This is a genomic window from Allobosea sp. 10N428, assembly GCF_056394545.1.
On sequence record NZ_JBFTIC010000002.1, the window covers coordinates 171314 to 228984 of the forward strand.

The 57671-nt window shown below is 65.4% G+C and carries 54 protein-coding genes and 4 pseudogenes (2 of these 58 running past the window's edge); 32 read left to right on the forward strand and 26 right to left on the reverse strand.

Features of this window, described 5'->3' with window-relative positions; translation table 11 throughout:
- From AC1DDA_RS07245 to glpK, 11 genes are all read right to left on the reverse strand, one after another.
- A protein-coding gene (locus tag AC1DDA_RS07245; protein WP_441513462.1) for a sigma-54-dependent transcriptional regulator crosses the window boundary here: on the reverse strand, positions 1–419 show its start. 958 nt of this gene lie to the left of the window's left edge; only the first 419 of its 1377 coding nucleotides appear in the window; the start codon lies at positions 417–419; its stop codon lies beyond the left edge, outside the window.
- The gene (locus tag AC1DDA_RS07250; RefSeq protein ID WP_441513463.1) at positions 416–2143 is read right to left on the reverse strand and encodes a sensor histidine kinase; all 1728 of its coding nucleotides are present in this window, start codon (positions 2141–2143) and stop codon (positions 416–418) included. The genes AC1DDA_RS07245 and AC1DDA_RS07250 overlap by 4 nt, the downstream gene beginning before the upstream one ends.
- 61 nt (positions 2144–2204) lie before the next feature.
- Positions 2205–2627, reverse strand: coding sequence for a DUF2147 domain-containing protein (locus AC1DDA_RS07255; RefSeq protein ID WP_441513464.1), 423 nt, complete (start codon positions 2625–2627; stop codon positions 2205–2207).
- Positions 2614–3021 carry an EamA family transporter gene (locus AC1DDA_RS07260; protein ID WP_441513465.1) on the reverse strand — a complete coding sequence of 136 codons (408 nt, stop codon included), beginning with the start codon at positions 3019–3021 and terminating at the stop codon, positions 2614–2616. Before AC1DDA_RS07260 ends, AC1DDA_RS07255 begins: the two co-directional genes overlap by 14 nt.
- Positions 3018–4145, reverse strand: coding sequence for a GNAT family N-acetyltransferase (locus AC1DDA_RS07265; RefSeq protein ID WP_476795244.1), 1128 nt, complete (start codon positions 4143–4145; stop codon positions 3018–3020). The genes AC1DDA_RS07260 and AC1DDA_RS07265 overlap by 4 nt, the downstream gene beginning before the upstream one ends.
- Positions 4146–4174: 29 nt before the next feature.
- Positions 4175–5026, reverse strand: coding sequence for an alpha/beta hydrolase (locus tag AC1DDA_RS07270; protein ID WP_476795245.1), 852 nt, complete (start codon positions 5024–5026; stop codon positions 4175–4177).
- Between the two features lie 11 nt (positions 5027–5037).
- The gene (locus tag AC1DDA_RS07275) at positions 5038–5400 is read right to left on the reverse strand and encodes an EamA family transporter (RefSeq protein ID WP_476795246.1); all 363 of its coding nucleotides are present in this window, start codon (positions 5398–5400) and stop codon (positions 5038–5040) included.
- Positions 5397–6320, reverse strand: coding sequence for an arginase family protein (locus AC1DDA_RS07280; RefSeq protein WP_476795247.1), 924 nt, complete (start codon positions 6318–6320; stop codon positions 5397–5399). Before AC1DDA_RS07280 ends, AC1DDA_RS07275 begins: the two co-directional genes overlap by 4 nt.
- Before the next feature lie 18 nt (positions 6321–6338).
- On the reverse strand, positions 6339–7784 hold the full coding sequence (locus AC1DDA_RS07285) for an aspartate aminotransferase family protein (protein ID WP_476795248.1): 1446 nt from the start codon (positions 7782–7784) through the stop codon (positions 6339–6341).
- Positions 7777–8469: an MtnX-like HAD-IB family phosphatase gene (locus tag AC1DDA_RS07290; protein ID WP_476795249.1), complete on the reverse strand. Its 693-nt coding sequence runs from the start codon at positions 8467–8469 to the stop codon at positions 7777–7779. The genes AC1DDA_RS07285 and AC1DDA_RS07290 overlap by 8 nt, the downstream gene beginning before the upstream one ends.
- Before the next feature lie 280 nt (positions 8470–8749).
- Positions 8750–10252, reverse strand: a complete 1503-nt coding sequence (glpK, locus tag AC1DDA_RS07295) for a glycerol kinase GlpK (RefSeq protein WP_476795250.1) — start codon at positions 10250–10252, stop codon at positions 8750–8752.
- Positions 10253–10467: 215 nt separating this feature from the next.
- On the opposite strand from glpK, the gene AC1DDA_RS07300 reads away from it, so the two are divergent.
- Together AC1DDA_RS07300 and AC1DDA_RS07305 are read left to right on the forward strand one after the other, a co-directional pair.
- Positions 10468–11586, forward strand: a complete 1119-nt coding sequence (locus AC1DDA_RS07300; RefSeq protein WP_441513473.1) for a Ppx/GppA phosphatase family protein — start codon at positions 10468–10470, stop codon at positions 11584–11586.
- Positions 11587–11595: 9 nt separating this feature from the next.
- A complete protein-coding gene (locus AC1DDA_RS07305) occupies positions 11596–12336 on the forward strand; it encodes an RlmE family RNA methyltransferase (RefSeq protein ID WP_476795251.1) in 741 nt (246 codons plus the stop codon).
- Between the two features lie 38 nt (positions 12337–12374).
- On the opposite strand, the gene AC1DDA_RS07310 is transcribed toward AC1DDA_RS07305, so the two are convergent.
- Positions 12375–13814: an MFS transporter gene (locus AC1DDA_RS07310; RefSeq protein WP_476795252.1), complete on the reverse strand. Its 1440-nt coding sequence runs from the start codon at positions 13812–13814 to the stop codon at positions 12375–12377.
- A 291-nt stretch (positions 13815–14105) separates the two neighbouring features.
- Here AC1DDA_RS07310 and AC1DDA_RS07315 point away from each other — a divergent pair, with 291 nt between their 5' ends.
- The 8 genes from AC1DDA_RS07315 to AC1DDA_RS07350 all read left to right on the forward strand — a co-directional run bounded on the left by AC1DDA_RS07315 (position 14106) and on the right by AC1DDA_RS07350 (position 23942).
- On the forward strand, positions 14106–14423 hold the full coding sequence (locus tag AC1DDA_RS07315; RefSeq protein ID WP_476795253.1) for a hypothetical protein: 318 nt from the start codon (positions 14106–14108) through the stop codon (positions 14421–14423).
- Positions 14424–14616: 193 nt separating this feature from the next.
- On the forward strand, positions 14617–16110 hold the full coding sequence (guaB, locus tag AC1DDA_RS07320) for an IMP dehydrogenase (protein ID WP_476795254.1): 1494 nt from the start codon (positions 14617–14619) through the stop codon (positions 16108–16110).
- A 70-nt stretch (positions 16111–16180) separates the two neighbouring features.
- Positions 16181–16591, forward strand: coding sequence for an MAPEG family protein (locus tag AC1DDA_RS07325; protein WP_476795255.1), 411 nt, complete (start codon positions 16181–16183; stop codon positions 16589–16591).
- 147 nt (positions 16592–16738) lie between these two features.
- Positions 16739–17815: a DUF2865 domain-containing protein gene (locus AC1DDA_RS07330; protein ID WP_476795256.1), complete on the forward strand. Its 1077-nt coding sequence runs from the start codon at positions 16739–16741 to the stop codon at positions 17813–17815.
- A gap of 223 nt (positions 17816–18038) precedes the next feature.
- On the forward strand, positions 18039–19049 hold the full coding sequence (locus AC1DDA_RS07335; protein ID WP_476795257.1) for an extracellular solute-binding protein: 1011 nt from the start codon (positions 18039–18041) through the stop codon (positions 19047–19049).
- A gap of 95 nt (positions 19050–19144) precedes the next feature.
- Positions 19145–20731 (forward strand): ABC transporter permease, encoded by a 1587-nt coding sequence (locus AC1DDA_RS07340; RefSeq protein ID WP_476795258.1) that lies wholly within the window; start codon positions 19145–19147, stop codon positions 20729–20731.
- 94 nt (positions 20732–20825) lie between these two features.
- The gene (locus AC1DDA_RS07345) at positions 20826–22583 is read left to right on the forward strand and encodes an AsmA family protein (RefSeq protein ID WP_476795259.1); all 1758 of its coding nucleotides are present in this window, start codon (positions 20826–20828) and stop codon (positions 22581–22583) included.
- 255 nt (positions 22584–22838) lie between these two features.
- Entirely contained in the window at positions 22839–23942 is a 1104-nt protein-coding gene (locus AC1DDA_RS07350) for an E22 family MetX-like putative esterase (protein ID WP_476795260.1), read from the forward strand.
- Between the two features lie 34 nt (positions 23943–23976).
- On the opposite strand, the gene AC1DDA_RS07355 is transcribed toward AC1DDA_RS07350, so the two are convergent.
- Positions 23977–24942 carry a GlxA family transcriptional regulator gene (locus tag AC1DDA_RS07355; RefSeq protein ID WP_476795261.1) on the reverse strand — a complete coding sequence of 322 codons (966 nt, stop codon included), beginning with the start codon at positions 24940–24942 and terminating at the stop codon, positions 23977–23979.
- Positions 24943–25015: 73 nt separating this feature from the next.
- On the opposite strand from AC1DDA_RS07355, the gene AC1DDA_RS07360 reads away from it, so the two are divergent.
- Both AC1DDA_RS07360 and AC1DDA_RS07365 read left to right on the forward strand, forming a co-directional pair.
- Positions 25016–25681: a DJ-1/PfpI family protein gene (locus AC1DDA_RS07360; protein ID WP_476795262.1), complete on the forward strand. Its 666-nt coding sequence runs from the start codon at positions 25016–25018 to the stop codon at positions 25679–25681.
- 182 nt (positions 25682–25863) lie between these two features.
- Positions 25864–27459, forward strand: a complete 1596-nt coding sequence (locus AC1DDA_RS07365) for an arylsulfatase (protein WP_476795263.1) — start codon at positions 25864–25866, stop codon at positions 27457–27459.
- Positions 27460–27568: 109 nt separating this feature from the next.
- On the opposite strand, the gene AC1DDA_RS07370 is transcribed toward AC1DDA_RS07365, so the two are convergent.
- Entirely contained in the window at positions 27569–28384 is an 816-nt protein-coding gene (locus tag AC1DDA_RS07370) for a bestrophin-like domain (protein ID WP_476795264.1), read from the reverse strand.
- Between the two features lie 61 nt (positions 28385–28445).
- Entirely contained in the window at positions 28446–29075 is a 630-nt protein-coding gene (locus tag AC1DDA_RS07375) for a MarC family protein (RefSeq protein WP_441513487.1), read from the reverse strand.
- Positions 29076–29288: 213 nt separating this feature from the next.
- Here AC1DDA_RS07375 and gyrA point away from each other — a divergent pair, with 213 nt between their 5' ends.
- Entirely contained in the window at positions 29289–32087 is a 2799-nt protein-coding gene (gene gyrA, locus AC1DDA_RS07380; protein ID WP_476795265.1) for a DNA gyrase subunit A, read from the forward strand.
- A gap of 221 nt (positions 32088–32308) precedes the next feature.
- Positions 32309–32980, forward strand: a complete 672-nt coding sequence (aat, locus tag AC1DDA_RS07385; protein ID WP_476795266.1) for a leucyl/phenylalanyl-tRNA--protein transferase — start codon at positions 32309–32311, stop codon at positions 32978–32980.
- Here aat and AC1DDA_RS07390 read toward each other — a convergent pair.
- The 3 genes from AC1DDA_RS07390 to AC1DDA_RS07400 all read right to left on the reverse strand — a co-directional run bounded on the left by AC1DDA_RS07390 (position 32977) and on the right by AC1DDA_RS07400 (position 34797).
- Positions 32977–33555 (reverse strand): FUSC family protein, encoded by a 579-nt coding sequence (locus AC1DDA_RS07390; protein ID WP_476795267.1) that lies wholly within the window; start codon positions 33553–33555, stop codon positions 32977–32979. The two genes, aat and AC1DDA_RS07390, sit on opposite strands and share 4 nt — an antisense overlap.
- 3 nt (positions 33556–33558) lie before the next feature.
- A complete protein-coding gene (locus AC1DDA_RS07395; RefSeq protein WP_476795268.1) occupies positions 33559–34194 on the reverse strand; it encodes a DUF2155 domain-containing protein in 636 nt (211 codons plus the stop codon).
- Between the two features lie 192 nt (positions 34195–34386).
- The gene (locus AC1DDA_RS07400) at positions 34387–34797 is read right to left on the reverse strand and encodes an NADH:ubiquinone oxidoreductase subunit NDUFA12 (protein ID WP_476795269.1); all 411 of its coding nucleotides are present in this window, start codon (positions 34795–34797) and stop codon (positions 34387–34389) included.
- Between the two features lie 866 nt (positions 34798–35663).
- On the opposite strand from AC1DDA_RS07400, the gene AC1DDA_RS07405 reads away from it, so the two are divergent.
- Positions 35664–39389, forward strand: a complete 3726-nt coding sequence (locus AC1DDA_RS07405; RefSeq protein ID WP_476795270.1) for a vitamin B12-dependent ribonucleotide reductase — start codon at positions 35664–35666, stop codon at positions 39387–39389.
- A 567-nt stretch (positions 39390–39956) separates the two neighbouring features.
- Here AC1DDA_RS07405 and AC1DDA_RS07410 read toward each other — a convergent pair.
- From AC1DDA_RS07410 to AC1DDA_RS07435, 6 genes and pseudogenes are all read right to left on the reverse strand, one after another.
- Positions 39957–40067, reverse strand: a pseudogene (locus tag AC1DDA_RS07410) (integrase catalytic domain-containing protein); the annotation flags it as partial.
- Positions 40068–40184: pseudogene (locus AC1DDA_RS07415) on the reverse strand (IS3 family transposase); the annotation flags it as partial. It lies immediately after the preceding pseudogene.
- Positions 40185–40265: 81 nt separating this feature from the next.
- Positions 40266–40526, reverse strand: a complete 261-nt coding sequence (locus tag AC1DDA_RS07420; protein WP_476795271.1) for a hypothetical protein — start codon at positions 40524–40526, stop codon at positions 40266–40268.
- Between the two features lie 84 nt (positions 40527–40610).
- Positions 40611–41876, reverse strand: coding sequence for an ABC-three component system protein (locus AC1DDA_RS07425; protein ID WP_476795272.1), 1266 nt, complete (start codon positions 41874–41876; stop codon positions 40611–40613).
- A 131-nt stretch (positions 41877–42007) separates the two neighbouring features.
- Positions 42008–42259, reverse strand: a complete 252-nt coding sequence (locus AC1DDA_RS07430) for an ABC-three component system middle component 6 (protein WP_476795273.1) — start codon at positions 42257–42259, stop codon at positions 42008–42010.
- Positions 42256–43161: a hypothetical protein gene (locus AC1DDA_RS07435; RefSeq protein WP_476795274.1), complete on the reverse strand. Its 906-nt coding sequence runs from the start codon at positions 43159–43161 to the stop codon at positions 42256–42258. Before AC1DDA_RS07435 ends, AC1DDA_RS07430 begins: the two co-directional genes overlap by 4 nt.
- A 147-nt stretch (positions 43162–43308) precedes the next feature.
- Here AC1DDA_RS07435 and AC1DDA_RS07440 point away from each other — a divergent pair, with 147 nt between their 5' ends.
- From AC1DDA_RS07440 to AC1DDA_RS07490, 11 genes and pseudogenes are all read left to right on the forward strand, one after another.
- Positions 43309–44310 (forward strand): L,D-transpeptidase, encoded by a 1002-nt coding sequence (locus AC1DDA_RS07440; protein ID WP_476795275.1) that lies wholly within the window; start codon positions 43309–43311, stop codon positions 44308–44310.
- Between the two features lie 77 nt (positions 44311–44387).
- A complete protein-coding gene (locus AC1DDA_RS07445) occupies positions 44388–45293 on the forward strand; it encodes a hypothetical protein (RefSeq protein ID WP_476795276.1) in 906 nt (301 codons plus the stop codon).
- A gap of 323 nt (positions 45294–45616) precedes the next feature.
- Positions 45617–45943 (forward strand): hypothetical protein, encoded by a 327-nt coding sequence (locus AC1DDA_RS07450; protein ID WP_476795277.1) that lies wholly within the window; start codon positions 45617–45619, stop codon positions 45941–45943.
- A 57-nt stretch (positions 45944–46000) separates the two neighbouring features.
- Complete coding sequence (locus tag AC1DDA_RS07455; protein WP_476795278.1) at positions 46001–48073, forward strand: ATP-dependent helicase; 2073 nt, start codon at positions 46001–46003, stop codon at positions 48071–48073.
- Between the two features lie 300 nt (positions 48074–48373).
- Positions 48374–48619: a hypothetical protein gene (locus tag AC1DDA_RS07460; RefSeq protein WP_441514402.1), complete on the forward strand. Its 246-nt coding sequence runs from the start codon at positions 48374–48376 to the stop codon at positions 48617–48619.
- Entirely contained in the window at positions 48592–48840 is a 249-nt protein-coding gene (locus AC1DDA_RS07465) for a hypothetical protein (protein ID WP_441514401.1), read from the forward strand. The genes AC1DDA_RS07460 and AC1DDA_RS07465 overlap by 28 nt, the downstream gene beginning before the upstream one ends.
- Before the next feature lie 145 nt (positions 48841–48985).
- Positions 48986–49243: pseudogene (locus tag AC1DDA_RS07470) on the forward strand (SOS response-associated peptidase); the annotation flags it as partial.
- 115 nt (positions 49244–49358) lie between these two features.
- Positions 49359–49577, forward strand: a complete 219-nt coding sequence (locus AC1DDA_RS07475; protein ID WP_476795666.1) for a hypothetical protein — start codon at positions 49359–49361, stop codon at positions 49575–49577.
- Positions 49578–49736: 159 nt separating this feature from the next.
- A complete protein-coding gene (locus tag AC1DDA_RS07480; protein ID WP_476795649.1) occupies positions 49737–49967 on the forward strand; it encodes a hypothetical protein in 231 nt (76 codons plus the stop codon).
- Positions 49964–50143: pseudogene (locus AC1DDA_RS07485) on the forward strand (autotransporter domain-containing protein); the annotation flags it as partial. The gene AC1DDA_RS07480 and the pseudogene AC1DDA_RS07485, both read left to right, overlap by 4 nt.
- A 91-nt stretch (positions 50144–50234) precedes the next feature.
- Entirely contained in the window at positions 50235–50708 is a 474-nt protein-coding gene (locus AC1DDA_RS07490) for a hypothetical protein (RefSeq protein ID WP_476795667.1), read from the forward strand.
- A 53-nt stretch (positions 50709–50761) separates the two neighbouring features.
- Here the strand turns inward: AC1DDA_RS07490 and AC1DDA_RS07495 are convergent, their stop codons facing one another.
- Complete coding sequence (locus tag AC1DDA_RS07495; protein ID WP_441510644.1) at positions 50762–51529, reverse strand: SDR family oxidoreductase; 768 nt, start codon at positions 51527–51529, stop codon at positions 50762–50764.
- Between the two features lie 10 nt (positions 51530–51539).
- Entirely contained in the window at positions 51540–52739 is a 1200-nt protein-coding gene (locus tag AC1DDA_RS07500; protein ID WP_441510645.1) for a mandelate racemase/muconate lactonizing enzyme family protein, read from the reverse strand.
- Between the two features lie 211 nt (positions 52740–52950).
- Between AC1DDA_RS07500 and AC1DDA_RS07505 the strand changes: the two genes are divergently transcribed.
- The 6 genes from AC1DDA_RS07505 to AC1DDA_RS07530 all read left to right on the forward strand — a co-directional run.
- Positions 52951–53712 (forward strand): GntR family transcriptional regulator, encoded by a 762-nt coding sequence (locus AC1DDA_RS07505; protein WP_441510646.1) that lies wholly within the window; start codon positions 52951–52953, stop codon positions 53710–53712.
- A 21-nt stretch (positions 53713–53733) separates the two neighbouring features.
- Complete coding sequence (locus AC1DDA_RS07510; protein WP_476795279.1) at positions 53734–54720, forward strand: 2-hydroxyacid dehydrogenase; 987 nt, start codon at positions 53734–53736, stop codon at positions 54718–54720.
- Positions 54721–54798: 78 nt separating this feature from the next.
- Positions 54799–55602, forward strand: a complete 804-nt coding sequence (locus AC1DDA_RS07515; protein ID WP_441510648.1) for a transporter substrate-binding domain-containing protein — start codon at positions 54799–54801, stop codon at positions 55600–55602.
- A 124-nt stretch (positions 55603–55726) separates the two neighbouring features.
- Complete coding sequence (locus AC1DDA_RS07520; RefSeq protein WP_476795650.1) at positions 55727–56386, forward strand: amino acid ABC transporter permease; 660 nt, start codon at positions 55727–55729, stop codon at positions 56384–56386.
- Positions 56386–57039 carry an amino acid ABC transporter permease gene (locus tag AC1DDA_RS07525; protein ID WP_441510649.1) on the forward strand — a complete coding sequence of 218 codons (654 nt, stop codon included), beginning with the start codon at positions 56386–56388 and terminating at the stop codon, positions 57037–57039. Before AC1DDA_RS07520 ends, AC1DDA_RS07525 begins: the two co-directional genes overlap by 1 nt.
- Positions 57020–57671, forward strand: the 5' portion of a protein-coding gene (locus AC1DDA_RS07530) for an amino acid ABC transporter ATP-binding protein (RefSeq protein WP_476795280.1). It continues 80 nt past the right edge of the window; 652 of the gene's 732 nt are visible here — the first part of the coding sequence; it begins with the start codon at positions 57020–57022; the stop codon falls past the right edge of the window. Before AC1DDA_RS07525 ends, AC1DDA_RS07530 begins: the two co-directional genes overlap by 20 nt.

Sequence of the window (57671 nt, forward strand, 5' to 3'; positions counted from 1 at the left end):
AAGCTGTGGCGCCCTTCCAGCTCGCTGCGCAGGCGCTCATTGTCCCGCACAACATCGGCCAGGCGCAGCGCGCGCCTGATCGTCGCCGCGACATCCTCCATCTCGAAGGGCTTGGCGATGTAGTCGAACGCTCCTTCCTTGATGAGCTCGACCGCATCGCGCACGGCGGCGAAGGCCGTCAGGATGATGACGGGAATATCCGGCCAGCGGCTGCGCACCTCACGCAGCAAGTCGCGCCCATCCATCACCGGCAGCCGCAGATCGGTGAGCACGAGGTCGAAGCGCGACTGGTCCAATGCCACGAGGGCCGCCTGCACGCTCGTCACCGCGGTCGTGCGATAACCGAGATCCTCCAGCGCGGCGGCCAGCACGTCCGCCAGACGCTCCTCGTCATCGACCACCAGGATGGTGTGGCTCACACGTCCTCTCCCGTCTTGACCCGCGGCAATGCGAGCGTAAAGGCCGCGCCCTGGCCCGCCATGCATTCGCAAGCGACCGTTCCGCCATGCGCCGCCGCCACGCTTTGCACCTTAGCGAGCCCCAGCCCCGTACCTTTCGCCTTGGTGGTAAAGAACGGATTGAAGACCTCGCCGCGGATCGCTTCGGGAACGCCAGGCCCTTCGTCGCGGATCGTCAGCGACACTGTGTCTGAATTCACCGCCAGGCTGGCGTGAATGGCGCCGCCCGAAGGCATGGCATCCATGGCATTGAGAACCAGATTAAGGCAGGCTTGGTGCAGCTGGTCGGGGTCCCCGCTGATCAGGGCGCCCTTGCTTCGGTCGTCGATCTGAAGGGTGATGCCGCGCCGGGCAAGCTCGGGAGCCGCAATGGCTGCGACCCGCTCGATGACATTGCGCAACGGGAATCGGCTGTGCACGAGCGGCCTCGGCTGGGCGAAGTCGAGAAAGTCGCGCATCAGGGTCTCGATCCGGCGGACTTCGTCGATGACATAGCCGAGCATCTTGCTCTCGGTTGCGCCGAGCTTGGAGCGATTGCGCACCACCTCCGTCGACGTCTTGATGATGCCGAGCGGATTGCGAACCTCGTGCGCAATCACCATCGCCGCCTGCCCCAGCGCGGAAAGCCTGTCGCGGCGGCGCAATTCCATTTCGAGATCGTGCAGCTTGCCCAGCTGCTCGGCCATTCCATTGAATCCCGCGGCGAGCTGCGCGATCTCGCGCCCGCCGCCGGCGGTGACGCGTTGACCGAAATCACCCGCTGCAATCGCCCGGACGCCGCGGGTCAGGGCGCGCAACGGCCGCACGAGCACCTCCGACATCATTATGCCGACGATAATCGCGATGCAGCTTCCGAAGAGGAATATGCCGAGGAACAGCCGCTCGCGGCCGAGCTGCTCGAAGAACCCCGCTTCGCTGCGCAGGCCGATAAAGCTGATCGCCACCAGCTTGCCGTCGATGCCGCGAAAGCCGGTATAGACGGCGCGGTAGGCGCCCCCTTCGGCGTCCGCATCGAAGATTTCCTCCTCGCCGGCATCAAGCCGTGCCAGGATCGCCTTCGGCACGACGACCTTCCGATCGCTATGCGTCTGCACGATCGGTTCGAGCTCGCCGTCGAAGTCGGAGAACAACCGCACTTCCAGCGACGTGACGACCTTGATCCCGCCCAGGTAGTTGTCGTCGAGCCATGAGCCCACGAGAAGATTGGCGGACTGCCCGTTGATCTGGATGGACTGGACGGCTCCCGCCATGATCCAGCGCTGGCCGTCGGCAACGATCCTGAACAATCCCTGCCCCGTCTTCTCGGGCAGAGACCCGACGGCGGAGAAACGGCGCGAGGAGAAGATGATTTCGCCGCCAGGGCGATAGACCGCGATGAGATCGTAGCCGACCGAGCTCAGCACGCCGAATTCGCGCTCGACCGTATGCTGCATCTTGACGTCGCTCGGGCTCCGCTCCAGCCGGCTGCCGATGACCCCGGCGACGCGCTGCGCCTCCTGTGCGGCTTCCGAGACCTCCAGCCCGAAGAAGCGCGACGTCTCGCCCAGCCAATGGCCGACATTGTCCTCGAACGCATTGGAAATCAGCTTCGCAGCGACAAAGGCCGAGGCCAGCATCGCCGGCACGATCACCAGCAGGAATCCGATCACCAGCCTGAGCCTGAGCGTGGTCATGCGGGTGGTCACGACGAGCCCCGCAACGGCGGCGGGCCGCCTCCCCGTTCTGCGGTACGCGAGCTCGCGTCGTTCACGGCTGCTTCGTCCAGGTGTCGTCGTCGCAGATCAGGCCCCCTAGGACGCAGCCGCGCACCACCAATGTGCCGGGCGCCGCGAGCTCCATCGTCGTGCGGTAGCTCTTGCCATCGGCGGGATTGTAGCCGTCGCCCACGAGCTTTCCGTCCCCGCCCGGAGTGAACCCGCTCAGAACCTGGATGCCGAGGAGCGAGCGCGCGCGCAGTCTGGCATCGGGATTGAACTGGTCGAAACGCGGCTCCTTCAGCCAGACGATGCGGCCGCACAGCGCTGCGCCGCAGCGAGCTATCGCGATCTCCGACTCCCCGTCGGAATCGCGCCAGCGCCCGACGACATCCGTTGCAGGGCCGGCGCCGGCCGGCAGGGCCCCCAGGAGCGCGGCAACGGCGAGCGCAATCCGCAAACTACGGGTGCTCATTTTCATGCTCCCCACCGAGCAGGATCACTCCGGCGATGATCAGGGCGATGCCGACGGCGCGCAGGAGATCGATCCGCTCGCCGAAAGCCGCCCAGGCGAACAAGGGCACGGTGATATAGACCAATCCCGTCATCGGGAAGGCACGGCTAAGCGGCATGTCGCGCAAGATCGCCATCCACACCACGAAGGTTCCGAGATAGCCGACGATAGCGAGCCAGACGCCGGGAAGCTCCATGGATCGCGTCAGCATCGCGAGGCCGAAATCCATGTCGCCAAGCCCATCCGCGCCCCATTTGAAGGCGAGCTGCGTGCCGGTGTCGAGCCCGATGAAAGCCAGCCAGATCGCAAGCTGGCGCCAGCGCGACGGCGCTTCGGCGGGTGTGAAGGCAGTCATGCAGCTTTCTTTCCGGCGTGTTCGGCAAGATCGGGATCGAAGCGGTCGAAGCCGAGCCATGGGCTCAAGCGACGCAGCGCCCATTGCAGGGGCGCACGGCGATGGCGGACATGGATGGTGGAGGCAACGAGCCGGCTGCCAAAGCGAAGCTTGGACGCGTAGGCGGTCTGGCCGCTCTGGAACAGGCGGATGCCGCGTTCGAGACAGAAGCGCACATTCGCCATCCAGCTCACCACGTAGAGATTGTGCTCACGCGCGAGCGGGTAGCGCATGCCCAGGAACTTATCGATGACGCGATCCGCCTCGACCAGCAGCAGGTTGAACGCCGCAAGCTCGCCTCCGATCCAGTACAGCACGAAAACGGCCTGCTCGCCCAAGGCCCGCGAAATTCCGGCGAAATAACCGGGCGGCAGCAGCTCGAGCTCGCCATAGTCCAGGCCGCTTTGCGCGCGCGTGGATTCGTAGAGGGCGTCGATCTCCTGCTCGAACCCGGAGATGTCGGTGCGGAACTCGATCCGGACACCGCCTGCCTTCGCGAGCTTGCGCCTGACGTCCTTGCGCGTCGCCGCCGACAGCGACGCCAGATAGGCGGCCTCGTCCGGGAAAGGCAGGTCGAGCACGGCGACCGGCAGGCTCGCCAGGCGTGCAAAGCCTGCCCCGCCCAGGAAGGCGCCGGCCTCCCGTTCCTGCTCGGGCGCCAGATCCTTCCAGACGACCAGATGCGCGCCTTCGGCCACGGCCTGCCGCTGGAGGGTTTCAGCCATTTGCCGAAAGGCAGCGGCCCGGCCGGCCAAATCCAGCCGCGGCGACAAGCCGAGATGGCAGCGCTCGCCATAGGGGGAGCCGACGCAGAGGGCCTTGAGGGTGACAAGGCCGGGCACATGCCGGAACAGCGCCTCGCCAAGCCCGCGCAGCGGGCCCTGAAGCGGTGTATCGAGTCGGTAGTTCAGCCGGAAGAACGGCGCGACCCCGATCACCTCGCCTTGCGCCTCGACGACGATCGCCGCCATGCGCAACCCGACCCCGGAAGCGGCCGCCGCCACCTCGCAGGCGCTGTAGTAGGCGTGGCACTCCGCCTCGCCGGGCAAGCACGCATCCCAGGCCGCGGGCTCGATTGCGGCCACGCTTGCGACGATCCGGGCGGCAAGCCGGCTCATTCGGCTGCGACGACGCGCAGTCCCGCCGCCTTCTCCCGAACCTCCCGCTTCGCCAACCGGGCCGCGAGCGCAAGCGAACGCTCGACGACAATGCCCCGCTGCTGGTCGATCGTGACGAGGTGATAGCTGTCGTCGAGGATCACAGCATCGACGAGGCCGCCCAGGCGGCGCTGGATGTAGAACGCGTTCGACAGGCTGGCGACATCGTCCTCGCGGGCATGCACGAGCAGCGCCGGACAGGTGATCGTCGGCATCTCGCGCCGCGTCTGGTCGATCAGCGCCCACATTTGCTGGAGTGCGCCGGACGGCGTGCCGAGCAGACCTGCCTCGGAACTGTCGCCGCGCGTGATCGCGGCGGTGATCAGCGCGCGCGTGCGCAGATCCTTGACGCCATAAGGCTCGCGCTCGACGAAGCTGTAGCGGCGGCCGAAGGGCGTGTTGATCAGCCACTTCAACAGGAAGGCATAGCGCGGGATCGACCAGCCATCGTACCAGAGCGTCGGCGCGTAGAGCGCAAGCCCGTCGACGGCTTCGGGCCGCGCGGCAGCGACATGCATCGCCAGGACGGCACCCATCGAAAGACCGCCGACGATGACGCGATCGCAGATCAGGTGCATCCGGTCGAGTTCGTCGATGACGCTCTGGGCCCAATCGCGCCAGCCCGTCGCCAGAAGCTCGCTTTCTCCGGCGCAGTGGCCGACGAGTTGCGGGCAGTGCACCGTATGGCCGGCCTGGTTGAGAGCGCGCGCTACGAGGCGCATCTCGGTCGGGGTTCCGCCCAAACCGTGGATCAGAAGGAAGCCGGTCCGGCCACCGGCATAGCGAAGGCTGAAATCGCGCGTCGTCACGTCTCGTTCCGTCAGACTGTTCGAGCGACGATGACCACGCCGCAGGTGATGAGGACAGCACCGAACCATTGCCGGGAACCGACACGCTCGCCGAGCAGAACCGCGCTGGCGAAGGTGATGGCGAGGAAATTGAGGCTGGCAATAGGAAAGGCGATCGAGAGCGGCACCTCAGCGAGGATCCGCAGCCAGATGAAGAATTCCGCCACATAGGTCAGCACGCCGGCCATCGCCCAGCCGGAGCGGCCGAGCGCGACCGTGAGCTCGCGCAGCCCCGCACCCTGCGGCAACCTGTTGGCACCGAGCTTGAGGCAGAGCTGGCCGACGACGTCGCAGACGATCGACAGGATGAACCAGAGGACGATGTTCACGGTCACGGCAGCACCCGCGCAAAGCAGTCGATGAGTTCGGCATTCACCCGGGCGTTGACGCCGAGCTCTTCCGAAGAAGGCCGCAGCGGCCGCGGATGATCGAAATAGGCGAGCGCCGCGCGGAACGGGTCGGAGAAGCGCGGTTCGGACCAGTCGCCGCAGACATCCACCCCGACGACGCGACGCGCGCCCGCCAGGCGCTCGATCGCGCCCACCAGATGAGTCAGCGGCAGATCGCCCTGGTCCCAGTTGGTCAGCGCCTCGTCCCGCCCGAGGACGTCCTTGTCGATGCTGAGCCAGATATCCCCGGTCGGGATCGTGGCGACGAGGTCGTCGAGGAAATGAGCCCAGTCCTCATCGGCCAGATTGCGCCAATGCAGATGGTTTCCCTCCTGCCGGAAACTCGCAACCGTTCCGTATCGACCCCAGACGCGCGAAGGCGCGTGCCGCCAGGGATAGAGCGCGATCCGCTCCTCCGCGACCGCCCTGAGATTGGCGAACTGCCATTCCGGGCGCACGAGATCGCTACTGCAGGGCCCGATGGTGATGACCTTGCGGACCTGGGGCAGCTCCAGCGCCCGGTTGACCCAGGCGCCGCAATTGACCGTCGCCGGAAACTGCACCCAGTCGGGATGGTTGTCGAAATGGACGACCGTCACCGGCTCGGAGACTCCTGCGATCAGCAGCGCCGCGACGTGATGGAAATCCCCGGAACCGTAGAAGTAGACGGGTGGTCCGCTCCCGCCCCTGTCCTCGGCCGCCAGTTGCTCGAGCAGGCGCGCGCGCGCGCCGCGGCTCGCCACGATGCGCAGGCGCGCGGCAAGATGCGCCACATCGATGCGGGAAGCTTCTCCCGCGTCGATGCGGCGGCGCAGCGGCTCCTGGCGCGCGACGCTGCCATCGAGATCGATCACCTGCAGGCGCAACAGCCGTCTCCGGTCAGATCAGGCGCCAGCCACGCGGGCGAAGAGCTGGTCCAGGAGGGCGATCGCCAGATCGATCTCCTCGTAGCTCATGGTCAGGGCCGGCGCGAGCGTGATGACGTTCTTGTAGTAGCCGCCGATATCGAGCACGAGGCCGTAGCGCCGGCCATCGAGCTCCAGATCGGCCTTCATGCCCTCGTCGCACATCAGGTCGACCAACCGCTTCGACGGCGTATAGCTGTCATGCGGCTCGCAGATCTCGATGCGCAGGGCCATGCCGAGGCCGTCGACCTCGCCGACGATCTTGTGACGCTTCTGAAGGTCCTTCAGCCCATCGAGGAAATACGCGCCCTTGGCCATGACCATGGTCTCGTAATCCTCCTCCTGCATCATCTTCATCGCCTCGAGCGCGACGGCCGTGCCGAGCGGGTTGGCGTTGAAGGTCGAATGCGTGGAGCCCGGCGGGAAGACGGTCGGGTTGATCAGCGCTTCCTTGGCCCAGACGCCGGAGAGCGGGTTCAGCCCATTGGTGACGGCCTTGCCGAAGACGATCACGTCGGGCTGGACGCCGAAATGCTCGATCGACCAGAGCTTGCCCGTCCGGTAGAAGCCCATCTGGATCTCGTCGACGACGAGCAGGATGCCGTGGTCGTCGAGCACCTTCTTCAAGCCGGTGAAGAAGTTGGGCGGCGGAATGACGTAGCCGCCAGTGCCTTGCAGCGGCTCGACATAGAAGGCCGCATATTCGGCCTGGCCGGCCTTGGGATCCCAGACGCCGTTATATTCGCTCTCGAAGAGCCGGGCGAACTGCTGCACGCAGTGCTCGCCATACTCTTCCTTGCTCATGCCCTTCGGCCCGCGGAAATGGTAGGGGAACGGGATGAAGTGGGCGCGCTCGCCGAAATGGCCGAAGCGGCGGCGATAACGATAGGACGAGGTGATGGCGGAGGCGCCGAGCGTGCGGCCGTGATAGCCACCCTCGAAGGCGAACATCAGGCTCTTGCCGTTCGAGGCGTTGCGCACGAGCTTGAGCGAATCCTCGACCGCCTGCGCGCCGCCGACATTGAAATGGACGCGCCCCTTGGTGCCGAACTTGCGCTGGGCATCCTTGGCGATCATCGCCGCGAGCTCGATCTTCTCGCGGTGGAGATATTGGCTGGCGACCTGCGGCAGCTTGTCGATCTGGCGTTTCAGCGCGTTGTTGAGGCGCGGATTGGCGTAGCCGAAATTGACGGCCGAGTACCACATCTGCAGGTCGAGGAAGCGGTTGCCCGCCGCATCGAGCATGAAGGAGCCCTCGCAGCCCGAGAAGATCTTCGGGAACTGCGTGTAGTGCACGGTATCGCCATGCGAGCAGAACTCCGCCTCGAGTGCGAGCAGGCGGGCCTCCTCGGCGGTGACCGAGGCCAAGTTCACCGCAGCAGGAGCGGCTGCAGTACGGCCGTGCTGGGGAAATCCGTCATCCATTGATCAAGTCCTTGATGTGATGGCTCGCTGCGGCCGGGACGACGCCAGTCAGCATGTCGTCGAGGGCACGCGCCGCTTCCGCGAGCCGGGAGAATGGGCGGTGTTCCACCCCAGCCTGATCGCAATGGGCGATCAGGCCGTTCTTGGCGAAGACGATGTCAGCGCGCTCGGCCAGGCAGAAATCGGACCGGCCGTCGCCGACGAGGATGGTGGCAGGCCGCCCCAGGCTGGTAGCCACGCTGCATTTGCAGGTGCCGCTGTTGCAGCTTCCATCGCGGGACGCATGCGGCGAAGTCAGGCGCCAGCGATCCATTCCGACCGGTTCGAGGTGATTGGCGATAACCGGCAGCCCGGCGAGCCCAGCCCGACGAAGCACGGTATGAATCGTGCGGTCGAGCCCGTCCGAAACCACGGTAACGGGCACGCCGTGGCGCTGGCAGACCCGGACGAAGAAGGCAAAGCCCCAGTCGATCGCGAAGCTTTCGACGAAGCCGTCGAAAGCATCGGGCGAGGCGCGCAGCAGCGCGACCTGTTGCTCCATGCACTCCCGCGAACCGATGCGTCCGGCGACCCAGTCATCCTCGATCGCTTCCCAACCGGGCTCGGCGAAGCGGGCTAGGACACAATCCGTCGTGTCCTTCTCTGAAATCGTCCCGTCGAAATCGACGATGGCCTGCCATTGCATCTGCGCGGAAGCTCCCGTTTCGCGGAGCTGCCAATGGCAAGCGTCGTGCCATCACGCAATACATTGATTTAATTAGACTTTCTTGCCAAGCAGACTGGTGAATTCCTCACAAAATTGAGGTGTCCATCAAATTTTGGAGCATCTCGGCCAATGGAGTACAAACTCGGACATGCGCGCCGACGACATCTGCGAAAGAGCGGCGATAGCCAGTTGCCCCTCCACCAACAGCGCCATTCAAGCGGCTGCGCCTGCGGACGGCGACAGGCGCCGCAAGACGCGCCTATCCCGCACTCAGTGTGCGCCGCACCGCGTCCTGCCAGCCCCTGACCTTGCGCTCGCGCTGGCTGGCCGCCATGGCCGGCGAGAAGCGGCGCTCCAGCCGCCATTGGTCGGCAAAGCGCCCAGGCTCCGGGAGGAGCCCGGCGTCGAGCCCAGCGAGATAGGCTGCGCCCAGCGCCGTCGTCTCGAGCACTGTCGGCCGGTCGACCGGCAGATCGAGGATGTCGGCGAGGCGCTGCATCGTCCAGTCCGACGCGACCATGCCGCCATCGACCCTGAGCACCGAGCGACCGCCCTGCCCGGCTTCCGGCCAGTCGGCATGCATCGCCTCGATCAGGTCGAGCGTCTGATAGCAGACGCTTTCGAGGGTGGCGCGGGCGAACTCGCGCGGGCCGGAATTGCGGGTCAGCCCGAACATCGCGCCACGGGCGTGGGCGTCCCAGTGCGGTGCCCCGAGGCCGACGAAGGCCGGCACCAGATAGACGTCCTGCTCGGGATCGGCCGCCTCCGCCAGCGGGCCGGTGTCGCTGGCCTTCTCGATGATGCCGAGGCCGTCGCGCAGCCATTGCACCGCAGCACCCGCGATGAAGATCGAGCCTTCGAGCGCGTAGGTCCGCTTGCCGCCGAGCTGATAGGCGACCGTGCTGAGCAGGCGATGCTTCGAGCGGACCGGCGTGTCGCCGGTATTGAGCAGCGCGAAGCAGCCGGTGCCGTAAGTCGACTTCACCATCCCCGGCGTGAAGCAGGCCTGGCCGATGGTGGCCGCTTGCTGGTCCCCCGCGATACCGCGCACCGGGATCGACTTTCCGAAGAGCTCCGGCACCGTGTCGCCGAAATGCGCGGCACAGTCGCGCACCTCCGGGAGGATCGCCGCCGGAATGTCGAAGAGGCCGAGCAGTTCGGGGTCCCAGATGCCACGGCCGATGTCGAACAGCATGGTGCGCGCCGCATTGGTGGCATCGGTGGCATGTACCGCCCCGCCCGTCAGCCGCCACAGCAGGAAGGAATCGACGGTGCCGAAGGCGAGTTCGCCCGCTTCGGCCCGCCGCCGCGCGCCGGGCACATTGTCCAGCAACCAGGCGATCTTGGTCGCCGAGAAATAGGGGTCGATGCGCAGCCCGGTACGCTGGGCCACGAGGTTTTCGTGGCCGGCGGCCGCGAGATCGGCACAGGCCTGCGCCGTGCGCCGGTCCTGCCACACGATGGCGCGGTGAATCGCCTTGCCTGTCCGCCGGTCCCAGATCAGCGTCGTCTCGCGCTGGTTGGTGATTCCGATACCGGCGATGTCGCCCGCATTCAGCCCCGCCTTGCCGATCGCTGCCCGGGCCGTCGCCAGCACGCTCTCCCAGATGTCCTCAGGCTCATGCTCGACCCAGCCCGACGCCGGAAAATGCTGCGGAAACTCCTGCTGGGCGGACGCGACGACCGCGAGCGAGGCATCGAACAGGATCGCCCGCGAGGAGGTCGTGCCCTGGTCGATGGCGAGGATGTGTCTGGCAGCCATGGCGAATCCCTTGCCCTTCATGCGTCCTGGCCGGCAGGCCGGCCGGCGGACACTGGCCGATCAGCCGCCGCGGATGCAAGGCCGGCCGGTATCCCTGCAAGGTTCCGCTTGGCACGGGGCTTGCCGTGCAGTTACCTTGACGACGAAGCAACCGGCCGCGCGACGCTGCGGCCCCTGTCCGGCCTTGTGCTGACAGGTCGAGGGATTGGAAAACGGTGGCGGTCGAGGACCGGCAGCAACGGGACGTCACGCATGTGGCGCCGCCGCATAGGCATACCACCGATCCGCAACGGGCCGGTGGCGCATTGGTTTCCGATGCCTTCAAGAGCTGCAACCCGGCATTGATCCATCAGCAGCCCAGCGCGACCTATGCGGCGCTGGATCTCGGCACCAACAACTGCCGCCTCCTGATCGCGCGCCCGGCGCAGCATGGCTTTCGGGTGGTCGATGCGTTTTCCCGCATCGTCCGCCTCGGCGAAGGGCTCGCTGCCAGCAGCCGCCTGGCCGATGCGGCGATGGACCGGGCGGTCGAGGCGCTGAAGATCTGCCGCGGCAAGATGGCGAATCGCGGCGTCACCCGCGCCCGCCTCGTCACCACCGAAGCCTGCCGTGCTGCGACCAATGGACTGGACTTCATCCGCCGTGTCGCTGCAGAGGCCGAGCTCGCGCTCGAAATCATCGACCAGCGCACCGAGGCTGCGCTCGCCGTCTCCGGCTGTGCAGCGCTGACGGACCCGGCGGCCGAGAGCGTCATCGTCTTCGACATCGGCGGCGGCTCGACCGAGATCATCTGGCTCGGCGGGCGCAGCGAGGCGCGCGACCCCGCTGCCCGTATCCGCGAATGGGCCTCTCTGCCGATCGGCGTCGTTACCGTGGCTGAACGCTATGGCGGCATCGAGGTCGGCCGCGAGCTCTTCGAGCAAATGGTTGATGACTGCACGCAAGCGCTTGAACCTTTTGCAAAAAAGGCCGCCGCCGCCTGCGGCTCCAAGGGCTTCCACCTGCTCGGCACGTCCGGCACGGTCACGACCGTCGCCGGCATCCATCTCGACCTGCCTCGCTATGATCGCCGCGAGGTCGACGGGCTGTGGATGCACCAGCACGATGTCGCGGCCGTCATCGACCGCTTGATCGATATGGACTATGCCGCCCGGGCGGCCAATGCCTGCATCGGCCGCGAGCGCGCGGATCTGGTGCTGGCCGGCTGCGCGATCTTCGAGGCGATCCATCGCGCCTTCCCGAGCGAGCGCGTCCGCATCGCCGATCGCGGGCTGCGCGAGGGCATCTTGCTGCGCATGATGCACGAGGACCGTGCCTGGTGGCGACGGAAATAGGTTGAGGCGATGAGCACCGAAAAATCGGGCGGCAAGGCCGGCAGCGGCAAAGGCTCCGCCGGCGCGCGCGACATGYGCGTCAAGGTGAAGAAGGCCGGCAAGCTCAAGCATTCGTCGCAGCTCTGGCTCGAGCGCCAGCTCAACGACCCCTATGTGAAGCGGGCGAAGGAACTGGGCTATCGCTCCCGCGCCGCCTTCAAGCTCGAGGAGATGGACGACCGCTACAAGTTCCTGAAGCCCGGTCAGCGCCTCGTCGACCTCGGCTGCGCCCCCGGTGGCTGGTGCCAGGTCGCGGCCAAGCGAATCGGGCTTGAGCGCGGCAAGGGATGCGTCATCGGCATCGATCTGCTGCCGGTCGATCCGATCCCCGGCGTCGAACTGATCCAACTCGACTTCATGGCCGAGGAGGCCCCGGCCCTGCTGACCGAGCGCCTCGGCGGCCAAGCCGACGGCGTCATGTCCGACATGGCCGCCAACACCACCGGCCACAAGAAGACCGACCATCTCAAGATCATCGCGCTGGCCGAAGCCGCGGTCGAGTTCGCGCACAGCGTGCTGGCGCCGGGCGGCTTCTTCCTCGCCAAGTTGTTCCAGGGCGGCGACAGCGCCGAGCTCCTCACCGCGCTGAAGCGCGACTTCACCACCGTGCGGAACGTCAAGCCGGCAGCGAGCCGCGCCGATTCCTCCGAGCTCTATGTGCTGGCGACCGGCTATCGCCGGAAGACGGCCGACGAAAGCGCCGACGCCTGAAGGGCGCGCACGCCGGCGATATCAGGGCGCCGGAGCGCTCACTCCAGCGGCTTCTGGTCGGCGAGCGCCTCGGCTGTGACCTTGCGCGCGCTCACCGGAACGTGGCCTGAGACTTCCGTGCCGGCATCGGGAGCCAGCTGCACCATCCAGAGCGCCGAGGATGCCGAGATCAGCCCGACGATCGCGAAGGCCGGCCAGAAATCGCCGGCTGCCAGAGCCTTGCCGCCGTTGAAGGTATTGGCGGCCTCCAGCGCGAAGGCGCCGATGGTCACGCCCATGCTGAGCGAGAGCTGCTGGGCGACGCTCGACAGGCTTGTAGCGCTCGACATGTCGCGGTTGGAGACGTCGGCATAGCTCAGCGCGTTGATGCCGGTGAACTGCAGCGAGCGGAAGCAACCGCCGATCAGCAGCACGGAGAGCATGATCGCATGCGGCGTGGTCGGGGTGAACAGGCCCGACGCGGCGAGAAAGGCGGCGCCGATCACGGCATTGATTGCCAGCACGCTGCGAAAGCCGAAGCGCGCCAGGATCGTCCTCGCCAACGTCTTCATGATCAGCGCGCCGGCTGCCGAAACGAAGGTGATCAGGCCCGACTGCAAGGCGTCGAGCCCGAATCCGAGCTGGAGCATCAACGGCAGCAGGAAGGGGATCGCTCCGATGCCGGTGCGGAAGATCGAGCCGCCGACGACGCCGATCCGGAAGGTCGGTATCCGGAACAGCGACAGGTTGAGTACCGGATAGGGCACGCGCCGGGCGTGGAACCAATAGGCCGCAAGCGCCGCCGCCCCGGCCAGCACGCAGCCATAGGAAACGTAGACAGGGACGAGGTGCCGCCCCCCGGTCGCCAGGCCGAGCATCAGGCTGGCGAAGCCGAAGGAGGACAGCAGAAAGCCCTTCACATCCAGAGGAGCGACATCCTCCTCGCGGATATCCTCGAAGAACAGGCTCGACAGCACGATGCCGACGAAGCCGATGGGGATGTTGATGAAGAAGATCCAGCGCCAGTCGAAATAGGTGGTGATGAAGCCGCCGAGCGGCGGCCCGACCACGGGTCCGACCAGCGCCGGGACCGTCAGATAGGCCAGCGCGCCGACGATCTCGGATTTGCTGACGCTGCGCAGAATGACGAGGCGCCCGACCGGAACCATCATCGCTCCGCCCATGCCCTGAACGAAGCGCGCGCCGACGAAGGCGCCGAGCGAGTTCGATACGGCACAGAGGATCGAGCCGAGCATGAAGACGCACAGCGCAGAGCGGAAGATCGTGCGGGCGCCGAACCGGTCGGCCATCCAGCCCGAGATCGGGATAAAGACGGCGAGGCTGACGAGATAGGRGGTCAGAGCGAGCTTCAGCGCGATCGGGTCCTCCCCCAGCGACCTGGCGATGACCGGCAACGAGGTCGCGATCACGGTCGAGTCGGTGTTCTCCATGAAGAGAGCACAAGCGACGATGAGAGGAAGCAGTCTGGCGCGTTGCAAGGCGGTAACCTTCCACGCTCACGCTGTTGTGTGAGCGCGTGTTGAATTCATAAGCTAGGTTATTAATGCGAGCACCACGACGTGACGAGAGGCGAAGTTGCTTTTTCCGGCCATTTCACGCGATCGCCACGCGCTCCTGCCATGCACGCACCTTCTGCCCCATCATCAAACACAAATCCGCCATGCGTCCGCCGCACTCCTACACGCATTGGGAAGTCACCATCTTTCTTCCATCCGGCCTGGGTCCGGATCGGCGCGAGGGGCGCGCGTCGTAACCTCCGGAGAGCTGACATGACCCCTGTTTCAACAATTTCGGCGCTTGCGCGCCGTATTCTCGTCGGCGTGCGGCTGGCAGGCCTGGCACTGGTGGCCGGGCTGAGCTTCGGCGCAGCCGCCACGCCTGCTTCCGCCGCCATGACCGACTGGCAGATGGCCTGCCAGGACAAGGCCGCGCCTCAGGGTTATGGCGAAAGCATTCGCTACAACAACTGCGTGCGGCAGCGGGACTGCGAGCGCCTGGCGAACCAGATGGGGCATATGACGATGGCCATGGGCTGTTTCGGCGTGATGCCGGATGCCTCGGCTGCCCCTGCGCGGTCGCGCTACTGACGCGAACCGGCTTTTTTGCGGACGGTCCCCGGAGCAGCCATGCGCCGGGGACCGTTGTCGCACTGCAAAAGAATCCCGCCCGCCGGACTAGCGAAGGCGCCGGGCGCATGCTAACGGGCCTCGTCAACTCGGCATCGGGCCTCTTGCCCTGCCTTCCCTGGAAAGCCGGTTCCGCCCGGCGTCGGAGTTGACGATGACGCTTTCCCTCGACGGTCTGATTCGCGACGGTTTCACCTTCGACGACGTGCTGCTTGAGCCCGGCCCGTCCGAGGTCATGCCCGCGGATGTCGACATCCGTACCAGGCTCACCAAGTCGATCTCGCTCAACCTGCCGATCATCGCTTCGGCGATGGACACGGTGACGGAGGCGCGCATGGCGATCGCCATGGCGCAGGCCGGAGGCCTCGGCGTCATCCACCGCAACCTGGATATCGACCAGCAGGCGGCGCAGGTGCGCCTCGTCAAGAAATTCGAATCAGGGATGATCGCCAACCCGATCACGATCCATCCCGACGAGACGCTGGCCGATGCGCTGGCGCTGATGAAGAACAACGGCATCTCCGGCATCCCCGTCGTCGAGCGCGGACCGCAGGGCCACAAGGGCAAACTGGTCGGCATCGTGACCAACCGCGACGTGCGCTTCGCCGCCAACCCGGCCCAGCCCGTCTCGGAGCTGATGACCAAGGAGCGGCTGATCACGGTGCGCGAGGGCGTGAGCCAGGAGGAGGCGCGGCGCCTGCTGCACCAGTTCCGCATCGAGAAGCTGCTCGTCGTCGATGACCACTATCGCTGCATCGGCCTGATCACCGTCAAGGACATGGAAAAGCAGGTAGCTCACCCCAACGCGGCGAAAGACGCGCAAGGGCGCCTGCTCGTCGCTGCAGCAACCACGACCGGCGACCAGGGCTTCGAGCGTTCGGAGATGCTGATCGACGCCGGCGTCGACCTCATCGTCGTCGATACGGCGCATGGCCACTCGTCCAAGGTGCTCGACGCGGTCAGCCGGGTGAAGAAGCTCTCCAACGCGGTCCAGGTCATCGCCGGCAACGTCGCCACCGCCGGCGGGGCGCAGGCCCTGATCGATGCCGGCGCCGACGCGGTCAAGATCGGCATCGGCCCGGGCTCGATCTGCACGACCCGCATCGTCGCGGGCGTCGGCGTGCCCCAGCTCACCGCGATCATGGACGCGGCCTCGGCGGCGTCGAAGGCGGGCGTGCCGGTCATCGCCGACGGCGGCATCAAGTATTCGGGCGACCTCGCCAAGGCACTCGCCGCCGGTGCCTCCTGCGCCATGGTCGGCTCGCTACTCGCCGGCACCGACGAGACGCCGGGCGAAACCTTCCTTTACCAGGGCCGCTCCTACAAGGCCTATCGCGGCATGGGTTCGGTCGGCGCCATGGCCCGCGGCTCGGCCGACCGCTACTTCCAGCAGGACATCAAGGACGCGCTGAAGCTCGTGCCGGAGGGCATCGAGGGCCAGGTCGCCTATAAGGGCCCGGTTTCCACCGTGCTCCACCAGCTCGCCGGCGGCCTGCGCGCCGCCATGGGCTATGTCGGCGGCCGCGACCTCGAGGATTATCGCAACAAGGCCCGCTTTATCCGGATCACCAGCGCCGGCCTGCGCGAGAGCCATGTCCATGACGTGACGATCGTGCGCGAGAGCCCGAACTATCCGACCCGGTCTTGAGTCGGCGCAGGCTTCGTGCAGCACTGGCCGGGACCATCCTGGCCAGCCCTGACACGAGGCGACCGCGACCATGACCCTGAAGCTCGTCTATCCCACGCTGGCCCTGATCCTCTGGATCTTCATCGTCGGCGTCATCCTGATGCTGCGCCGGAAGGACGCCTTCACCTCCGGCGCCGTGCGGCAGGAAGACGTCCAGGTTTCGGCCGAGCGTTACCCCGTCTCCGCCCGGCTCGCCTCGGCGAACTTCTCGAACCAGTTCGAGACGCCGGTCATCTATTTCGCGCTCATCATGCTCGCGATGGAAGTGGGCGCCACCAGCTATGCGATGGCGGTGCTGGCGTGGCTCTACGTCGCGACCCGCGTCATCCACACGCTCATCCATATCGGCCCCAACAAGCTGCCCGTGCGCGGAGCGGTCTACGGCATCGGCGCCCTCGCCCTGGTCGGCATGTGGATCGGCGTCCTGCTCGCCGTCGTCTGAGCGCCCTCGCCCGCCGCCTTGCCGCCTGTCGTTAAGCATTTCAGGCGTTTGCGGAGCGAGGCGCAGCGAAAACGTTGAATCTTAACGAAACGTAAACTACACCCAACCTGCGGCGGACGGTGAACAAGCGCAGGTTGGAGTGACGCGATGTTGCGTGTCCGTGAGATCCCCGTGCGGGCATTGCCCCGCAGCGGCGAGACCGGTTACGCCGGCTCTGTCAGCAAGGCCCCGGCCCGCTCGCGTGCCGGTCGCTGGGCTGCGGCGACCATCCTCGGCATTGCCGTCGGCTGCGGCGGCATGGTGCTGACGGCTTCGCTGGTCCAGGCCGACGACGATGCAGGCATCCGCTCGTTCTTCCTCGAGGAGGCGGCGCGCAGGGCTGCACGCGCTCCGGCGCAGAGCGCTGCCTATACATCGACGCGCCCGACCGCCTATGCACCGGCGACGAATGGCTGGCGCCTGCCCCTGATGCAGATACGGCCGAACGGACGCATCGCTCACCCGGCGATCGAGCTCAACCCCTTCAAGCGAAGCCCGAAAAAGGTCGCGGCCCGCCCGCACAGGCCGGTCGAAGGCAGCGCCGCCTTGGTCTCCGCCAATAATGCGCAGACTTTCTGCGTGCGGCTCTGCGACGGCTTCCATGCCCCGATCGGCCATCTGCGGTCGGCCAGCGATCTCAGCGCCCATGAGGCTCTCTGCAAGGCGATGAACCCCGGCATTCCCGTCAAGGTCTTTCGTGCGGCCGCCGGCTCGACCAGCATCGACGCCGCCGTCGCAGCCGACGGCCAGCGCTATGCGGCGCTGCCGATGGCCTATAGCCACGAGAAGGCAGCCGATCCGGCCTGCCGGCCGGCCATCGTCCAGGTCGGCGAGCGGCGCATCTCGCTGCTGCGGGACATCACGCTCCGCCCCGGCGACAGCGTCGTCCTCGACGGCAAGGTTTCGACCTTCACCGGCGGATCGAGCTGGCCCTATAGCCGGCGCGACTTCCGTGATTTTCGCACGGCGCCGGAGCTGAGCACGGGCCAGCGCCAGCAGATCGACGAACGGGTCGGCGTTTCACGCATGGAGGCGGAGGCGCGCAGCCTGCGGCGGCAGATGCTGGTGCGGGAGGCGCATCTGCAAGATGAGACCGTGGCCAGCGACGCCGTGCTGCGTGGCTCGATCGATCCGGAGACGCGCGTTGCCGTGCGCCTGATCCCGATCACGGCCGCGTCACGCTGACGCCGCGGAATGAGCTAGACTGAAGTCGTACGACTCGCATGGTGCGGAATCGTCCCGCCATTCCAACATCATGGCCCGGATATTAGAATTCATCAAAATAAGAACCAGTCTGGAAATCATCCAAGACGCTGATTCTAAAGGATGATTCCGTTGACAGCAGTGTCCACCGCCCTTTAACCGTCGCCCGTCGCGCTTTGGCGCCCTGAACCGACGGAGCGAAGCAATGATCAAGAAGAAGCACCTCCAGGCCCTGACGCTGTCGTCCTGCCTGCTCGCCGCGCCGGCCCTCGCCCAGGAGGTCAATCTCTACACGACGCGCGAGCCCACATTGCTCAACCCGGCGCTTGAAGCCTTCAGCAAGGACACCGGCATCAAGGTCAATGCGGTCTTCCTGAAGGACGGCCTGCAGGAGCGCATCCGCGCCGAGGGGGCCAACAGCCCGGCCGACGTCATGCTGGTGGTCGATGTCGGCGAGATCAATGCCGCGGTCGCTGCCGGCGTCACGCAGCCGATCCATTCGCCGACCGTGGACAAGATCGTCCCGGCGCAGCTGCGCCCCGACAACAACTGGGTCACGCTGACCAAGCGCGCCCGCATCGTCGTCGCCTCGAAGGAGCGCGTTGCGCAGGATGCGATCACCTATGAGGAGCTCGCGGATCCGAAGTGGAAGGGCAAGTTCTGCATCCGCGCCGGCCAGCACCCTTACAACAACGCGCTTTTCGCCGCCTATATCGCCCATAACGGCCCGGATAAGACCGAGGCCTTCCTGAAGGCCCTGCGCGCGAACGCCGCCCGCAAGCCCGGCGGCGGCGATCGCGACGTTGCGCGCGACATCCAGTCCGGCCTCTGCGACGTCGCCGTGATCAACACCTATTATATCGGCCTGATGAGCCAGGCGAAGAACGAGCAGAAGGGCTGGTACGACGCGATCAAGCCCCTCAAGACCACCTTCGCCAATGGCGGCACCCATGTGAACGTCTCGGCCGCGGCGCTGGCCAAGAACGCCCCGAACAAGGACAACGCGGTCAAGCTGATCGAGTACATGCTCGGCGAGAAGGCGCAGGCCCTCTACGCCAACGGCAATTTCGAGTTCCCGGTCAACACCGCCGTCACCGACTCGGCCGCAGTGAAGCTGCTCGGCGCGGTCACGCCGGACAAGCTGCCGCTCTCCGAGGTCGCCAAGCAGCGCAAGCCCGCCGCCGATCTCGTCGACAAGGTCGGTTTCGACAATTGAGCCTGAGCGCTCCGCTCACCGCCTCGCGACGGCCGCCATTCACGTGGCGGCCGTCGACGCGTTTTGCGCTGGCCTCGCTGATCGGGGCGGGCCTCGTGCTGACTCCGCTGCTCGCGCTCCTCACGACGGCGCTTTCGTCCTCGCAGGCCGCGGAGATCTGGCCGCATCTCGCCGCCAATGTGCTGCCGACCGCGCTGGTCCAGACCGGGCTCCTGCTGGCCGGTGTCGGCCTCCTCAGTGCCGTTCTCGGTGTGGGGACGGCCTGGCTGGTGACGCAGTTCGAATTTCCGGGCCGGCGCCATTTCGACTGGCTTCTGGTGCTGCCGCTGGCGCTGCCGACCTATCAGATGGCGTATATCTACGTCGAGTTTCTCGGCTTCCAGGGGCCATTGCAGAGTGCGCTGAGAGCGCTGACCGGGTGGCGCTCCTTGCGCGATTACTGGTTTCCCGATCCGCGCAGCCTGCCCGGTGCGATCGCGATCATGGCGATCGTGCTCTACCCATACGTCTACCTCAGCACGCGCGCCCTCTTCAGCATCCAGGGCGCGACCATCGTCGAGGCGGCCCGCAATCTCGGCGCAACGCCGGGCCGGCTGTTCTGGCGCATCGGCCTGCCGCTCGCACGGCCCGCACTCGCGGCCGGGTTGACGCTCGTCCTGCTCGAAACGCTCAACGACATCGGCGCAACCGAATATCTCGGCGTCCGTTCGCTCACCCTCTCGATCTACACCACCTGGATCAACCGGGGCTCGCTGCCCGGGGCGGCGCAGATTGCCTGCGTGATGCTGGTCGTCGTCTTCCTCTTGATCTGGGCGGAGGCTCGCCTGCGCGGCCAGCGCCGCTTCGCCCTCCCCGTGCGCCAGCCTCGTCCCCTCGGGCGCAGGGCCCTGCGGCCACGCGCGGCCCTCCTGGCCGCGATCGCCTGCGCTCTCCCCGTCCTGCTCGGCGCCATCCTGCCGGTCGCCTATCTCGCCGCAGAGATCCTGCGACGCGGATTGCTTATGCAACTCGACGCTGCGCTGCTGCGGCTGCTCGCCAATGCTCTCCTGCTCGCCGGCATTGCCGCCGCAATCGTGCTGCTGCTGGGGCTAGGCATCGCCACGGCGAGCCGTGCCGGCCGCGAAACCTGGCTGAAGCCCCTCGCCCGCCTCGCTTCGCTCGGCTACGCCGTGCCCGGCACCGTGCTCGCGCTTGGACTGCTGATCCCGATCGCCGCGCTCGACAATGTGCTGGCAAGCGCAATCACGTCCCTGTCCGGCATCAAGCCCGGCCTGCTGGTGATCGGCTCCGGCGCGGCGCTGGTGATCGCCTATGTCGTGCGCTTCCTGACCATCGGCATCGCCGGCGTGGAGAGCGGCCTGAGCCGTGTTTCGCCGCGGATCGACGATGCCGCGCGTGCGCTCGGCGCCGGCCAGCCCGAGATCCTGCGCCGGATCCACTGGCCGCTGATGCGCCCGGCGGTGGCAGCCGCCGCGCTGCTCGTCTTCGTCGACTGCCTGAAGGAGCTGCCCGCGACGCTGCTGCTGCGCCCTCTCAATCTCGAAACACTGGCGACCGTGGTCTATGGCCACGCCTCGCGCGGCGTCTTCGAGGACGGGGCACTCGCTGCCCTGCTGATCATCCTCGCCGGCCTCTATCCTGCCATGCTTCTGGCTAAAACCGGCACAAATCGTGCGGGATAGCGGGTTTCCCCGCCTCGACAAGCCATCAACATCGGCATACACCATCCGCCGCCAGGGGGCTGGCTGATTTCGGCCGGCGCCGATTCGGAAGTCCATGACCAGACGCGCAGCGATCCTCGCTTTCAGCCTTGTCGTCCTGATCGGCCTGCTCGGATTGCAGCCGTGGGACCTTGCGCTCGGGCGGGTGCAGCGGAGCGTCGTCGCCGCAATCGCCAAGAAGACGGGCTTCGTCGTCGAGACCGTCGAGCGCGCCGAGATCGCGCTGCTGCCGCTGCCGCGCATCAGCCTGTCCCAGGTTCGCTTCAGCCAGCGCGATGGCGCGCTTTCGGGCCAAGCTGTTCGAGTGCGGGCGCATCTACGCCTCCTGCCCTTGCTGGTCGGCACGCTCAGCTTCGACAGGATCGATCTCGTCGCGCCGCAGATCGACGTGGCGGTCGCGCCCGGCAGCGACGGCGTGGCGGAGTGGCTTGCGACGCCAATGGCCGAGCTCGAGCGGCTGCGCAACCAAAGCAAGATCGTCATCCAGGGCGGTTCGCTGTTCCTGCGCGCGAACGGCGCGATCCAGAGCGTGGTCCGCGACGTCCGTCTGGTCATCGACGAACGCAGCCAGAACGAGCCGCTGGAACTGTCGGGCTCCCTGACCTGGCGCGGCGTCCCGACCGAAGTGAGCCTGCTCTGGCCAATGGATGGCCGCAACGCCAAGGCCGCGCTCTCGGCCAATTCGCCGCTTTTGAAGCTCCGGTTCGACGGCACGCGGTCAGGACCGGAAGAGCCGGTCCTCAATGGCCTTCTCGCCCTGTCCACCCCGTCCGTGCCACAGCTCTTGCGCTGGTTCGGCGAGGATTCGCGCCTGGCGGCGGCCCTCGGCGCGTTGACGCTGTCGGCCGATCTGCAGCTCAAGCCGCATGAAGCCTCCTTCAATAATGCGATCGCCAGCCTCGACGGCGAGCGCCTCGACGGCGTCCTCACGCTGTCCGAAACCGGGGCCGGACGCTTCGCACTCTCGGGGACGCTGGCAGGGGCGACGCTCGATATCGGCCGCCTCGTCAACCGCTTGCCGATCCCGGCCATCGATGCCGGCGATCCCGGCCCGTTCGATCTCGACGGCTGGACAGGGCGCGAGGTCGATCTCAGAATCTCGGTCGACGCCGCCAAGCTGAACGGCGCCCGGCTCAACGACGTCGCCAGCTACCTGCTGATCAAGAAGGGACGATTCGAGACCGGGCTGGTCCGGGCCAGCGCCTATGGCGGCAGCGTCAAGACGCGGCTCCTAGCGGTCAGCGCTCCCGCGGGGGTCGATGTCAAGCTCCAGGCCGGCCTCGAGCGCGTGAATTTCGGGCAAGCGTCGAGCGACCTGCCGCAGCTGTCGCGCCTCACGGGCAATGGCACTTTCCAGCTTGCGCTCGACGGTGTCGGCCGGACCTTTGACGAGCTCCTCGGCTCGCTGGCCGGACGCGCCAATCTCTCCGTCAAACAGGGCGAGCTCGCCGGCGTCGCCTTCGTCGACATGCTGCGCCGCGCCGAGCGGAATCCCTCCCAGGCCTGGCGCGACTGGCACCAGGGCAAGACGCCGTTCGAGAACCTGACGGCCAATGCCGGCATCGCCGGCGGGCTACTGGTGCTGACCGACGCCCAGATGAGCGGACAGGCCTTTCGCTTCAACCTGAGCGGCAACGCCTCGCTGCGCACCCGCATCCTCGATATGGCGGCCTCGCTGGCGTCCACGACCAGCGCGCTGAAGCTGCCCTTCAGCCTCAAGGGGCCAGTGGACGCCCCGCTCTTCGAGCTCGAGACCGAGGCCTTCCTGAGCCCGGCCAGCGGCACGCCCTTCCCGTCTCTCCTGACGCGCTGATCGCCATGCGTCCTGACGGACGGGTGGTGGCGATCCTCCCTCGGCCAAAGGCATCGGATCTGTCCGAAAAGCGAATTCCCCTCTTTGGTCCTCTGCGCTGAGCGAAGGCGCTTCCGCCGCGCATGGAAATCCGCTCTGATGCGGCGAAGGCCGCGTGACGGCTGGAGGGAGGAAGTGGTGATGAGGCAATGGATCACGGGCGTTCTCGCCCTTGCAGGATGGGTTGCAGCGGGAATGGCGGACGCACAGGATCTGATGACCGAAAAGAAGGTCTTCGAGCTGCCGAGCTTCACGACCCAATCGGGACGCACGCTCAAGCAGGTCCGTACCGGCTGGGAGAGCTACGGCACGCTCAACGCCGACAAATCCAATGCCGTGCTGATCTGCCATTTTTTCTCGGGTAACTCGCACGCCGCCGGCAAATATGACGCCAAGGACGCGCAGCCCGGCTACTGGGACGCGATCGTCGGGCCGGGCAAGGCGATCGACACCGACAAGTATTTCGTCATCTCGTCGGACACGCTGGTCAACCTCAACACCGGCGACCCGAAGACCACCACCACCGGCCCGGCCTCGATCAATCCCGATACCGGCAAGCCCTATGCACTGGACTTCCCGATCGTCACCGTCCGCGACTTCGTCGAGGTGCAGAAGGCTCTCGTCGAAAGCCTTGGAATCAAGAAGCTCGCACTGGTCGCCGGCCCCTCCATGGGTTCGCTCCAGACCTTCGAATGGGCTGCGAGCCATCCCGAGATGGTGGCCAAGGCGATGCCGGTGATCGGCGCGGCCGAGGCCGACGCGATGCTGATCGGCTGGCTCGACGTCTGGGCCGCGCCGATCCTGGTGGACCCCAACTGGAACAACGGCGATTATTACGGCAGGACGCCGCCGCTTGCCGGCCTCGCCAAGGCGCTGACCGCGGTGACGCTGCAGGCAAACCATCAGGATTGGGCGAACGCCACCTTCGGCCGCCGCCCCGCCAAGGAAGGCGAAGATCCGGCCAAGGCGCTCGCCAACAAGTTCCAGGTCCAGAGCGTGCTCGACAACGCCGGCGCAGCCCGCGCCAAAGTCTCCGACGCCAATCACTTCCTCTATCTCGTCAAGGCCAACCAGCTCTTCGCGGCCGGCGGCAACTCGCTGGCCGAGGGCATGGCGAAGACCAGGGCGCCGATGTTGCTGGTGACTCAGCCAAAGGATCTGGTCTTCACCCCTGATGCGGTGGAGCGCACGGTGAAAGCGGCGAAGGACGCCGGGCGCGACATCACCCATGTCACCATCGACGGCGCCCGCGGCCATCTCGACGGCGTGATGTCGATGAAGCAGGCGGAAGGCGCGATCCGGGCGTTCCTGGCGAAATAGAACCTGTTTCGTCCAGGCTGTACGCGGCTCCGGCTTATCCCGCGAACCGCTCGCGATAGGCTTGCGGTGTCGTGCCGAGCCGCCTGAGGAACGCGCGCCGCAGCGTTTCCTCCGAACCGAAGCCGCAGCGGCCGGCGACGCGGGAGACGGGATGCCCCTGATCCAGCAGGTGGCGCGCCGTCTCGATCCTGATCTCCTCAACGGCGCGGGCCGGGGTGCGGCCCGTCGCCCTCTGGTAATGGCGGGCAAAGCTGCGCAGGCTCATATTGGCCCGCGCCGCCAACCGCTCAAGCGACAAGTCGCTGCGGAGGTTCTCGACGATCCAGGCGTGCAGGCCGTCGAAGCGCTCATCCCGCCCCTGCAACGCGAGCGTGGTGCTGAACTGCGACTGCCCGCCTGGCCGTTTCAGGAAGACGACGAGCTGGCGCGCCACCGCCAATGCCGTCTCGCGGCCGAGATCGGCTTCGACCAATGCGAGGGCGAGGTCGATCCCCGCCGTCACCCCGGCCGAGGTCCAGACCTTGCCGTCGCGGATGAAGATCGGGTTCGGATCAAGCCGGACCTCGGGAAAGCGCGCGGCGAACTCGGCACAACGCCCCCAATGGGTGACGGCACGCCTGCCGTCGAGAAATCCGGCGGTCGCCAGCAGGAATGCGCCACTGCAGACGGAAGCCACGCGCCGTGCCGCACCGGCCCGTTCGCGTAGCCATGCGACAAGGGCCGGGCTGTCGCATGCGGCCTGGATGCCATAGCCGCCGGCGACGACCAGCGTATCGACGGGTTGGTCCGGCCCGGAAAGCGGCTCCGTCAGCAGCGCAAGTCCCGCCGAGGTCATCACATTGGGCTCGGCGGCGACCACCCGCGTCTCGTAGGGCACGTCAGTTCTCGCCATGGCGGCGAGATCGTTGGCCGTGGCGAAGACCTGCAACGGTCCTGTTATGTCGAGGACCTGCCCCTTCGGAAAGGTGAGGATCTCGATACGACGCGGCGTCTTTGGCATGAAACGAGGGATGTTTGACAGAACAGCCAAAGGTTGGTCCGCTATCGTGGGCCTGTCAATCAGGAGCCGCTCCATGTCGTTTCATTTCGGCCTTCTCGTTTTCCCCGGCGTTCAGCAGCTCGATCTCACCGGGCCGTATGAGGTCTTCGCCTCGCTGCCGGGAGCCCGTGTCGATCTCATCTGGAAGACGCTCGCGCCCGTCCGGTCCGCGACCGGGCTTCCCTTCACGCCGACGATCACGCTGGCGGAGTGCCCGCCCCTCGATGTGCTCTGCGTTCCCGGTGGAGGCGGCGTCAACGCGCTCCTCACAGACGAAGCGGTGCTCGACTTCCTGCGCCGCCAGGCGCCGCTCGTGCGCTACCTCACCTCGGTCTGCACAGGCTCTTTGGTGCTCGGCGCCGCCGGCCTGCTATCCGGCAAGCGCGCCACCACGCATTGGAACGCGCATGACTTCCTCGGCCATCTCGGCGCAATCCCGGTCAAAGAGCGCGTCGTGCAGGACGGCAACCTCATCACGGCCGGGGGCGTCACCTCCGGCATCGATTTCGGCCTTACGGCCGTGGCGGCGCTGACCAGCCAGGCCGAAGCCGAGACGATCCAGCTCTCGCTGGAATACGCCCCCTCGCCGCCGTTCCGATCCGGCACGCCGGAGGAAGCGACGCAGGCCATCGTGACCGAGGCCCGCCGCCGCATGGCCGCTTCCCGCGCGGAGCGAGAGGCGATCCTGCTGCGGAATTGAGCTCCGGCTCCCGGTGCGGCTTCCGTAACCGTAACAAGGCTGCGCGGCAGACGACGGCATCCTACGCTCCTCGGGCGCAAGGCGCAGGCATAGACGCCGCCCCTGAAGGATATGCTGGAGGACGTGTCGTGGAACCCAAGCATGAAGTTTCTTCGCAGAAGGCTGCCCTCAATCGACGCTCAATGCTCCTCGGCGGAACCGTTCTCGCGGCGACGGGGAGCTATCTCGCGAGTGCGCCCGTCCAGACCGCGCAGGCCCAGCAGCCGGCGCCCGCGTCGGCCGGCGGCAGGAAGCCCAATATCCTCGTCATCTTCGGCGACGACATCGGCATTCCCCAGGTCAGCGCCTACACGATGGGAATGATGGGCTACCGCACGCCCAATATCGACCGCATCGCCAGCGAGGGCGCGATCTTCACCGACGCCTATGGCCAGCAGAGCTGCACCGCCGGCCGCGCCTCCTTCATCCTCGGACAGGAGCCGTTCCGGACCGGCCTGCTGACGATCGGCATGCCCGGCGACCCCCATGGCATCCAGGATTGGATGCCGACGATCGCCGACGCGCTGAAGACGGCGGGCTACGCCACCGGTCAATTCGGCAAGAACCATCTCGGCGACCGCGACGAGCATCTGCCGACGCGGCACGGCTTCGACGAGTTCTTCGGCAATCTCTACCACCTCAATGCCGAGGAGGAGCCCGAGGGCTATTTCTATCCGAAGGATCCGAATTTCCGGCGCCAATTCGGCCCGCGCGGCGTCATCAAGTCCAGCGCGGACGGCAAGATCGAGGATACCGGGCCGCTCAACACCAAGCGCATGCCGACCGTCGACGAGGAATTCCTGGCTGGTGCCAAAGACTTCATCGACCGGCAGGTCAAGGCGCAGAAGCCGTTCTTCTGCTGGTTCAACTCGACCCGCATGCACGTCTTCACGCATCTCAAGCCGGAGTCGCTTGGCAAGACCGGCAAGGGCATCCATGCCGACGGCATGGTCGAGCATGACGGCCATATCGGACAGCTATTGAAGCAGCTCGACGATCTCGGCATCACCGAGAACACCATCGTGCTCTACACCACCGATAACGGCGCCGAACTCGCGCTCTGGCCGGACGGGGCGATGACGCCGTTCCGCGGCGAGAAGGGCACCACCTGGGAAGGCGGCTTCCGCATCCCGATGATGGTGCGCTGGCCGGGCGTGGTGAAGCCCGGAACCCAGGTGAACGAAATGATCGCCCTGATCGACTGGTTCCCGACCTTCTGCGCCGCGGCCGGCCTTGGCGATATCAAGGAGAAGATGAAAACCGGCTTCCAGAGCGGCACCAAGACCTTCAAGGTGCATCTCGATGGCTACAACTTCATGCCCTATCTGAAGGGCGACGACAAAAGCCCTCCGCGCGACGCGATCTACTACTTCGACCAGGGCGGGAATCTCAACGCCATACGCTGGAACGACTGGAAGGTCAGCTTCGCCATTGCCAGCGAAGGCAATATTGCGACGGCCACGCGCGAGGTGACGTCATGGGCCGGCATTACCAACCTGCGAATGGACCCCTATGAGCGCGGGGCCAAGGAAGGCGGAAACGCGATGGACTTCTACGCCAGGCAGATATGGCTGCTGGTCCCGATCCAGGGGAAGGTGAAGGAGTTCTTCTCCGATTTCGAGCAGTTCCCCTACCAAACGGGCAATTCGCTGAACGCCGCCGGCATCAACTACGGCCTGCTGCAGCAGCAGGCGGCCCTGAAACGCCTCAACGAGCTGGAGCGTCTCGCGCCACGTTGACCCGCATGGGCCGGCGGGGCATCGCAACGGGTGCCTCGCCGCTGCCCATAGGGCAGCTTCTGTCAAGTTCCGTCGAAGCTGTAACGGTTACAGCGCCTGCCCGGGCGGATCACTGCGGCGCCGGCAGCGGCGGTATGGTTATTCCACCCTCGTAGCCTTTCAAGGCCCATTCATAGGCCGCCGTTCCCGTCCGAAACTTGCCGAGGCGCCCGGAGGCGAGATCGAGGATGTCGACGATGACCGACATCCACATCAGCGTTAGCAAGGCGATGAGGATACGTAGCGGCTTGGCCCTGAGACCGAACTGGTAGCCGAGGCATGCCAGCGTGATGAGCGTGATGCCGACGAGCAGCCAGAAGAGCTGCATCGGCAGCCGCGTCTCGAAGGCGAAGCGTTCGTTGGTGCTGGCATCGAAGGCCTCGTTGAGCGAAGCCATCAACGCGCCGGAGATGGCATCCGGACGCTCGCGGACGATGGCCGAAAGATGGCCCCAGATCCGCGACTGCAACGCGCTCGTCCGGCCGTTGAGATTCTCGACCGCTTCGGAATCGCGGCCCGCCCTGACGAAATCGGCCCGGATGGCGGTGTATTGTTCGAGGAGCGTGGCGATCTCGTCGCCGCGCGGCGTCCCGATCGCCTTGGCCCGCAGCCACGCCGTGCCGATGGCGTTGGCTTCGGACAGGCCGCCCATGCGCCGCTCGGCAAAGCGAGCGCTCGCGAAGCTCAGCGTCAGCGCCAGGACGAAGGCCAGGAGCGCGAGCATGCCGCCGACGACGACACCGACCGCCTCGGGTGCATTGCCCGTCCTGTCGTGCAGCCGCCGGCCAGTGCGGTAGCCCAGCTCATAGAAGACGAGATGAGCCAGGAAGAGGCAGATGGCGAAGGCCAGAATGCTGCGCTCGGCGATGATCGTCGCGATTTCCATTGCCACGTCCCCCTTGGGTCGAACGCCTACGGCAAACAGCAAACACGCTTCCTTGACCGCCCTATCCCGCCAGAGCGGCCTTCAACCCGTCGATCACGAACTGTACGGCGAGCGCCGCCAGGATCACGCCGAGCAGCCGCGTCAGCACGACATTGCCGGTGACGCCGAGGAGCTTCGCGATCGGCGTCGCGGCCAGGAACACGGCAAGGCAGCTCAGGATCACCAGCCCGCAGATCACAGCCAGCGCGACCAGCAGCAGCGGATCGCCGCCGGCGCGGCCAGCGAGCAGGATCATCGCGGTCAGCGCCCCCGGCCCCGCCATCAGCGGGATCGCCAGCGGAAAGGCCGCGACATTGCGGATATGATCCAGCGTGATCGCGGTCTCGGCCGTCTGCTGCTTGCGCTCGGTCCGGCGCTCGAACACCATCTCGAAAGCGATCCAGAACAGCAGGAGCCCGCCGGCGATGCGGAAGGCCGGCAGCGAGACGCCGAGCGCCTTCAGCACGACATCGCCCGCCACGGCGAAGAAAGCCATGATGCAGAAGGCGATGATCGAGGCGCGGATCGCGACCTGCTTCCGCTCGCTTTCCGACATTCCACGCGTCAGCGACAGGAAGATCGGCGCCAGACCCGGCGGGTCGAGCGTCACCAGCATCGTGACGAGGGCGGATGTGACGAATTCGATGAACATGCGGAGGCGACTTCACCACGCCTTGCGGCCGCCGTCACCCGCGAAGAAAGGCGGGATTGTGGCAGCAGCTGTGGACGCCCGCAAAAATCGCCGACAACATATTGATATCGCTTTGGTATTTTTTACTTGGACAGCGCCCGCTTTTGCTGGCGCGAAAGGCCGGAATCGGGTAGCCAGAAGCCTGAAAAATACTAGGAATCGGGACATTTCTCCTTGAGCGACGATACCGACGACAGGCGTGACGACGCCCCGGATTTCGGCGGCGACATCAAGCCGATCGCGATCACCGACGAGATGAAGAAGAGCTATCTCGATTACGCCATGAGCGTGATCGTGAGCCGCGCTCTGCCCGATGTTCGCGACGGCCTGAAGCCTGTCCATCGCCGCATCCTGTTCTCGATGCACGAGAACAAGAACCTGCCCGAGCGGCCCTACACCAAATGCGCCCGCATCGTCGGCGACACGATGGGTAAATACCATCCGCACGGCAATCTCGCGGTCTATGACGCACTGGTGCGCATGGCGCAGGATTTCTCGCTGCGCCTGCCGCTGATCGACGGCCAGGGCAATTTCGGCTCGATGGACGGCGATTCCGCCGCCGCCGATCGTTATACCGAGGCGCGCCTCGACAAGGCGGCCATGCCGCTGCTCGAGGACCTCGACCTCGACACCGTCGACTTCCAGCCGAACTACGACGGCAAGGAGCACGAGCCGACGGTCTTGCCGGCGCGCTATCCGAACCTGCTCGTCAACGGCGCCGGCGGCATCGCGGTCGGCATGGCCACCAATATCCCGCCGCATAATCTCGGCGAGGTCATCGACGCCTGCGTCGCCTATATCGACAATCCCGAGATCTCGATCGACGAGCTGATCGAGATCGTGCCTGGCCCGGATTTCCCGACCGGTGCCTCGATCATGGGCCGCAGCGGCATCCATTCGGCCTATCACACCGGCCGCGGCTCGATCGTGATGCGCTCGAAGACGCATATCGAGGAGTTGCGCAAGGAGCGCGAGGCGATCATCGTCACCGAGGTTCCCTATCAGGTGAACAAGGCGACGATGGTCGAGAAGATCGCCGATCTCGTGCGCGAGAAGCGCATCGAGGGCATCTCGGACCTGCGCGACGAGTCGAGCCGCGAGGGCGTGCGCGTCGTCATCGAGGTCAAGCGCGATGCCGTCGCCGATGTCGTGCTGAACCAGCTTTACCGCTTCACGCCGCTGCAGACCTCCTTCGGCGCCAACATGGTGGCGCTGACCGGCGGCCGCCCGGAGGTCTTGAACCTCAAGGACTTCATCTCGGCCTTCGTCGAGTTCCGCGAGGAAGTCGTCTCCCGGCGCACGCGCTACCTGCTCAACAAGGCCCGCGAGCGCGCCCATGTGCTCTGCGGCCTCGCCACGGCGGTCGCGAATATCGACGAGGTCATCCGCCTGATCCGCACTGCGCCGACCCCAGCCGCGGCGCATGAAGCGCTGATGGCCCGCGACTGGCCTGCCGAAGACATCGCTCCGCTGATCGCGCTGGTCGACGATCCCCGCCATCCGATGAACGCCGATGGCACCTACCGCCTGTCGGATGCGCAGGCCAAGGCGATCCTCGAGCTGCGCCTCGCCCGCCTCACGGCTCTCGGCCGTGACGAGATCGGCGACGAGTTGCAGAAGCTCGCCACCGAAATCGCTGATTATCTCGACATCCTGCGCTCGCGCGCCCGCATCCAGTCGATCGTCAAGACCGAGCTCGCCGAGGTGAAGGCCGCCTTCGCCACGCCGCGCCGGACGGAGATCCAGGACTGGGGTTCCGACCTCGACGACGAGGATTTGATCGCCCGCGAGGACATGGTCGTGACCGTGTCCCATGGCGGCTACATCAAGCGCGTGCCGCTCTCGACCTATCGGGCGCAGCGCCGCGGCGGCAAGGGCCGCTCCGGCATGGCGACCAAGGACGAGGATTTCGTCGCGCGGCTGTTCGTGGCCAACACGCATACCCCGGTGCTGTTCTTCTCCTCCGAAGGCCAGGTCTACAAGGAGAAGGTCTGGCGCCTGCCGCTGGCGGCGCCGAACGCGCGCGGCAAGGCGCTGGTCAACATGCTGCCGATCGAACAGGGCGAGCGCATCACCACGATCATGCCGCTGCCTGAGGACGAGGCGAGCTGGGAGACGCTCGACGTGATGTTCGCCACCGCCTCGGGCGGGGTGCGGCGCAACAAGCTTTCCGACTTCGTCAACGTCAACCGCGCCGGCAAGATCGCGATGAAGCTCGACGAGGGCGACCACATCGTCGACGTGCAGATCTGCACCGAGAATGACGACGTGCTGCTGACCACAGCGGACGGCCAGTGCATCCGCTTCGCGGTGCCCGAGGTGCGCGTCTTCAAGGGCCGCGACTCCACCGGCGTGCGCGGCATCAATCTGGCGAAGGGCGACGAGGTCATCTCGCTCGCGATCCTGCATCATCTCGACGCCACACCGGACGAGCGCGCCGCCTATCTCAAGCGGGCGGCTGCGGCGCGCCGCGCCCTGACCGGCGAGGTCGACGACGGCGCGGAGGTAACCGCTCCAGTCGAGGCCGATGCCGAGGAGAGCGCCGGCGATATCGAGCTTGGGCTCGATAAGTACACCGCCATGGGCGCGGCCGAGCAGTTCATCCTGACGATCTCGGAGAAGGGCTACGGCAAGCGCACCTCGTCCTTCGAGTACCGGGTCACCGGGCGCGGCGGCAAGGGCATCGTCGCCATGGTCGTCAACGACAGGAACGGCAAACTCGTCGCCTCCTTCCCGGCTGTCGATACCGACCAGCTAATGCTCGTCACCGATGGCGGCCAGGTCATCCGCGTTCCTGTCGATGCCGGTCCGGACAACCGTATCCGCATCGCTGGCCGCTCGACACAGGGCGTGACGGTGTTCAATACGGCCAAGGACGAGAAGGTCGTATCGGTGGAGTGCATCAACGATGACGGCGAGAATGGCGAGGAGGCCGGCGACGAGGCTCCGGGCGAGGAGCAGGCGGAAGGCTGATTGATCAGCCTTTTACGGCGAGTTTCTCAGCTTACCTCTAAGCTCTGCCTCGCCGCCTGCTCGGCGCTGACGATGCCCGTCATTCCCGGGTGGCGCGAAGCGTAGACCCGGGAATCTCTGGCAGGAAGCAGCGCCTCTCCGTCGCGTCATGCTCGGGTCGAGCCCGAGCATGACGCGCGGCTTCGTTTGACTCGCAACGCCCCCCGCGCTCCCATGCGTCCATGAAGGCTCGTTCCGTGCCCGTCCGCTCGCCCGCGATCACGCCGGAGATCATGCTGCGCGCCTACGCCGCCGGCATCTTTCCGATGGCGGAAAGCGCCGATGATCCCGGCCTGTTCTGGGTCGAGCCGGAGCTGCGCGGCGTCATCCCGCTCGACGGCTTCCATCTCTCCTCGCGCCTCGCGCGCACGGTCCGCTCGGACCACTTTGAGATCCGTGTCGACAGCGATTTCGAAGCGGTGATCGAAGCCTGCGGCGAGGCCCGGCCCGACCGGCCGGAAACCTGGATCAACACCCGCATCCGCGCGATTTTCGGCGAGCTTTTCGCACTCGGCCACGTCCATACGGTGGAATGCTGGCGCGCGGGCCGCCTCGTCGGCGGGCTCTATGGATTGTCGCTCGGCGGCGCATTCTTCGGCGAAAGCATGTTCCACCGCGAGACCGACGCCTCCAAGGTCGCGCTCGTCCATCTCGTCGCGCGGTTGCGGCGCGGCGGGTATCGCCTGCTCGACACCCAGTTCCAGACCGGCCATCTCGCGCAGTTCGGCACCGTCGAGATCCCGCGCGACGCCTATCGGCTCAAGCTCGACGATGCGCTGCGCCACCAGGGCAATTGGGAAGCTTGGCCAAGGGAGCCGGTCGTGAGCGGCAGGCAGGCGCTCGCCGAACTCTAGTCTGAGGTCGGCCGGCGTGGATCGAGGCGCTCGGCCAGCCAGACGACGGCGATCGCGACACTGACGCCCCAGCCTACCTCGAAGACGCGCGAGAGCATCATCTGCTGCGCGCTCGTTCCGGGATGGGGAACCAGCAGGATGATCGTCGCGGTGATGCCGGCGAGGCGCGCGGCGCTGGCGACGTTCAGCATCCAGGCTGCCAGGACGGAGAGCGCCGCCGCCAACAGATAGCTCACGATGGTCTGGCCGGCGATGAGCACGACCGCGACGCCGATCGCGCCGCCGATGGCAGCCCCGACGAACTGGTCGCGCGCCGTCGTCCGCGTCGCGCCGAACTCGGTCTGAACCACGGCAATCGCGGTGATGGCGGCCCAGAAGCCCTCGCGCAGCCCCAGCGCCTGCGTCGGCAGATAGGCAGCGAACGCCGCCGCGCTCGACATCAGCGCGTGTTCGAGGCCGTCGCGGAAGCGCCGCCCGGCGGGACGCCGCTTGCGCAGATCGGCGAGGTGACGGCGCAGGCGCCTGATGCGCGTCGTTTCGCGCCCGGCTCCCTTGTCAGCGCCGTCGGGCGGCACGGGTCAGCCGCCGCCGGTCGGGTCGCGGCCCTGTCCCGGATTGGTCGGGAAGAAGCGCTGGCTCGGCCGCTGCGGCTGCACCGGCACGCCGCGCGGCGGCTCGACATCGATGCGCCCGCCGGGCGGCGGCACGGGCTGCTGCAAGGGCGGCAGCAGATTCGGATCGCGCGGCGGCGTGCGCGGGCGGCGCGGATCTTCCGGCGCCGGCGGTGGCTCGGGCTCCTTGGGATCGACGACGAGCTCGGTGCCGCCTTTGCACTCGGTCAGCCAGACATCATAGATCGCGTGCTCGACACCGTGCAGGCCGGGGCTCGCCGCATACATCCAGCCGGTGAAGATGCGCCGGTACTCGTTCTTGAACGTCACCTCGTCGACTTCGACGAAGGCATCCGTCTGCGGTGCTTCCGTCGGTGGCCTGCTCCAGCAGACGCGCGGGGTCAGTTGCAGCGCGCCGAACTGCACCGTCTCGTCCACCGCCACTTCAAACGAGATGATGCGGCCGGTGATCTTGTCGAGCCCCGCAAAGACCGCCGTCGGATTGCGGATGCGGTCGGCCTGCGCCGGCCCCATCGCAGCAAGCAACGCGGCCGCGCTCGTGGCGAGGCCTGCCAGGGTCGAAAGGCGGAACAAGGACGGCATGCTGGCGCGAATCTCTTCCACAGCGCGGAAAGACCGCGACGGGGCGCAGTAACACGGCAAAGGCAGCGGAAAAAGGGCGTCGCGCCCGAAACGGCCAATTCGGCAGCGGCCGCCGCTGCGTTGCCACCCAGCAAAAAGGCCGCCCCGAAAGGAGCGGCCCCGATATCTCGCAACCTGCCTTGCGGCCTTGCCTCAGCGGCCCGGTGTCCAGGCCTGGTAGTCGCCGGTCGCGGCCGGGCGCTCGCCCTCCGCCAGCGTCGAGCCCTGCGGGCGATAGGCCAGCGCCGTGCCGGTCCAGTTCTGCTGGTGCGGCTCCTGCCACTCGCGCGGCTGGTAGCTCTCCTCCGAGGGGGCGACGTCGACGGTGTGGTGCAGCCAACCATTCCAGCCGGGCGGAACCTTGGAGGCCTCGGCCTCGCCCTTGTAGATCACCCAGCGGCGCTGGAAGCCGAGCGCCTTGTCCTTCACCCCGCCTGCGGTGCGGTAATAGACATTGCCGAACTCGTCCTCGCCCATCTTCTCGCCGAAGCGCCAGGTGTGGAAGCGCGTGCCGATGGTTTGGCCGTTCCACCAGGTGAAGATCTGCAGCAGCCAGTCCTTCATTGCCTTCAGTCCATGCGCTTGCAGCGCCGTGCGGAGAGGCCGGCGCGTCTTGGCCCGACTTATGGCGGCAGGGCCCTGCTCTGTCCAGTCCGGAACGCTGCCGCCGGGTCGCTTCGCCGCGCCGGCGGCGCTGGATGGTCTCCAACAATATCCACAAGAGCGTGCAAAACGATGGTCCAGCCGGTCGTCGCCCAGACCGCGCAGCGCGCGGCCTGATTCCTCCTGCGATCGGCTGCTGATTCCCGCCCACGCTCCGCCGGAATTTCGCCGCGATTAGGCTCGCTCGCCGCCATGATTCAGCGCCGAAGCGCACCGACTTCAAGTACTTGGAGCGCTCCCCGCAACCGCTATCTGCAAGCCCGCGCTCGTCACCCGAGGCTCACACTTCATTTACCGTGAATAGTGGGGATTTTAGGAACTGCGCTTCGCACAGCGCTGTGGCAATGTTGCCGCGGGGCAGCGATTCTCTTCGCCATTTCCAAGGCTTAGCCAGGGCCTTGAAACTTATCCCCACAACCCACACATCCCTACCACATGTCGTATCCACAAGGATGTCACTCCACTATTCCTTGACGGAGCAGCGCGAACGGCGCTAGATTTTGACCATCGCATGACGGCCGGCGGCACCCCCTCTGGATGACTGCGAACCCTAGTTTTCCAGAGTGCTTACGGGCCTGCCGCCGCATCCGCCGACATCAGCGGAAGCGAACGGATTTGCACGGGCATTTTGGGCGCGTCCGGGCCTGCAAGCGGGGCGACACCGCCAAGGACCCACGAGGCATCGAACCGAGTTTGGACTGACATCAGGAGCCGGCGATCAACCGGCCGCGCGGGGTATCCACCCGCGGCATGCAAGGACGAAGATCATGCGCATCGAGCGCCGCTATACCTCCGCCGGACAATCGCCCTACGCCGCGATCCCGTTCCGATCGGCCGTCAGCGAGATCAAGAACCCGGACGGCTCCGTCGTCTTCCGGCTCGAAGGCATCGAGGTTCCCGAGGATTGGTCCCAGGTCGCGAGCGACGTGCTCGCTCAGAAGTATTTCCGCAAGGCCGGCGTGCCGGCGCGCATGAAGAAGGTCGAGGAAAACGGCGTCCCCTCCTTCCTCTGGCGCTCCGTTGCCGACGAGGCCGCTCTCGCCGAGCTGCCGGAAGGCGAGCGCTACGGCTCCGAGATCTCGTCGAAGCAGGTCTTCGACCGCCTCGCCGGCTGCTGGACCTATTGGGGCTGGAAGGGCGGCTATTTCTCCTCCGAGGAGGATGCCGCGGCGTTCCATGACGAGTTGCGCTTCATGCTCGCCACCCAGCGCGTCGCGCCGAACTCGCCGCAATGGTTCAACACCGGCCTGCACTGGGCCTATGGCATCGATGGCCCGAGCCAGGGCCATTTCTACGTCGACTTCAAGACCGGCAAGCTGGTGAAGTCGAAGTCGAGCTACGAGCATCCGCAGCCACATGCCTGCTTCATCCAGGGCGTGCAGGACGACCTCGTCAACGAGGGCGGCATCATGGACCTCTGGGTCCGCGAAGCCCGCCTGTTCAAGTATGGCTCCGGCACCGGCTCGAACTTCTCGATGCTGCGCGGCGAAGGCGAAAAACTCGCCGGCGGCGGCAAGTCCTCGGGCCTGATGTCCTTCCTCAAAATCGGCGACCGCGCCGCCGGCGCCATCAAGTCGGGCGGCACCACCCGCCGCGCCGCCAAGATGGTGGTGGTCGATGCCGACCATCCGGATATCGAGGCCTATATCGACTGGAAGGTGAAGGAGGAGCAGAAGGTCGCCGCCCTCGTCACCGGTTCCAAGACCGTCAAGAAGCACATGAAGGCCGTGCTCAAGGCCTGCGTGAACTGCGAAGGCGACGGCGACTCTTGCTTCGATCCCGAGCAGAACCCGGCGCTGAAGCGCGAGATCAAGCTCGCCCGCAAGTCCCTTGTGCCGGACAACTACATCAAGCGCGTCATCCAGTTCGCCAAGCAGGGCTACAAGGACATCTCCTTCGACACCTATGACACCGACTGGGATTCCGACGCCTATCTGACCGTCTCCGGCCAGAACTCGAACAACTCGGTCTCGCTGACCGACGACTTCCTGCGCGCCGTCGAGAACGACAATGACTGGAACCTGACGGCCCGCACCTCCGGCAAGACGCTCAAGACGCTGAAGGCCCGCGACCTCTGGGAGAAGATCGGCTACGCCGCCTGGGCCTCTGCCGATCCCGGGCTGCACTTCAACTCGACGATGAACGACTGGCACACCTGCCCGGCTTCCGGCCGGATCCGGGCGTCCAACCCGTGCTCCGAGTACATGTTCCTCGACGACACCGCCTGCAACCTGGCCTCGGCCAACCTGCTGCAGTTCTACGATACGCAGACCAAGTCCTTCGACGTCGCGGCCTATGAGCATCTCTGCCGGCTCTGGACCGTCGTGCTCGAGATCTCGGTGACGATGGCGCAGTTCCCGAGCCGCGAGATCGCCGAGCTTTCCTACGAGTACCGCACGCTCGGCCTCGGCTACGCCAATATCGGCGGCCTGCTGATGACCATGGGCCTCGGCTACGACTCGGACGAGGGCCGCGCTTTAGCTGGTGCCCTCACCGCGATCATGACCGGCGTCGCCTATGCGACCTCTGCCGAGATGGCGGGCGAGCTCGGCCCCTTCCCCGGCTATAAGAAGAACGCCAGCCACATGCTGCGCGTCATCCGCAACCACCGCACGGCAGCCCATGGCCTCGCCGATGGCTATGAGGGCCTGAGCGTCACCCCGGTCCCGCTCGACCATGCGACGCTCGCCCGCCTCGGCGGCTCGGCCGTCACCATGGCGGAGCGCTCGCGCATCGTCTGGGACGAGGCTCTGGAGCAGGGCAAGCGCTACGGCTACCGCAACGCCCAGGCGACCGTGATCGCGCCGACCGGCACGATCGGCCTCGTCATGGATTGCGACACCACCGGCATCGAGCCCGACTTCGCGCTGGTGAAGTTCAAGAAGCTCGCCGGCGGCGGCTACTTCAAGATCATCAACCGCGCCGTTCCCGATGCGCTCCGCGCGCTGGGCTACCGCGAGGCCGATATCGCCGAGATCGAGGCCTATGCCGTCGGCCACGGCTCGATGAAGCAGGCGCCGGGCATCAACCCCTCGACGCTGCGCGCCAAGGGCTTCACCGACGAGAAGATCGAGGCGGTCGAGAAGGGGCTGAAGAGCGCCTTCGACATCAAGTTCGTCTTCAACAAGTGGACGCTGGGCGAGGATTTCCTCACCGGCACGCTCAAGGTCCCGACTGACAAGCTCAACGACATGTCGTTCGAGCTCCTGCCCTTCCTCGGCTTCACCAAGGCCGAGATCGAGGCCGCCAACGTCCATGTCTGCGGCGCGATGACGCTGGAAGGCGCCCCGCATCTCAAGACCGAGCACTACAACGTCTTCGATTGCGCCAATCCCTGCGGCCGCATCGGCAAGCGCTATCTCTCGGTCGAGAGCCATATCCGCATGATGGCGGCGGCGCAGCCCTTCATCTCGGGGGCGATCTCCAAGACCATCAACATGCCCAACGACGCGACGGTCGAGGACTGCAAGAGCGCCTATATGCTCTCCTGGAAGCTGGCGCTGAAGGCGAACGCCCTCTACCGCGACGGCTCCAAGCTCTCGCAGCCGCTGAACTCCGCGCTGATCTCGGATGAGGACGACGAGGCCGATGACGCCGTCGAGACGCTGGTCGCGGCGCCGATGGCGGCACGTGCCACGCAGATCTCGGAGAAGATCGTCGAACGCATCGTCGAGCGTATCGAGCGCAAGCGCGAGCGCGAGAAGCTGCCCGATCGCCGTACCGGCTACATCCAGAAGGCGGTGGTCGGCGGCCACAAGGTCTATGTCCACACCGGCGAGTATTCGGACGGGCGCCTGGGCGAGATCTTCATCGACATGCACAAGGAAGGCGCCGCCTTCCGGGCGATGATGAACAACTTCGCCATCGCGGTCTCGCTCGGCCTGCAATATGGCGTGCCGCTGGAGGAGTATGTCGAGGCCTTCACCTTCACCCGCTTCGAGCCCTCGGGCTTCGTCGCCGGCAACCAGTCGATCAAGAACGCGACCTCGATCCTCGACTACGTCTTCCGCGAGCTTGCGATCTCCTATCTCGGCCGCAACGACCTCGCCCATGTCGATCCCAGCGAGATCGGCCATGACGTGATCGGCGGCGGCGTCGGCCAGGACAAGGCGCCGGATGCTGCGGCTCCGATCACCTCGACCCCCCTCGCCTCCACCGGCTTCCGCCGCGGCAAGCCGATCAACCTGCTCGCCATTCAGGGCGGCGGGGCGGCGAACGATGCGGTCGCCCGCTCGGCCTCGTCCGTGACGGCGCTGGCCACGGCCGGCGCGACCGCGCTGAAGGAGGAACCGGAGGCCTATGGCGAGGCGGAGATGGCCAAGCTGGGCTTCGCGGCGCCAGCTGCCCAGCCGACCCAGTCCGAGCGCCGCGCCGAGGCGATCATGAAGGGCTATGTCGGCGACAGCTGCGGCGAATGCGGCAACTTCACGCTGGTGCGGAACGGAACCTGCCTGAAGTGCAACACCTGCGGATCCACGACCGGCTGTTCCTGATATGCCGAGTTGATGCTTGTTGATGAAGGCGCTCCCGAAAGATGGCCGTTTTGACCCAAAGCGCGCCTCGATGTGACCGGAAGAGCGCCGCACCTCAAAACACCGCGCCGCTAACCAGCGGCGAGGTCTTATTTCAAAGACGGCTGTTGGATACGCATTGATCAGCGACTTCTAGAGCGCGACCGCCCCACGTGGGAGAGAGGGTCATAGTGTTGCCGCGATTGTCGGTCGAGTTCAGCAATCTGCTTCTGCCGGCGAACTGAAGATTCTGCGCTTCGAGCGCTGCTACTCGCAGTTAGTGATCGGAAGTCCGAAGCCAATTCGATATTTGAATATCGAATTCATTTTGGACACAGGATCACTTCACGGTCAAGGATACTTAGACCGCGACACGGTCTCACAAGGCCGCTTTGCAGACTATGCTGAGCGATTTGCCCGTATTCCCTGGACCGAGAAGTCCGACATGTACTGGTCCGAAGCGAGCTACCTGTCGTCAAGAGGAGCTTGCCGTGGGGGAGTGGAACCGCGCAACCGGGCATTGAACGACTCGATGACGCCGTTCTCCTAGGGACTGCCGGGAGCGATGTAGGCAGTCTTGGCACCGACCGCGCCGATCCATTCCTGCACGGCCTTGGCGACAAATTCCGGCCCGTTATCTGAACGAACATGCTCCGGCACCTCCGYCACGCCGATCGAKCGGATCGCGTCGGCAACGGATTGCCCCTGCGAGACCARCACATCGACCTGGCGYAGCTTCGCGACGATCTCTTCGGGCTTGTGGCGCTTCTTCGGCATCTCGGTCCTCCTGTCTGCCAAAAGACATACTTCAGGATGGACCAATTCAACGGAGTTGGATCAAAGCCGCTCATCGCTCGATCAGACCTCCACGACGCAAAGCGGATCGAACCACGGATTCTCTCGGTCGCCGTGCAGATTTGGATAGCCGGCCTGGTTGGCCAAGACACGTGTGCGCCCAACCATGTAATCGTGCGAACCGTGATCATGACCGTGGATCCAAAGTTCTGGCTGAAATTTTTCGATCACATGCCCAAGGTCAGAAACAAATGCCGGCGTTAGTGGACTTCCCTCATGGCGCACCTGAATGGATTTTGGATGCGGTGCGTGGTGAGTGACCACGACAGAAGCCGCCTACGATCGCGAACGCGCGATAAGCGCTACCATCAAACGGCTAGACTGGCTCAGCACTCCTCGCCGCTTCACTTACAGCCCCAACGGCGACAATTTCGGCGCGGATTCCGGCCCGTAGAGCGCAATGAGCGCCTCGTTCACCGCCAGCACCGCTGCGGTCACCGCCGACAGACGGGTTTCCAGGTCACGGTCGAGCCGCTGCTTCAGCGCGATGCGCTCGATTCTCTCGCCCGCCTTGTCGGCCTCGAGACGTTGCAGCGTCTCCTTCCGATCCCTGAGTTGGCTCAAGCGTTGCTCCGCTTCCGCCAGGCGCCGTTGGATGTCGGCGAGATCGGCGAAGGCGCCCTTGCCGGACAGGTCCCTGAGTATCTCGGTGCGTCGCGACGTGCTGGTTCGGCGCTCGGTCTCCAGGACAGAAAGCTGGTTGCGGCTTCGCTCCAGTTCCGTCGCGAGGTGCGTCCGGCGGTTCGAGATCACCGCCTCGTGAAACTCGCGGACCTCCTCGAAGCCCCTGCGGACAGCATCCGGAAGCTGGATGCCGACCTCGGCGTAGAGCATCTCGACGGCCTCGATGCCCGGTGCGGTTTCGGCAGCAAGGCTCGCCTCGATGTGGTCAATCACGTTTCGGACCTCGATCGCCGACCGGCTCAGACGGTCCGCCGCGCGCTTGGCGGCCGCCGCCTCCTCCACGAGATCATCGTAATGGGCCTCGACCTCGAAGCCCTCGACCTCGGCCCGGATGCGTTCCGCCCGCTGCTCGGCGAGCACAAGCTCCGCCGTTGCCGCGGCGAGCGTACCGAGCTTCGGATCGCGCGCCGTGGCCAGCCTGGACTCCGCCTGGAGGTCCTTCCGAACCAGCTTTCGGCGCTCGAAATCCCGCGCGATCGTCCAGTCGAGACCGAAGAGGTAGGACAGGGCGAGATGTCCTTCGGCATCGGGAATGGCGCTGGCGTATTTCGCCGGGCTGTTGAAGCCGTTGTCGCCGCGGCGGCGGGCGAAGTAGCCGAACAACGAACGAAACGTCGGCCCGCCCTGCTCGAAGACGGTGCCCTCGACCGTCAACGGAAGCTTGAAGCAGAAATGCCCGAGCCAGGCGGTCCAATCCTTGATTGCGACATGGGGAGCGAACAGGTCGCCCTCGGCACGCAGCGGAACGATCGGCTCCGACTCGAACGTCACGAAGACCTTCTCGCGATCGTACACCCGTCGCTCCACGCGCAGGCGCGCGCCACCGAAAGTGAACTCGCCCCAGAACGACGCGTTCTTGAGGGCATCCGCCTTGAAGACGGAATCCCCGTCCATGCGGCTGCCGAGCAGAAAATGGACGATCTCCACCACGCTGGATTTCCCCAAGCTATTGCGGCTGTCCTTCGAAGACGAACTGGTGTGCTGGTCGGCCAGCAGGACATTCAACCCGGGGCTAAACGCGAGCGTGCGAAAGGTGCTGATCGAACTGCCGATACCGTGGATCATGGCCGGGACCGCCCCGCAATCGCGAGAAGCCCGTCGCGCAGTTCGACCACCCCGGTCGCGAAGAGAAATGTCAGGGCAAGCGTGAACCAGTCGAAGGTCAGGCCCCTCCCGGCGAGCTTGCGGCGGGCCCGCACTCCCTCCCACACCTCGCTCACCGAGCGCGGCCCGTCCTTGATGACGACCAGGGCCTCGCCGCCGATGAACACCAGCGACCGGTCCGCCGGAAGGAATTTGCTGGGTAGGATCACTGCACCGGCTCCACAGCCACCGCGAGCCTGTCCTCGAAGATCACGCAGGACTCGAACATGGAGGCGAGGACAGCCATGGCGGCTTCGTAGCGCCCATCATGCTCGTTGACGTAACCGGCCAGCTCCTCGTGCAGGTGCTTCAGGATCCCTCCGGCATCGAAACCCTCCGCCTTGAGAGCCACGTAACGCATGTGCATGAAATCGGGCAGCACGAGCGGGGCCGTTCCGTCCGGGAAGGAGCCGAGGATTCCCGCTACCATCGGGGCATGCAGCAGGTAGAGGGTCAGGTTGGCCCTCCAGCGTGAAGGAATGTCGTTGTAGTCGAACTTCTCGACGGGGGGCTTTCCCTGTCGGCGATCGCGGGGAGGAGCGGCGTCGAGACTTTCGATCATCCGCTTGATGATCTGGTTCACGGCCTCTGGGAGGCGCTCGACCGTATCCGCATTGTAGACACCGACCCCGATCAGATCCTCGAGATCTTCTTCGTTCAGCCCGTCCAGCAATTGCCGGAACATCGGCGGCCCCAGCAGACCGACCTCGATCCCGTGAGTTTCAGCGGCCGTACGCAATTCTGAATAGGCGTCCACCAAAGGACGCGGCACGTCGATCAGATTGTGCGTGAAGAGCCACCGCTTCATGCCGGGAGTGTTGGCCCGGGCGGTTTCGAAGTCCGCCTTCATCTTGCCGCAGACACCGTCGATCCGCTCTACGAATCCCTGCCGCGCTCCGTAGCACTGATAGAGCGTGCCGTCGCTCGGACGGAATCCGTCCATGCCGCCGTCGCCGCGGTTTCCATGGACTCGCACCGGGATGAAGTCCCCAGGATATAGCCTGCTGAGAAAATCTGCGACGAAGTCCTGGAAAGATTTTCCGTCCGACGAGCGGAGCTTCAAATCCAGCATCGGCTTCCAAAGTCGTTTCGACACTTCGCCTCCCCAAGCCAAGCAGGAAGCAAGCTATTGGGAGTTCCTCAACCGCACAATGCCGTCGCGGAACCCCGGGATAAAACACCGCGTTGCCGCTGCATGGGTCGAGCTAGGGGGATGTCCGTGTCGCGAATCGCCTTCGAGTTGCTCAAGAAGTTCGGGGCAGCCTTGGTGTGCGGATGCGTCTTGCTGGCTCCGGCGACTGCCGGAGCTCTCACCCGCGATGAGGTGAATCGAGCAGGCCATCCCGCTATTACGAAGACCAAGGCGACGCGCCCCAATGCGTCGATCGTCAAAGCTCAGGTCTTGCTGGCGCGTCAGGGTGTTTCTCCCGGTGAGATCGACGGGGTCGACGGCGACAACTACCGGAAGGCCATCGACCAGTTCCGCCGCCGCGAAAATCTCGGAGACGGCGAGATCATCGACGCCGCGACATGGCAGGCGCTCAAAGGAGACGTCAGCGCGGACATCGTCGTGGATTACGTCGTGACGAAGGAGGACGTCAAAACACACTTCGTCAGGCGCATTCCTAGCGATTACGCGCGCCAGGCCCGGATGAAGCGGCTCGGCTACAGGAACGCGCAGGAGATGTTCGCCGAACGCTTCCATATGAGCGAAGGTCTTCTCAGGGTGCTCAACCCGCGAACGCATTATCGGAAGCGCGAGGAAACGCTACACGTCGTCTCGGTCGGGCGAACCGTTCCTCCCGACGAGGCACGGACAGTGGAGGCCGACAAGACGAACGGCATGGTTCGCGCGCTGGATGTAACGGGAAAGGTGATCGCGATGTATCCGGCCACCATCGGCAGCGAGGATACGCCGTCGCCAGAGGGTGAATACCGGGTGATCAGGGTCGTGAAGAACCCGACTTATCACTACGACCCGGTCAAGAATTTTCAGCAGGGCAAGAACAAGCGTCGCCTGGTACTCCCTCGTGGCCCCAACAATCCCGTCGGAACGGTCTGGATCGAGCTGTCGAAGCCGACCTTCGGCATCCATGGTACGCCGGAGCCTTCGAAAATCAGCAAGGCAGCATCGCATGGCTGTGTCCGGCTTACGAATTGGGATGCCGAGGAACTGGCCCAGCTCGTCAGGCCGGGCACGACGGTGCGCTTCGTCGACTAGCCGATATCACCCGGGCTGCCGAGCTGAAGCCCGGCCCGAGCCGGCGTCATCGCTCTGTACCGCGGGATCATAGGACGATGGCCGGGCACGAACCCAACGACATAGAAATTCGCGATGATGAGGAAGGCCGGGGTGCCATCGTCTCCTTCCCGTTCGATGCCGCCGCCGTGGAACGCTTTCGAGAAGCTTTTCCGAGAGCGCGCTGGAACGACGAGCTAGCTGCTTGGCGAATACCGGGCACGACGGCACTGCTTCGCGCGACACGATGGCTCGATCGGGAGCTCCCGGGAGCATTCGGCCTCGCCGATGAACGCGGTCGCGATTCCTTCTCGTTCGAACCGATCGTCAGCCCTTACCTGGAGGTCGCCGATGAGATCGTCGTGCGCACCCCGTATTCTCGAACCATCGTCGAGGAATTGCGTGCGGTGCCGTGGGCGTGGTGGAACGGCGAAGACAAAGCCTGGCACGTTCCGTTCCGATCGATCGATGAACTTCGGAAGAGATGGCCAGCGATCGAAGCCGAAGCGGAACGCAGTGAGCCGGAAGCTCGAAGGCAGCGGCGCGAGGCAGCGAAATCCGAGCCCGAATACGAAGGCGCGAAAGCAACCGCGGCCGAACGCCGACGTCGACGCTATCCCGTGCCTGCAAGCGAATTGCCGCCGACAGATCGGGTGCTGATGTCACATGAGGGGCCGCTCGTCGTCCTTGAGGTAACCGGCGAGATCGTGCCCATGGAAACCGCCGCCCGGCATTATCCTTGGAGCTCCGGACAGTCAGAGGATCTGGTCTGGGCTTTGTGGCGGCGCGCGACCCATGAGGAACTGGTCAAGACTTGGCCTGCGCGACGCCCGACCGCGCCGGACGCCCTCCTCCGCGGATGGTGGCAGCCCACGCTTGAGGAACTGCGTGCGGCCCGGCGCGCGGCGAGGTCCTTGGAGCGTGCTCAGGAAACGCGACGAACGAGCCGCTCAGTTCAGGAGTGATTTCGCACAATGTAGGAGACGCTGTCGGTAAGGCGGGCTTGACTCGCCATCCCGTTTGTTCTCTCTATGTTCTCTTAATCGAGGGCATGACCGATGGCAACAGTCGAGGCTTCCCTCCCGCCTGAACCAGACCCCTTTGCCGTTTCCGATGAAGAGGTCGATGCGGTTCTGGAGGAAGCCAGCGGAGATTTCCGGGAGGCGATCCGGATGATCCTCCGAGACCTTGCCGTCATGGCAGCCGACGCCGATGCCGCTTCGTCACGCGGCTTCTTGCGCGGTCGCTTTTCGGAAGGAAGACGCCGCCCTCGCCTCGTCGATGAACCATGAGACGCAAGGGTGAGCTGTCACCCGCGGAGGTCGACCGTCGCTGGCCTCACCAGGTCGCAGTCGAGATCCCACCGGGTCATGGGCTCGGCATCGTGCCGGCGACCGGACCGCTCTCGTCGCTAGCTCCTCGTGGCCATGAGGTTGCCTATGACGGCAAACGATATCGCGTGTTCTGCTTCTCCGATCCGGACCAGGCCGTGCGCTTCAAAGGCATCATGGGCGGATTCGACTTCGATCCTCGAGATCGCGGCCGCGGAGCCTATTGGGGAACATGGTACCGAGGTCGTGGAGCCGCGCGCGAGGCCAAGCGTCGGCAATCCTGACGCACCCCTATCATCCGACATGGTAGGGTCGAGCGAATCACTTATCAGCAGACTCTTATGAACGCCGTTGCCCCGATCAACTATCTCGACACGCTCAACCCGGCCCAGCGGCGAGCCGTCGTCCACGGCGTCGGCTCGGAGGCCGTGTCTCCCCTGCTTGTGATAGCGGGCGCCGGATCGGGCAAGACCAACACGCTGGCTCATCGCGTCGCGCACCTATTGGTCAGCGGCGCCGATCCCCGCCGGATCCTCCTGATGACATTCTCCCGCCGCGCGGCCTCGGAGATGGCGAAGCGCGTCGAGCGGATCGCCCGCAAGGTTCTCGGCGAGGGTGCCGGGGTCCTGAGCGACGCCCTGACCTGGGCAGGGACGTTTCACGGCATCGGCGCCCGGCTCCTGCGAGATTGCGCCGATCAGCTCGGCCTCGATCCGGCCTTCACCATCCATGATCGCGAGGACTCTGCCGATCAGATGAACCTGGTGCGGCACGAACTCGGCTTCTCGAAGACGGAAGCGCGCTTCCCGACCAAGGGCACTTGCCTGGCGATTTATTCGCGCTGCGTGAACGCGGAAGCGCCGATCGAGGAAGTCCTCGGCCGGTCTTATCCCTGGTGCGTCGCCTGGGCGGCGGAGCTGAAGGACCTTTTCGCCGCCTATGTCGAGGCCAAGCAGCAGCAGAACGTCCTCGATTACGACGATCTGCTGCTCTACTGGGCGCAGGCGATGACCGACCCAGACATCGCTGCCGATGTGGGCTCGCGCTTCGACCATGTCATGGTCGACGAGTACCAGGACACCAACCGCCTTCAGTCCTCGATCCTGCTCGCTCTCAAGCCGGATGGTCGCGGTCTCACCGTGGTCGGCGACGACGCGCAGTCGATCTATTCTTTCCGCGCCGCGACGGTGCGCAACATCCTAGACTTCCCCACCGCGTTCTCGCCCCCTGCCGAGGTCGTCACCCTTGACCAGAACTACCGCTCCACCGAGGCCATCCTCTCGGCTGCCAACGCGGTGATCGATCTGGCCACGGAACGTTTCACGAAGAACCTCTGGACGGACCGCGCCAACGGGTCCCCTCCCCAGCTCGTGCATGTTCGGGACGAGGCCGACCAGGCACGCTTCATCGCCGAGAAGGTGCTCGAGAACCGCGAAGGCGGCTCGACCCTAAAGCAGCAGGCGGTGCTGTTTCGGGCGTCGCATCATAGCGGGCCCCTTGAGATCGAACTGACCCGTCGCAACATTCCGTTCGTGAAGTTCGGCGGGCTCAAGTTCTTGGACAGCGCCCACATCAAGGACCTTCTGGCGATGCTCCGGTTCGTGGAGAATCCGCGCGACAAGGTCGCCGGATTCCGCGTGTTGCAACTTCTCCCAGGGCTGGGGCCGATGTCAGCGCAGCGCGTCCTCGATCACATCGCACAGGCCGCCTCGCCCATCGAAGCACTGGAGAACGCCCCTGCCCCACAGCGCGCCGGCGAAGACTGGCCCGGATTCCTCGCCGCGGTCGCCGAAATCCGCTCGGGCCGTGCTGGCTGGCCCGGAGAGATCGAGCGGGCGCGGCGCTGGTATGAGCCGCATCTCGAACGGATCCACGAGGATGCTTCAACCCGGCAGGCCGACCTCGTCCAATTGGAGCAGATCGCGAGTGGTTATCCTTCCCGGGAGCGCTTCCTGACCGAGCTGACGCTCGACCCTCCCGATGCGACAAGCGATCAGGCCGGAGTTCCGCATCTCGACGAAGACTACCTGATCCTGTCGACGATCCATTCAGCCAAGGGACAGGAATGGAAGTCGGTCTTCGTCATGAACACCGTCGACGGCTGCCTGCCCATCGACCTGGGAACGGGAACGAGGGACGAGATCGAGGAGGAGCGCCGCTTGCTCTATGTTGCGATGACGCGGGCGAAGGACGACCTTCACCTGATCGTGCCACAGCGCTTTTTCACATCCGGCCAATCCGGAACCGGTGACCGCCACGTCTACGCCAACCGCACGAGGTTCATCCCGAATGGCTTGCTCGGTCATTTCGAGCGGGTCGCTTGGCCGCACGCTCCCGCGACGGAACCCGGTCGCACGCCGAGCGGTGCCCCGAAGGTCGACGTTCGAGCCAAGATGCGCGGCATGTGGAGATAATCGGCGTGGCCGAAAATTGGCCTCACCGAGTCGAAATCCAAGTTCCTCGCGCCGGGTTCGATATGAAACTCCGGTCGATCGAGGTGTGGTTGCAGGAATGGGAAATCCCTTATCGTATCGGGTCCTCGCCCGGCCCGATCGGAAGGATGCGAGTGTGCTTCGCTAAAGAGAAGTTCGCCAGGGCACTCCGTCACTATCACGGCGGCCGGATCGTCCCCGCCGATGAAATTGCAGCGGCTCTTGATGATGCTTTCTATAGCCGTTTGGCTGGAGAGTACCCAGGCTGACGATGGAGGGGCAATGACGGATGTCGTTCGGCTCAGCTCTGGCGTACCGCGCGTTCCCCTTCGTCGTGTCGATGATCTGCTCGAACGCATCATCGCCCTGAAGATCGATGCCGACGCGCGCGCGTTCGGAACGCTCGCATATTTCCTCGAGATCGCACAATCCGAAGCCGAGCTTCAGGTCGGCCGCATAGCCGAGGAACAAGTGATCGGCGAGTGCGTACCGGATGAGTCATGGCGACCGACTACGGACCGGGATTGATGGCGAAGAAGCCTGCCGAACTGCCTGAAATCGATCTCGACGTCGTCGACGTGAGGCAGGTGGCGATAACGACCGATCCTCTGGGAGAAACGATGATCAGCCTGGAGATGGCCGGCGGCCAGGTCATGAACTTGGTCTTCAGTCCCGGGTTGCTGGCCAAGCTCGAAGCCTTCCTCGCCAAGGCCAACGAGGAACAAGCCAAGCTTTCCCCAATCCAATAGGGCATCAGCGGATGTGCGGACGATTCAGCCAAGCCTACACCTGGGACGAGATCGTCGCCTTCAGCCAACCTCTGACCGTGCGCTCGGATCGGCCGAACATTCAGGCCCGGTGCAACGTCGCGCCGACCACCGAATCGACATCATCGTGAAGACCGAGGCCGGTCGGGAGCTTCGGAAAGCCCGCTGGGGCCTGGTTCCGGCGTGGTGGAAGAAGACTGTTTCGGAGGGCGGGTCGACCCATAACGCTCGCTCCGACCGAATGAGCGACAGCGCGATGTTTCGCTCGGCCTTCGTCAAGCGGCGCTGCATCGTGCCCGCGAGCGCGTTCTACGAGTGGACGGGTGCAAAGGGGGAGAAGTTCCCGCATCGGATCAGTGCTGCCGACGGCGGATTGCTGGCGTTCGCTGGCCTGTGGGACCGATGGACCGATCCGGAAACGAGTGTCGAGATCGTTTCCTGCACGTCATCACGCGGGATGCCGACAAATGGATGTCAGCCATCCACCAAGGATGCCCACGATGCTGCATCCCAAGGACTTCGATGCCTGGCTCGACTGCACTGGTGGAAAGGATCTCTTGGACCACCCCCCGCCCGAACTGCGGGAGTGGATCGTCAACAGCCGGATGAACAACGCAAAGGTCGGCGACGACGATCCCGCTACAGCGGAGCCGGTCGAACCAGAGTCGGACTCACCCCCTTCCCTTAAGGAATCACCGCCCCAAGGCAGCTTGTTTTGATCACTCCAGGCGGCCCGCGTTTCATTTGAGTTGGAAGTGGGCGTTGCTCCGATCGTTGACGAATAGCTGAATTGCGCCAAGAGCGGAACTTGGCTGAATTCCAGAAAGCGGACATGCCCTTCCCGCGACGACCGGACGGCCGGGCTGGGCGCCGCCGCTCTGGGCTATACGCGGTCGAACAGAGATCCGAAGGCAGATGCGGCTGGTCATGTCGCGCTCGACAGCTACGGCATGGCGACTTATGGCCGTGCCGATTTCGGTGCCTTGACGCTGCGCGGTTCGATCGGGGCCAGCTACGGCAAGACGGACCTCCGCAGGCACGATCCAGCTCGGCAACATCCAGCGGGTCGCGCATGGCGAAGGCAGCGGCTATGGCGTCTTCGGCCATGATCGCCGGTTATCGGCTCGCCTCGCTTGCCGGTCTCGACCTGTCGCCTGAAGCCGGCGTCAGCCTGAACTATTTCCAGCAGCACAGCCTGACCGAGACCCAGGCCGGCGCTTTCGCCCTGACCTTGCGCGGCCAAAACCAGACCTCCGCCCGATCCCTGGTCGGCGCCCGGCTATCGACACCATTGGCGGCGATCGTTCTGACGACAGGGGCGGACCAGCCGTTTTCGGGAGTCGAGGATTTCGGTCGTCGACCGGCGGCCCGTCGGCTTGCGTTTTACCAACGATCTGGCGATCGGCTGGAACGCGCGCTCCTATTCGCGCCTCAACACGACGGTGACGATCGCGCGCTATGCGGAGCGCTATCATCTGCGCGTTTTCATTCCCATCATCGCCGTGCTCGCGGTCTCATTGTTCGTGCTGTGGTCCCCGGGCTTGAAAGAGCAGGACAAGGGCGGCCTGATCTTCTCCTCGCTGCTGGCCCTCGCCGCAATCAGCTTTACCTTCGAATCCTCGTTTCCCGGCTCGATCTCTCTCAACACCCGTGGCCGAGATGATTTCGCTCGGTTACCTCTATCTTGTAGTGGTGCTGATGTTCGAGATCGTCCTCTCGGTCGCCATCGCCCACCCCGGCTCTCGCTGGCGCGGCCACGCCGCGGACCTGCGCTGGCATTTGCGCTGGGCGGTGCCGGCGATGATGTTGATCATCTGCGTGGGGCAGCGGTGCGCGCCCTGCCCGGATAACTCGGACGATATCGAACGCCCGGAATATCTGGCTTATGGAGCGCATCTGCATCTTACAGAACCGAACTCATTCCTCCGTCGACGTAGATGATCTGCCCGTTGACGTAATTCGATGCAGGGGCAGCAAGAAATACCGCCGCACCGATCAGTTCTTCGGGCCTACCCCAGCGTTTTGATGGCGTGCGGCCTTTGACCCATGCATCGAAGGTCGGATTGTCGACCAGCGCTTGGTTCATATCGGTCAGCATATAGCCGGGGCCGATCGCATTGGCCTGAATGCCATGCTCGGCCCATTCGGCCGCCATGGCCTGGGTCAGCATTTTTATGCCGCCTTTGGCGACGGTGTAGGGCGCGACGGTCGCGCGCGCCAGCGCGCTGGTCAGCGAGCCGATGTTGATGATCTTGCCGTGGCCGCGCGCGATCATCCGCTTTGCCGCTTCCCTGCCGATGATGAAGGCCGACGTCAGGTTCGTGTCGATCACGCGCTGCCAGTCGGCCGTCGCCAGTTCGACCATCGGCTTGCGGAACTGAATGCCGGCATTGTTGACGAGGATGTCGACCGCGATGCCGGCAGCATCGAAGCCGGCGAAGGTCTGCACAATCTGCTCCTCGGAGGTCACGTCGAATACCGCCGGAGCGGCCTGGAAGCCGGCCTCGCGCATTTCTCGCACCGCTACGTCGACGCGGCTGGAGTCGGTGCCGTTGATCAGGACGCTTGCGCCGGCGGCCGCAAGGCCTTCAGCCATCGCCCTCCCGAGGCCCCGTGAGGAACCCGTGACGAGGGCGGTGCGCCCGGTGAGATCGAACAACGGATTGGTCATCCCGGAAACCTCAGAGGCTCGACCGACGATGATGCAGATCAGGCCGCTGGAACACGGCCTCCAGCAATTCGACGCCGAGGCCCGGCGCCTCCATCGGATAGACATAGCCGCCCTCGATCCGCGGCATCTCGGTGACCAGTTCCTTGTACCAGCCGGTGTAGAAGGCGCGAACCGATTCCTGGATCAGCGTGTTCGGCTGGCTGAAGGAGGCATGGATCGCAGCGACGAAGCCGACCGGGCCGATGCAGTCATGCGGCGCGAAGGGGCGGTGATAGGTCTCGGCCATCGCCGCGATCTTGCGGCCCTCGGTCAGGCCGCCGGTCCAACAGAGATCCGCCATCACCACATGCATCGCGTCGCGGTCGAGCATGTCCTTGTAGGGGAAGCGCGAGCCCAGCGTCTCGCTCGCAGTCACCGAGACCGTCGTCGAGCGCGCGAACTCGGCCAGCGCCTGCGGCGAGTTCATCCGGATCGGATCCTCGTACCAACTCGGCTCATACTGCTCCAGAAACCGCGCGATCTTGATCGCGGTCGGCAGGTTCCAGAGCGAATGCATCTCGACCATGATCTCGATCTTGTCGCCTACCGCCCTGCGGATCTTCTCGAAAGGCTCACATGCCTTCCGCATCTGCTCGGGCGTGATGAAAAGGCCCTGGTTCTCGATCGCGGGCGGATCGAAAGGCCAGATCTTCATCGCGGTGATGCCCTGCTCCAACAGGCTCTCGGCCACCGCGTCGGCGCGGTTCATGAAGCCGTCCAGATCTTCGTAGGGGCCTTGCGTCTCGCCGAGGTTCCAGGTCGAGACTGGCTTGATGTTCTGCGAGCGGACATAGCGGTAGCCGGCGCAGGTATTGTAGATGCGCTGCCGGTCGCGACACAGGCCACCAAGCATCTGATGCACCGGCTGGCCGCAGACCTTGCCGAAGATGTCCCACAGCGCAATGTCGACCGCAGATGTGGCGCGAGACTCCACGCCAGTCGAGGCCTGCGCCATCGGCAGGTTCGTCATCTCCTTGTGCAGCGCCTCGATATGCAGCGGGTTCTTTCCGAGCAACCGCATGGCGAGCGTGTCATGGAGATGCGCCTCGACGGCGGCGGCACCGTAGAAGGTCTCGCCGAGGCCGATGACTCCGGCATCGGTGTGCACGCGGACCCAGAGAACATTGGCGAACTCGTCCGTCCGCAGCGTTTCGATCGCGGTGATCTTCAAATCGGCCTCCCGGAGCTGCGCTCTTCTGCGAGACGATCTCGGGAGCGCCTTGTTCGCTTGCTGCGCGGGCTGCCCATGAGCGCTGGCGGCCTCGCATGGCGAGACCATAGGAGCGCTTGTAAAATTTCACAACATGTTTATCGTCAAGAGCAAGATGGCGCCGTTTCGAAGCGTCACGCGGGATTCGAAACGAACATGGGAGGAGCACGGCATGGCGAGGCGCCATAACCAGCCGCGACTGGTCTCGGCCGACGATCCGGCAACGTCGAAGCGGCGCAATCGCGTCAACCTGTTCGAGCTCGCCTATGGCCGCATCGAGGAGATGCTGGTGACCTGCGAGCTCAGCCCGGGCCGTTTTCTTGCCCTACAGGACCTGCAGGATCTGACGGGCTTCGGCCGGACCCCCGTCCATAATGCCGTCAACCGGCTCGCGGCCGACACGCTGATTATTATCCGCCCGCGCCATGGCCTGCAGATCGCCCCGATCGACCTCGCGCGCGAGCGTCTGCTGCTCAAGCTTCGGCGCGATCTCGAGCGCTTCGTCATCGGCCTCGCCGCCGAGCGTGCCGGGCCTTCGCACCGCAACCAGATGCTCCATATGGAGCGTCTGCTGAGGGAACGCCGGGCGGAGCTGACGCTTGCCGAATTCAACATCCTCGACAGGCGCATCGACCAGATGGTGCTGTCGGCCGCTGCCGAGCCGTTCCTCGAGCATACGCTGCGCCCCCTGCATACGATCTTCAGGCGCATCGGCTTCATCTATCACAACTACATGCCCCGCCGCGCCGGCCTGGAAGGCACGATCGACCACCATCTCGCCGTGCTGAACGCTATCGCGACGCGCCATGGCGACCGCGCCGTCGCAGCCTCTGATGCGCTGATCGGTTTCGTCGACGGCATGTTCGACGAGATGGAAGCTGCCATCGACCCTTCGTTGCTGGATTGCAGCGTCGAGCCGCTGCTAAATACCTGACCTAAGGAAAGCTGCCCGATCATGCGCATCGTCTTCCACGGTGAGAATGCCGCCTCCTTCAGCCATGGCTTTGCCGAGTTGGCGGGTGCGGACGCAGACATCACGATTCTTCCGGATCAATTGGAGGCCGAGGCGGATCGTCTCGCTTACGCAGGGGCGGACGTCATCATCGGCGTGAAGTTCGACGCCGCGCTCCCGACGCCGGTCCACCTTCGCCTGTTCCATGTGCCGGGAGCTGGGTATGACGCTGTGCGGCTCGACGAGCTTCCGCCAGGGGCAAACCTCTGCAATTGCTTCGGGCATGAGCAGGCGATCGCGGAATATGTGATGAGCGCGCTGCTGGCGCGGCACATCCCGCTCGCCGATGCCGATCAGCGATTGCGGCGCGGCGACTGGGCCTATTGGGCCGGCTCCCCCGAGCGTGTCCATGGCGAGATCGCCGGCAAGATCATCGGCCTGCTCGGCTTCGGACATATCGGGAAGGCGGTTGCGCGGCGCGCCAAGGCCTTCGAGATGGAGGTCAATGTCGCCAATCGCAGCCCGGTCGCGACCTCCGAGGTCGTCGACCGCTCCTTCACGCTCGACAGGCTCGGCGAATTCTGGGGCTCGGCCGACGCGATCGTGGTGTCGCTGCCGCTGGCTCCCGAGACGCGGGGCATTGTCGGCGCCGACGCCTTCGCCGCGATGCGCCGAAATGCGACCATCTTCAATGTCGGGCGCGGCCCGCTGCTCGACGAGGCGGCTTTATACCAGGCGCTCAAGCAGGAACGTATCGGCGGCGCCGTGATCGACACTTGGTACCGATATCCCGGCCCCGGGGACATGAATCCCTTGCCGGGCTCGTTGCCTTTTGAAGAGCTGCCGAACATCGTGATGACGCCGCATATGTCAGGATGGACAAGCGGCACGATCCGCCGCCGCCAGCAGACGATCGCCGACAATATCCGGCGCTGCTATGCCGGCGAGCCTCTGATCAACCTCGTACGCCAGGGCAAACGCGCAGACTGATCTTCGATTTCCGAGCCGGACGCCAAGAAGCCGGCTGGGCCAACCGCGGGCAATCCGCCAACAGCAGGGAAACGCACCATGGGTCTTTTCAAGCATTTCAGGATTGCCGGCACGCTGCTGGCGCTGGGGGCAGGCATGCTGGCCGCCAGCCAGGCTTCGGCCCAGACGATTACCGACATCATCAAGCGGGGCTCGGTCAAGATCGGCGTGCTGATCGGTGCTCCGCCTTATGGCTCGGTCGACTCGCAGGGCAACGCCATCGGCTATGATGCCGACGTCATCGCGCTGATCGGCAAATATCTCGGCGTCAAGGTCGAGATGGTGCAGCTCACCCCTCCGGCCCGCATCCCGGCGCTGGAAGCCAACAAGGTCGACTTCCTCGTCGCTACGTTGGCGCCGACGCCCGAGCGCGCCAAGGCGGTGATGTTCTCGATCCCCTACAGCGCCTTCCAGACCGGCATCTACGCCAAGAAGAACGTCGCCATCAAAACCTGGGACGATCTCAAGGGTCGCAAGGTCGGCGTCAACCGCGGCTCCAGCGTCGAGCGCGAGTTCACCAACCGGGAAAAGGAGCTGAACCTCACCATCCTGCGCTTCGAGGACGACGCCACCACCATGCAGGCGCTGTTCTCCGGCCAGGTCGAGGCCATCGCCGGCCCCGATGCGCAGGCCAATGCCGCGATGAAGGCGCGCGGCGAGACCGAGACCGAGCTCAAATTTGTCTTCGGCATGCAGCCGAACTCGATGACCATGCGCAAGGACGCCTGGGAGCTGCGCCAGTGGCTCAATAACTTCATCTACTACGTCAAGCAGAACGGGGAGCTCGACGCGATCGCGCAGAAGTGGGTCGGTAGCCCGCTGCCGCCGCTGCCGACCTTCTGATCCCCCTTCCTGACCGGATCTGCTGACCAGCCGGCGCGCCCTTGCGCGCCGGCAACCCTCGACCTCACTCACAGGCCGAAGGAGCGCGCCATTGCTCTTCCAAGACGTCCTTTCCAAATGGCCGATGATCCTGCACGGGGTCTGGCTTACGATCGCGCTATCCTTCGTCGCGATCGCGCTCGGCCTTGTCCTAGCGACGGCGATGACCGCGCTGCGCAGCCTCGCCGGCAACTGGGCCGGCTATATCGTCGACGCCTATGTCGAGCTGATGCGCAACACGCCGTTCCTGGTGCAGCTCTTCATGATCTTCTTCGGGCTGCCGCAGCTCGGCATCCGGCTGAACGGGCTCGAAGCTTCCGTCCTGGCGATGACGCTCAACCTCGCCGCCTACGCCACCGAGATCATCCGCGCCGGCGTCGACTCCATCCATAAATCGCAGATAGAAGCCGGCCTCGCTCTGGCGATGACCAAATGGCAGGTGCTGAAACACGTCATCCTGCAGCCGGCCTTCGCCCGCGTCTGGTCGGCGCTGTCGAGCCAGTTCGTGCTGATGATGCTGGCCTCCAGCATCTGCTCCTTCGTCTCGGTGCAGGAATTGTCCGGAACGGCCGCGATCATCGAGCAGGACACGTTCCGCTCGTTCGAGACCTATATCGTCGTGACCGTGCTCTATCTCGTGCTGGCGCTCTCCTTCAAACTCTTCCTGAACTGGCTCGGCCGGAAACTCTTCCCGCAGGTCTCGGGCCTCGCCCGCCTCACCGAAGCGCATGGGGAGGCCGCCTGATGCAGACCTTCGGTTGGCCCGAGGCCCTCTTCATCCTGCGCTCCGCCGGCTGGACGCTGGCGCTCACCGCCATCGCCTTCTTCATCGGCAGCATCATCGGCGGCATCTTCGCGATCCTGCGCCTCTCGCGGATCCGGTGGCTGCGCCGCTTCGCGGCCGGCTACATCCTGATCATCCAGTCGATCCCGGTGCTCATGGTGCTGTTCATGAGCTATTACGGGCTCTCGGCGCTGGGCATCGAGCTGCCGCCCTTCCTTGCAGCCTCCGCCTCGCTCTCGATCTACGTCTCCGCCTATCTCGCCGAGATCTGGCGCGGCTCGATCGAGTCCGTGCCGCGCCAACAATGGGAGGCCTCGGCCTCGCTGGCGCATACGACGGCACAGACCTATCGCTATGTGATCCTGCCGCAGGCGGTCCGCATCTCGCTGCCGCCCACGGTCGGCTTCCTCGTCCAGCTCGTGAAGAATACCTCGATCGTCCAGGTCGTCGGCTTCGTCGACCTGATGCGGGCCGGCATGCTGGTCAACAACGCGACCTATCAGGCCTTCCAGATCTTCAGCCTGGTTGCCCTGATCTATTTCGCGATCTGCTTCCCGCTGTCCCGGCTCAGCCGCCATCTCGAAAAGGTGATGAATGCCAGCCGTTCTCATTGAAGACATCCACAAGCGCTTCGGCTCCTTGGAGGTGCTGAAGGGCGTCTCGCTCAGCGTCGAGACCGGCCAGGTGGTCGCGATCATCGGGCGGTCGGGCTCGGGCAAGTCGACGCTCTTGCGCTGCATCAACGGGCTCGAGAGCTTCCACGCCGGCAAGATCGAGGTCGCCGGCCACAGCCTGACCCAGGACCCGAAGAAGCTGCGCGAATTGCGCAAGGACGTCGGCATCGTCTTCCAAAGCTACAACCTCTTCCCGCATCTGACCGTCGGGCAGAACATCATGCTCTCGCCGCGCATCACCAAGAACGTGCCGCAGGCGGAAGCTTTGTCCCTCGCCAAGGAGGTGCTGGCGCAGGTCGGCCTCTCCGAGAAATTCGACAGCTATCCGGACAATCTCTCCGGCGGCCAGCAGCAGCGCGTGGCCATCGCCCGCTCGCTGGCGATGAAGCCCAAGGTCATGCTGTTCGACGAGGTGACCTCGGCGCTCGACCCGGAACTGACCGGCGAAGTCCTGCTGGTGATGGAGAAGCTCGCCAAGGGCGGCATGACCATGCTGCTCGTCACCCACGAGATGAACTTCGCCCGAACGGTCGCCGACACGACGGTGTTCATGCATCAGGGGAAGATTTGGG

Excerpts from the sequence above, each read along its gene's own strand:
- AC1DDA_RS07255 (WP_441513464.1), bottom strand. The coding sequence starts at position 2,627 with ATGAGCACCCGTAGTTTGCGGATTGCGCTCGCCGTTGCCGCGCTCCTG.
- AC1DDA_RS07260 (WP_441513465.1), bottom strand. The coding sequence starts at position 3,021 with ATGACTGCCTTCACACCCGCCGAAGCGCCGTCGCGCTGGCGCCAGCTT.
- AC1DDA_RS07285 (WP_476795248.1), bottom strand. The coding sequence starts at position 7,784 with ATGGATGACGGATTTCCCCAGCACGGCCGTACTGCAGCCGCTCCTGCT.
- AC1DDA_RS07290 (WP_476795249.1), bottom strand. The coding sequence starts at position 8,469 with ATGCAATGGCAGGCCATCGTCGATTTCGACGGGACGATTTCAGAGAAG.
- glpK (WP_476795250.1), bottom strand. The coding sequence starts at position 10,252 with ATGGCTGCCAGACACATCCTCGCCATCGACCAGGGCACGACCTCCTCG.
- AC1DDA_RS07315 (WP_476795253.1), top strand. The coding sequence starts at position 14,106 with ATGACCCCTGTTTCAACAATTTCGGCGCTTGCGCGCCGTATTCTCGTC.
- guaB (WP_476795254.1), top strand. The coding sequence starts at position 14,617 with ATGACGCTTTCCCTCGACGGTCTGATTCGCGACGGTTTCACCTTCGAC.
- AC1DDA_RS07325 (WP_476795255.1), top strand. The coding sequence starts at position 16,181 with ATGACCCTGAAGCTCGTCTATCCCACGCTGGCCCTGATCCTCTGGATC.
- AC1DDA_RS07330 (WP_476795256.1), top strand. The coding sequence starts at position 16,739 with ATGTTGCGTGTCCGTGAGATCCCCGTGCGGGCATTGCCCCGCAGCGGC.
- AC1DDA_RS07335 (WP_476795257.1), top strand. The coding sequence starts at position 18,039 with ATGATCAAGAAGAAGCACCTCCAGGCCCTGACGCTGTCGTCCTGCCTG.
- AC1DDA_RS07345 (WP_476795259.1), top strand. The coding sequence starts at position 20,826 with ATGACCAGACGCGCAGCGATCCTCGCTTTCAGCCTTGTCGTCCTGATC.
- AC1DDA_RS07350 (WP_476795260.1), top strand. The coding sequence starts at position 22,839 with ATGACCGAAAAGAAGGTCTTCGAGCTGCCGAGCTTCACGACCCAATCG.
- AC1DDA_RS07355 (WP_476795261.1), bottom strand. The coding sequence starts at position 24,942 with ATGCCAAAGACGCCGCGTCGTATCGAGATCCTCACCTTTCCGAAGGGG.
- AC1DDA_RS07360 (WP_476795262.1), top strand. The coding sequence starts at position 25,016 with ATGTCGTTTCATTTCGGCCTTCTCGTTTTCCCCGGCGTTCAGCAGCTC.
- AC1DDA_RS07365 (WP_476795263.1), top strand. The coding sequence starts at position 25,864 with ATGCTCCTCGGCGGAACCGTTCTCGCGGCGACGGGGAGCTATCTCGCG.
- AC1DDA_RS07370 (WP_476795264.1), bottom strand. The coding sequence starts at position 28,384 with ATGGAAATCGCGACGATCATCGCCGAGCGCAGCATTCTGGCCTTCGCC.
- AC1DDA_RS07375 (WP_441513487.1), bottom strand. The coding sequence starts at position 29,075 with ATGTTCATCGAATTCGTCACATCCGCCCTCGTCACGATGCTGGTGACG.
- aat (WP_476795266.1), top strand. The coding sequence starts at position 32,309 with ATGAAGGCTCGTTCCGTGCCCGTCCGCTCGCCCGCGATCACGCCGGAG.
- AC1DDA_RS07395 (WP_476795268.1), bottom strand. The coding sequence starts at position 34,194 with ATGCCGTCCTTGTTCCGCCTTTCGACCCTGGCAGGCCTCGCCACGAGC.
- AC1DDA_RS07400 (WP_476795269.1), bottom strand. The coding sequence starts at position 34,797 with ATGAAGGACTGGCTGCTGCAGATCTTCACCTGGTGGAACGGCCAAACC.
- AC1DDA_RS07405 (WP_476795270.1), top strand. The coding sequence starts at position 35,664 with ATGCGCATCGAGCGCCGCTATACCTCCGCCGGACAATCGCCCTACGCC.
- AC1DDA_RS07435 (WP_476795274.1), bottom strand. The coding sequence starts at position 43,161 with ATGCTGGATTTGAAGCTCCGCTCGTCGGACGGAAAATCTTTCCAGGAC.
- AC1DDA_RS07445 (WP_476795276.1), top strand. The coding sequence starts at position 44,388 with ATGGCCGGGCACGAACCCAACGACATAGAAATTCGCGATGATGAGGAA.
- AC1DDA_RS07450 (WP_476795277.1), top strand. The coding sequence starts at position 45,617 with ATGAGACGCAAGGGTGAGCTGTCACCCGCGGAGGTCGACCGTCGCTGG.
- AC1DDA_RS07455 (WP_476795278.1), top strand. The coding sequence starts at position 46,001 with ATGAACGCCGTTGCCCCGATCAACTATCTCGACACGCTCAACCCGGCC.
- AC1DDA_RS07460 (WP_441514402.1), top strand. The coding sequence starts at position 48,374 with ATGACGGATGTCGTTCGGCTCAGCTCTGGCGTACCGCGCGTTCCCCTT.
- AC1DDA_RS07465 (WP_441514401.1), top strand. The coding sequence starts at position 48,592 with ATGGCGACCGACTACGGACCGGGATTGATGGCGAAGAAGCCTGCCGAA.
- AC1DDA_RS07475 (WP_476795666.1), top strand. The coding sequence starts at position 49,359 with ATGCTGCATCCCAAGGACTTCGATGCCTGGCTCGACTGCACTGGTGGA.
- AC1DDA_RS07495 (WP_441510644.1), bottom strand. The coding sequence starts at position 51,529 with ATGACCAATCCGTTGTTCGATCTCACCGGGCGCACCGCCCTCGTCACG.
- AC1DDA_RS07505 (WP_441510646.1), top strand. The coding sequence starts at position 52,951 with ATGGCGAGGCGCCATAACCAGCCGCGACTGGTCTCGGCCGACGATCCG.
- AC1DDA_RS07510 (WP_476795279.1), top strand. The coding sequence starts at position 53,734 with ATGCGCATCGTCTTCCACGGTGAGAATGCCGCCTCCTTCAGCCATGGC.
- AC1DDA_RS07515 (WP_441510648.1), top strand. The coding sequence starts at position 54,799 with ATGGGTCTTTTCAAGCATTTCAGGATTGCCGGCACGCTGCTGGCGCTG.
- AC1DDA_RS07520 (WP_476795650.1), top strand. The coding sequence starts at position 55,727 with ATGATCCTGCACGGGGTCTGGCTTACGATCGCGCTATCCTTCGTCGCG.
- AC1DDA_RS07525 (WP_441510649.1), top strand. The coding sequence starts at position 56,386 with ATGCAGACCTTCGGTTGGCCCGAGGCCCTCTTCATCCTGCGCTCCGCC.